Origin of the sequence: Streptomyces sp. NPDC086519 (assembly GCF_040686075.1) — a bacterium.
Lineage (GTDB): Bacteria > Actinomycetota > Actinomycetes > Streptomycetales > Streptomycetaceae > Streptomyces > Streptomyces shenzhenensis.
The window spans coordinates 113,673-171,001 of sequence record NZ_JBFBJL010000016.1; the positions used below are offsets into that span (position 1 = coordinate 113,673).

A 57,329-nucleotide genomic window follows, 5' to 3' on the forward strand; every position below is an offset into this window, starting at 1 on the left:
CCGGGCGCCGAAGCCGGTGGATCCCGACCGGCCCGAGGACATCTGGAAGGCGCTGGACCGGGGCGAGGACCCTACCGGCGCGTGACGCTTCGCCGGGGGCGCCGTAAGGGGGGCGGGCCGAGTCGGTCGGCTGCGGCGCCGTTGTGGCTGGGCGCGCCCACGCGGCGGAGCCGCATGCCGGACTCAGCCCCGCGCCCCTACCGGGCGCTCGACCGCGGGGCGCTTTGCTTCGGGGCGCTGGACAGTGTGGCGAATCAGACGCCACCCCCGCGTCCGGCGCGCGGGTGGGTACGGGACAATGGAGGGCGAGAATCCGGAAGGACACGTACGAGCTCGGGCCCGTACGACAGGTACCAGTAACGAGGAGCAAGTCATGGCGGGCAGCAACCACGGTCACACCCCGGCCGCCTGGACCGGTGTCATCATCGCCTTCATCGGTTTCTGCGTCGCGGGCGCCTTCATGGTGATGGCGCAGCCGGTGGGCTTCTGGGCCGGCATGGTGATCGTGCTCCTCGGCGGTGTGGTCGGCATGATCATGCGCTCGATGGGCCTCGGCCAGCCCAAGGAGAGCGGCGCGCTCGTGTACACCACCACCGCCCCGGCCGCCACTCGCGAACCGGCTGCCGCCGAGAGCTGATCCGCACCGCTTCCCGAGGGGCGCCCCGAGGCATCGGGCGCCCCTCGCGCGCGTGCGCCGACCGTACGGGGCACAATGCGAGGCGTGAACGCCGACAGCCACAGCGCGTCCGTCCCGCCGGTGACGCCCTCCCTCAGGGGCCGGCTGGCCGTGCCCGTCTCCGTGCTGGGCGCCGTCGTCGGGGCCTTCGCCTACGTCGGCGCCGTCGATCCCAACCAGCCCGGCCACTATCCGGTCTGCCCGCTGTACCGGCTCACCGGCCTGTACTGCCCCGGCTGCGGCGGCCTGCGCAGCGCGCACGCGTTCATCCACGGCGACTTCCTGGCCGCGCTGCGGGACAACGCGGTGGGCGTGCTCGCCTATGCGGGCTTCGCCGTGGTGTGGACCGTCTGGGTGACGCGCGCGGTACGCGGCCGACCGGCCCGGATCGAGCTCAGGCCGGTGCAGATGTGGAGCCTGGGCGTGCTGCTGCTGGTCTTCACCGTTGTCCGGAACCTGCCTCTCGGTGGCTGGTTGCATCCTTGATCAACTGGTGAATGTCCAGGTAGTGGGACCGGCGTCAGCTGGATGCGGGGCCGGTGCCGTCCTGCGGATACCATCGGTATGACCATGGGTTTTGACACCCGTCTGGAAGAACCGTCCGGAACCGGAAGGGGACCGCTCGCGTGAGTGTGCTCGACGAGATCATCGACGGAGTCCGTGCCGACCTCGCGGAGCGGCAGGCGCGCGTCGGCCTCGACGAGCTCAAGGAGCGCGCGGCGAAGGCGCCGGCGGCCAAGGACGGCGTGGCCGCGCTGCGCGGTGAGGGCGTCAAGGTCATCTGTGAGGTGAAGCGCTCCAGTCCCTCCAAGGGCGCGCTGGCCGCGATCGCGGACCCGGCCGGGCTCGCCGCGGACTACGAGGCGGGCGGCGCGGCCGTCATCTCGGTCCTGACCGAGCAGCGCCGCTTCGGCGGCTCGCTGGCCGACCTGGAGGCGGTCCGGGCCCGGGTGGACATCCCGGTGCTGCGCAAGGACTTCATCGTCACGTCGTACCAGCTGTGGGAGGCGCGCGCGTACGGCGCCGACCTCGCGCTGCTGATCGTCGCCGCCCTCGACCAGCCGGCCCTGGAATCGCTGATCGAGCGCGCCGAGTCCATCGGCCTCACCCCGCTCGTCGAGGTCCACGACGAGGACGAGGTCGAGCGCGCGGTGGACGCGGGCGCCAAGGTGATCGGCGTCAACGCGCGCAACCTGAAGACCCTGGAGGTCGACCGCTCCACCTTCGAGCGGGTCGCCCCCGAGATCCCCGCCCGCATCGTCAAGGTCGCCGAGTCCGGCGTCCGCGGCCCCCACGACCTGATCGCGTACGCCAACGCGGGCGCCGACGCGGTCCTGGTCGGCGAGTCCCTGGTCACGGGCCGCGACCCCAAGTCGGCGGTGGCCGACCTGGTGGCGGCGGGCGAACACCCCGCGCTCCGGCACGGCAGGCCCTGAGCACCCGGTAGGCTGACCCCGATGACTCTCACCATGACGACCGTGGACCGGTACGCCCGCCTCGCGCGCGGCTGCCGCCCCCGGGGCTGCCGAGCCCCGGCGAGGCGCGTCCACGGCCGTCGGGTGCGTTATGTCATCGGTGACGAGCCCGGCCAGGTGAACGGACGTCGATGGCAGCGCGCCCCAAAGGGGCGCGGGGAACTGCGCGACCAGCCACACACGGCCTGAGGTCGTACACCAGGCTCCGCCCCCACGGCGAACAGTGTTTTTCATCGGCACTCACCGTGAGGTTTCCGCATGCCCAGCGATTTCTTCTTCCCTGACCCCGAAGGCCAGGTGCCCTCGTCCGAGGGCTACTTCGGCGCCTTCGGCGGCAAGTTCATCCCGGAGGCCCTCGTCGCCGCCGTGGACGAGGTCGCCGTCGAGTACGACAAGGCCAAGCACGACCCCGAGTTTGCCCGCGAACTCGACGACCTGATGGTCAACTACACCGGCCGCCCCAGCTCCCTCACCGAGGTCCCCCGCTTCGCGGAACACGCCGGCGGCGCGCGCGTCTTCCTCAAGCGCGAGGACCTCAACCACACCGGCTCGCACAAGATCAACAACGTGCTCGGCCAGGCCCTGCTCACCAAGCGCATGGGCAAGACCCGCGTGATCGCGGAGACCGGCGCCGGACAGCACGGCGTGGCGACGGCCACCGCCTGCGCGCTGTTCGGCCTCGACTGCACCATCTACATGGGCGAGATCGACACCAGGCGCCAGGCCCTCAACGTGGCCCGGATGCGCATCCTCGGCGCCGAGGTCATCGCCGTGAAGTCCGGCAGCCGCACCCTCAAGGACGCGATCAACGAGGCGTTCCGCGACTGGGTGGCCAACGTCGACCACACCCACTACCTCTTCGGTACGGTCGCCGGCCCGCACCCCTTCCCGGCGATGGTCCGCGACTTCCACCGGGTCATCGGCGTCGAGGCCCGCCGCCAGCTCCTGGAGCGGGCCGGCCGGCTCCCCGACGCGGCCATCGCCTGTGTCGGCGGCGGCTCCAACGCCATCGGCCTCTTCCATGCCTTCATCCCCGACGAGGGCGTCCGCCTGATCGGCTGCGAGCCCGCGGGCCACGGCGTGGAGACCGGCGAGCACGCGGCCACCCTCACCGCCGGCGAGCCCGGCATCCTGCACGGCTCCCGGTCCTACGTGCTCCAGGACGACGAGGGCCAGATCACCGAGCCGTACTCGATCTCGGCCGGTCTGGACTACCCGGGCATCGGCCCCGAGCACTCCTACCTCAAGGACTCCGGCCGCGGCGAGTACCGTGCGGTCACCGACGACGCGGCCATGCAGGCCCTGCGCCTGCTCTCCCGCACCGAGGGCATCATCCCGGCCATCGAGAGCGCTCACGCCCTCGCCGGCGCCCTGGAGGTCGGCAGGGAGCTCGGCAAGGACGGGCTGATCGTCGTCAACCTGTCCGGCCGTGGCGACAAGGACATGGACACCGCCGCGCGCTACTTCGGACTGTACGACCCCGATGCCGAGGTCGCCGCCGACGCCACCGCCACCGCCGAGATCGAGGGGGACGCCAAGTGAGCGGGAACATCCGGGCGCTGGACGACGCCCTCGCCGGTGCCAAGGCCGAAGGCCGGTCCGCGCTCATCGCCTACCTCCCGGCCGGGTTCCCGACCGTGGACGGCGGCATCGAGGCGATCAAGGCCGTGCTGGACGGCGGCGCGGACGTCGTCGAGGTCGGGCTGCCGCACAGCGACCCGGTCCTGGACGGTCCGGTCATCCAGACCGCCGACGACATCGCCCTGCGCGGCGGTGTGAAGATCGCGGACGTCATGCGCACGGTCAAGGAGGCCTACGAGGCCACCGGCAAGCCGATCCTCGTCATGACGTACTGGAACCCCATCGACCGTTACGGCGTCGAACGCTTCACCGCGGAGCTCGCCGAGGCGGGCGGCGCGGGCTGCATCCTGCCCGACCTGCCGGTCCAGGAATCGGCCCTGTGGCGCGAGCACGCCGAGAAGCACGGCCTCGCGACGGTCTTCGTCGTGGCGCCGAGCAGCAAGGACGAGCGGCTCGCGAAGATCACCGCGGCGGGCAGCGGGTTCGTCTACGCGGCCTCGCTGATGGGCGTCACCGGTACCCGCGCATCGGTCGGCACGCAGGCCCAGAACCTGGTCGAGCGCACCCGGGCCACCGGCACCGAGCTGCCCGTCTGCGTCGGCCTCGGCGTCTCCGACGCGGCCCAGGCCGCCGAGGTCGCCGGCTTCGCCGACGGTGTGATCGTCGGTTCGGCCTTCGTGAAGCGGATGCTGGACGCGCCGGACCACGCGGCCGGCGTGGCGGCCGTCCGGGAACTCGCCGGGGATCTGGCGAAGGGCGTGCGCGGACAGGCGTGAGCCGTAGGGCCAGGCATGCCCCATAGGGGGCGTCGCCTGGCATAACAGAACATTCGGTCACTCGAACGGGTGGACCTGGGACCGGGGAGGCGCGGTGCGCCTCCCCGGTTCGTTCTGGGGGTGTGAGCGAGAAGAATCGTGACGGAAAGCGGATGGCCCGTGAGCGGCTGGCGGCCGAGCGCGAGAAGCACCGGGCCGCGGAGAAGCGGCGGCGCGCGCTGATCGTGGGCGCGAGCGTCGTCTGTGTCCTGGGCCTGGCGGCGGTGGTCGGCGTGATCGCCGCGAACTCGGGCAAGGACAAGAGCGGTGAGAGCTCGGGCCCGGTCGTGGCGCCCTCCGGCGCGCAGGGCAAGGACAGCCTCGCGATCCCGGTCGGCAAGGACGGCGCCAAGGCGACGCTCACCGTCTGGGAGGACTTCCGCTGCCCGGCCTGCCAGGCCTTCGAGACGGCGTACCGGCCGACGCTCCACGAGCTGGCCGACACCGGCCGGCTCAGAATCGAGTACCACCTGGTCACGCTGATCGACGGCAACCTCGGCGGCAGCGGCTCCCGCAACGCGGCCAACGCGGCGGCCTGCGCCCAGGACGCCGGAAAGTTCCGGGACTTCCACGACGTGCTGTACGAGAACCAGCCGAAGGAGACGGACGACGCCTTCGCGAGCAACGACAAGCTGATCGAGCTGGCCGGCAAGGTGCAGGGGCTGAACACGCCGGCGTTCCAGAAGTGCGTCAAGGACGGCACGCACAACTCCTGGGTCGCGAAATCCAACCAGGCCTTCCAGGCGGCGAAGTTCAACGGCACGCCGACCGTCCTGCTCGACGGCAAGAACATCTACCAGGACCAGACCATGACCCCGGCCAAGCTGAAGCAGCTGGTCGAGGACGCGAACAAGCAGTAGGAGGGGTAAGCGTTTCTCACGCCCCCGTTATGGAGCCGTAGCCGGGCTGGTTGCCGTCGGCCCGGCCCGGCACGGTAGCGTCGACCCTGCCATGGAAGAGATTGCCTACATTCCCAGTCCGTCGCGCGGAGTGATCCACCTCGGACCCATCCCGCTGCGCGGCTACGCGTTCTGCATCATCATCGGTGTCTTCGTAGCCGTCTGGCTCGGAAACAAGCGCTGGATCGCCCGGGGCGGGCGGGCCGGCACCGTGGCCGACATCGCGGTCTGGGCCGTACCGTTCGGCCTGGTCGGCGGGCGTCTCTACCACGTGATCACGGACTACGAGCTGTACTTCAGCGCGGGCCGTGACTGGGTCGACGCGTTCAAGGTCTGGCAGGGCGGCCTCGGCATCTGGGGCGCGATCGCGCTGGGTGCGGTGGGCGCGTGGATCGGGTGCCGGCGCCGGGGCATCCCGCTGCCGGCCTACGCCGACGCCATCGCTCCCGGCATCGCCTTCGCCCAGGCGATCGGCCGCTGGGGCAACTGGTTCAACCAGGAGCTGTACGGCCGCGAGACCCATCTGCCGTGGGCCCTGCACATCACCTCCTCCGAGGGCGGCCGGATCCCGGGCTACTACCACCCGACCTTCCTCTACGAGTCGCTGTGGTGCGTCGGCGTCGGCTTCCTGGTCATCTGGGCGGACCGCCGCTTCAAGCTCGGCCACGGGCGGGCCTTCGCGCTGTACGTCGCCGCGTACTGTGTGGGCCGCGGCTGGATCGAGTACATGCGCGTCGACGACGCCCACCACATTCTGGGCCTGCGCCTCAACGACTGGACCGCGTTGATCGTGTTCCTGCTCGCGGTGCTGTACATGGTGCTCTCCGCGAAGAAGCGGCCGGGCCGGGAGGCGGTGGTCGAGCCGGGCGTCATCGACGGTGAGGCCGAGGCCGGCGGCGACGCGGAGGCCGCCGAGGTGAAGGACGCCGACACCTCCGCGGACGTGGCCGAAGCCGACGCGGGCGCCGGTGCCGGTGCCGAGGACGACGCCGCCGACGAGGTCAAGGACGAGGCCGGCTCGGGGACCAAGAAGAGCTGACCTGCCGCTGTACGACGAAGAGGGCGCCCGGGACCGAACCGGGCGCCCTCTTCGCGTGCGGGCCGTCGGGGTCGCGCCGGGTCCGGCACCGCCGGACCGCGCCGTCGTGGTCCTCGCCGACGCGGCGGAAGAACAAGACCGGCTGCGGCGTGGCCGACGGAAAAGATCACCGGCGGTCGGTCAGGGAGAGGGTTCTGCGGGCCGCGGCCACCACCGCCGCGTCGATGAAGCTGCCGTCGGGAAGGGCTTGGGCGCCTTGTTCTGTGGTGGCTGCCTTGATGACAGTTTCGGCCTGTTCCAGTTCGGCCTCCGTGGGGAGGTAGGCGCGTTCGATGATCGGGAGCTGGCGGGGGTGGATCGCGGCGCGGCCCAGGAAGCCCAGGGCGCGGCCGTGGGCGCAGGAGGCGGCGAGGCCGCCCAGGTCGCGGGTGTCGGGGTGGACCGACTGGGGCGGTGGGGCGAGGCCCGCCGCCCGCGCGGCCACCACGATCCGGGAACGGGACCAGTCGAGGCCGATGTCGTCCCGTACGCCCAGGTCGGCCCGGAGGTCCGCCTCGCCCAGGGAGATGCCCCGCAGGGCGGGGTGGGCGGCGGCGATGGCGTAGGCGTGTTCGATGCCGAGGGCCGATTCGAGCAGGGCGTAGAGGGGGAGTGCGGTGGTCCGGGAGGCGACGTGGCGGATGTCCTCGGGGCTGGTCACCTTGGGGAGGCGCAGGCCGTCGAGGCCGGGGAGGGAGAGAAGGGCCTGGAGATCGGCCTGCGCCCAAGGGGTGTCCAGGGCGTTGATCCGGACGTGGACCGGGACCGGCTGGGAGTGGGTGAGGAGCTCCGCGGTGGCGGCGCGGGCGTAGTCCTTGCGGTCGGGGGCGACCGCGTCCTCCAGGTCGATCACCACCACATCGGTTCCGGAGGCCAGCGCCTTGGCGACGACACGGGGCCGGTCGCCGGGCACGTACAGCCAGGTCAGCGGGAAGGGCGCGGTGGTCATACGGCGCCCTCCGCCCGCAGGACCCGCACCTGGGCCGGGGTCATGCCCAGCTCGGCCAGGACCTCCTCCGTGTCGGCGCCGTGCGGGCGGCCGGTCCAGCGGATCGCGCCGGGCGTGGCCGAGAGCCGGAAGAGCACGTTCTGCATGCGCAGCGGGCCCAGCTCGGGGTCGGAAACGGTGGTGATCGTGTTCAGCGCCTGGTACTGCGGGTCCGCCATGACGTCCCGTACGTCCTGGACGGGCGCCACCGCCGCCTCCGCCTTCTCGAACTCGGCCAGCACCTCGGCACGGGAGCGGGTGGCGACCCAGCCGCCGACGGCCGCGTCGAGGACGTCGGCGTGCGCGGCCCGGCCGGCGCCGGTCGCGAACCACGGCTCGTCGATCAGCTCCGGTCGCCCGACCAGTCGCAGCACGCGTTCCGCGATCGACTGGGCCGAGGTGGACACGGCGACCCAGCTGCCGTCCGCCGTGCGGTAGGTGTTGCGCGGGGCGTTGTTGGCGGACCGGTTGCCGGTCCGTTCCTGGACGTAGCCGAGCTGGTCGTACCAGGTGGGCTGGGGGCCGAGGACGGCCAGGATCGGCTCGATGATCGCCATGTCGACGACCTGGCCCTCGCCGGTGCGGTCCCGGGCGGCGAGCGCGGTCATCACGGCGTACGCGGTGGCCAGCGCCGCGATGGAGTCGGCGAGCCCGAACGGGGGCAGCGTCGGCGGGGCGTCCGGTTCGCCGGTGATCGCCGCGAACCCGCTCATCGCCTCCGCGAGGGTGCCGAAGCCGGGGCGATGGGCGTAGGGGCCGAACTGGCCGAAGGCGGTGACCCGGGCCAGGATCAGGCGCGGGTTGGCGGCGGAGAGTTCCGCCCAGCCGAGGTCCCACTTCTCCAGGGTGCCGGGGCGGAAGTTCTCCACGATCACGTCGGCGGTGGCGGCGAGCCTGAGGAGCGTGGCACGGCCGCCGGGCTTGGACAGGTCGAGGGTGATGGCGCGCTTGTTGCGGCCGAGGAGCTTCCACCACAGGCCGACGCCGTGTTTGGCCGGGCCGTGGCCCCGGGAGGGGTCGGGCTTGGCGGGGTGCTCCACCTTGACGACCTCGGCGCCGAAGTCCCCGAGCAGGGTGGCGGCGAGCGGACCGGCGAAGAGGGTGGCGAGATCGAGGACGCGCAGGCCGGTGAGGGGCGGGAGCGGGGCCTCGGGGTGCGTCGCCGGGCTCGTGGGCGGCACGGGCGTCGTGGGCGGCACGGGCGTCGTGGACGGAGTGGGTGGCGTGGACGGAGTGGGTGGCGTGGGTGTCGTGTTCATGCGGTGTACTGGGCCTCGATCTCCGGGCGGTACGGCATCGACTCCGTCGCCCCCTCCCGCTGTACGGAGATCGCCGCCGCGGCGGCCGCCCAGGACAGGGCCTCCCGGATCGGTTTCTCCTCGGCCAGGGCCACCGCGAGGGCGCCGACGAAGGTGTCGCCCGCGCCCGTCGAGTCCACGACGGTCACCCGGGGGGCGGGGATGACCAGGGGTGCGGCGTCGCGGGTGAGGTAGAGGCTGCCGGCCCCGCCGAGCGTGACGACGACCTGCGGCACCCGGTCGAGGAGCGCGGCCGCCGCGTCGCGCGGGTCGGTGCGATCGGTGAGGGTGGCCGCCTCCCGCTCGTTGGACACCAGCAGGTCGATGCTGTTGAGGAGTTCGAACGGGAGCGGGCGGGCGGGGGACGGCGTGAGGATGGTCCGGACACCGTGCCGGCGGGCGGCCTGCGCTCCGGCCACCACCGCCGCGAGAGGGATCTCCAGCTGGAGCAGGAGCGTCTCGGCGGAGGCGATGACGCCCTCGTCGCCGGGGGAGAGATGGTCGACGGTGCCGTTCGCGCCGGGGACCACGACGATCGCGTTGCCGCCCTCGTCGTCCACGACGATGTGCGCGGTGCCGGAGGGGCCCTCGATCGTGCGCAGCGAGTCCGTGTCCACGCCGGAGTGTTCGAGGGTCTCGCGCATCCGGGCGCCGTAGACGTCGTGGCCGACCGCGCCGATCATCGAGACGGTGGCGCCGGCGCGGGCGGCGGCGATCGCCTGGTTGGCGCCCTTGCCGCCGGGGATCGTGCGAAATGCTCGTCCCGTCACGGTCTCGCCGAGCTGTGGGGCCTTCTCGGCGTACGCGACGAGGTCCATGTTCATGCTGCCCAGTACGGCGATGTGGGTCATGAGCGGGTCGCCTCCAGGTGGGTGAGGTGGGCGAGGGTGTCGAAGCCGGTGCCGTCGAAGCCGGCGACGGAGGTGGCGAGTCGGTTCTTGAGCGGGGTCGTCCAGCGGTCCGGGAGGGCGTCGGGGTCGCCGGCGAGCAGTCCGGCGACGGATCCCGCCGTCGCGCCGTTCGAGTCGGTGTCCCAACCGCCGCTCACGGCACGGCGGACGGAGCCGGTGAAGTCGCCGTCGGCGTGGGTGAGGGCGGCGGCGATCAGGGCGGTGTTGGGGATGGCGTGCACCCAGTGGTGGGTGGCGGAGTGGGTGGCGTGGAGGGCGTCGACGACGGTGTCGAAGTCGGCGTGTTCCTCGGCGAGCCGGATCGCGTGATCGATGGCGTGGGCGAGGCGCGAGCGGGGCGGGACGACGGATCGGCCGGTGCGCAGACAGGCGTGGACGTCGTGGGTGCCGGTGGCGGCGGTGGCGATGACGGCCGCCGTGAACATCGCCGCGTAGACGCCGTTGGCGGTGTGGGTGAGGACGGCGTCGCGGTGGGCCTGTTCGGCCGCGGCGGCCGGGTCGCCGGGGTTGGTCCAGCCGTGCGCGTCGGCGCGGATGAGGGCGCCGATCCACTCGCGGAAGGGGTTGCGGTGGCGGGCGGTGTGCGGGGGTTCGATGCCGGTGAGCAGGTTGCGGTAGGCGACGCGCTCGGCGGTGAAGGTGCGGCCGGCGGGGAGCTCGGCGAGCCAGAGGGCGGCTACGTCGGTGGTGGTGAAGTTCCTGCTGTGGTGTTGGAGCAGGAGGAGGTTGAGGAGAGGGTAGTTGAGGTCGTCGTCCTCGGGCATGCCGTCGATGTTCTCGGCGAGGGAGGTGGGGGCGGAGCGGCGGTTCCAGGGGTGGGCCAGGAGGAGGTCCTGGGGGACGCCGTGGGCGGTGAAGTAGTGGTTCAGGGGCCAGTTGCCGGTGGCGCGGGCGAGTTCGCGGATGGCGTGGAGGGGGAGCTTCTCGACGGGTTTGCCGAGCAGGCAGCCGACGGCCCGGCCCAGCCAGGCGGCGTGGTAGGCGCGGGGGGTGGGGGGCGACGCGGGAGTGGGGACGCCGGCCGGCGCCTGCCGGGCGCAGCTGTGCAGGACGCGGCTGTGCGGCGCCCCGTCAGGGGCGCGAGGAACTGCGCGATCAGCCACGTCGCACCCGCAGCCGCACGAGGGCCCGCACCGCCCTCCCCGTGGCGCATTCGGCCACTGGGGACACAGCGCCTTGATCTCGGCCAGCTCCGTCGGCTCGTTCAACCTGCTCGGGAGGTCCGCGAGTTCGTCGAGCAGGTCCTCCGCCAGCTGGCGCAGATAGCGCGACGCCCGGTCCGGCGACGCGCCCGCGCGCGGCGGCGCGTCCATGCCCCCCGCCGCCCGCCACCTCGCCTCGACGGCCGACGGCTCCCGTCCGTCCTGGCGGGCCTGGCGCAGCTCATGGCCCAGCAGGTCCTCCGGCTGGACCCAGGTCAGGCGGAGCAACTCGGGCCTCCGAGGCGGGCGAAGGACTCCTCGTGGGCGCGGCGGCGTTCCGTGTCGCGGATGAAGATCTCGCGGGTCACGGCGGCCAGCGTGCGGGGCGGTTCCCAGAGGTCGAGGCGGCTGGCCTCCGCGACCTGCTTCGACCACTCCGGCGGAACCGGCGAGCCCAGCGCCCCGGCGATCGCGCCCGCCATCGTCGCGATCGAGTCGCAGTCCCGGCCGTAGTTGACGGAACCGAGGACGGCGTGCCGGTGGTCCCCGTCGGCCACCAGCAGCATGCCCAGGGCGATGGGGAGTTCCTCGATGGCGTGCAGGCGGGAGGGACGGCGGGCGCCGAGGGAGGGGGACCGGTAGTCGGGGCCCACCGTGTCGTAGGGGGCGATCGCGTCGCGGAGCGGGACGAGCGCCGACTCGAAGTCCGTGTGGTGCGCCGCCGTTTCACAGACCTTCTCGATCGCCGTGCGCGTGCCGTCCCTCGCCACGGACAGGCAGACGCCGACCACGGAATCCGCTGTCGCGCCGGGCGCCGTCGCCGCCGCCACCGCCGCCGCGAAGACGCCCGCCGCCTCTCTGCCGTACGACGACTGGTGGGCGCCCGCGACATCCAGGGCCTCGGCGTACGCGGCCCGCGGGTTCGCCGCGTTGACCAGGCCGACCGGGGCCATGTACATCGCGGCGCCGCAGTTGACGATGTTGCCGACGCCGGCCTCGCGGGGGTCGGCGTGGCCGTAGTGGAGGCGGGTCACGAGCCACTTCTCGGCGAGGAAGACGCGGTGGAGGGGGAGGGTCTCCGTCTCCAGTTCCGGGATCCAGCGGGGGTTGGTCATCAGGTCCGGGACCAGGTGGTCGGCGATCGCGTAAGCGTCGAGATGGTCGCGGACCCTGTCGTACACCCGTACCAGCGCATGGGTCATCAACGTGTCGTCGGTGACGTGCCCGTCGCCCTTGTGGTACGGCGCGATGGGGCGGGCGGTGCGCCAGGCGTCGCCGTTCCAGGGGCCGACGATGCCGTGGACGCGGCCGCCGTGCCGTTCGAGGATCTGGTCGGGGGAGTATCCCTCCACCGGACCGCCGAGGGCGTCGCCGACGGCGGCCCCGACCAGTGCTCCGGTGATCCGGTCGTCGAGCGAAGCTCCGGCGCTTTCTTCTCCTTTGGGCGTCATGCACCGAATCATCCACCTGGACGGGCCGGTTGTGTGGCTTCCAGGAGTTCGGCGAGTTCCACGAGGTCGGTGTCGGTGAGGCGGGGGAGGGCGCAGCCGGAGAGGGTGCGGCAGGCGTCCCGCCAGGACTCCGGGATCTCTTCGGCGCCGCCGAGGGCGCCGGTGAGCGCGCCGGTCAGGGCGGGGGCCGAGTCGGCGACCCGGGAGAGGCAGGCGGCGGCGGGCACGGCCTCGGCGATCCGGCCGTGCGCGGCGGTGGCGAGGGCGAGGGCGACCGGGACGGTCTCGGCGGCGGCGATGCCGTAGCTGTAGACGTGGTCGACGATTTGGTGTTCGAGGAGGGGGATCAGGGCGAACGCGGAGTCCGAGGTGCCGGCGAGGGTGAGGGCGTGCCGGGCGTTGCGGCCGATCTCGGTGGCCTCGGGGAGTTCGGTGAGGGCGGCCGCCACGCAGGTTTCGACCTCGGCGCCGACGAGGGCGAGGGCGAGGGCCGCGGCCATGGCCCGGGCGCCGTGCACGCCGTCGCCGTCCTGGGTGTAGCGGGCGTCGAACTCGGCGAGGTCGGCGGCGCGTTGGGGGTCGCCGGGGTAGGCGACGGCGAGCGCGCAGGCGCGGACGCAGGCCGCGTCGTCGAAGTAGTGCGGGTTGTCGTGGCCGGTGGCGGGCGGGCGCAGGCCGGCGGCGAGGTTGCCGAGGCCGGCGCGGACGGAGATGCGGGCGCGCAGCGGGAGTACGGCCGACTCGATCTCCGGGGCGCGTTCGGCCGCGGCGGCGACCTCGGAGGCGACGGCGGTCCAGGTGAGGTCGATGGCGGCGCGGGTACGGAGCTCACGGCTGAGGTCGCCGAGGACGGTGTCGTCGCCGGCGCGCAGGACGGCTTCCGCGGCGAAGGCCGCCCACTCGGCGTCGTCGGAGGGGCCGAGGCGGAGGGGTTCGGGGGGTTGGTTGAGGGCGATGGGGACGGGGAGGGTGGTGGTCGCGTTGTGCTCGGCGAAGGTGTCGAGTTCGCGGGTGAGGCGGCGGGTCCATTCCGGCATGCGGGATGCGCGGTGCCGCGCGGAAGGCCAGCCGGCGGCGTCGCCTGCGGCGAGCCCGAGGAGGAGGCCCTCGATACGACGCCGCTTCACCGGAGTCCCTCGCCGCACCCGGCCCCCAGGGGGCTCCGCCCCCTGGACCCCCGAGACCTCGCCCACCCACCACCCGACTCGGTCGGCCGAAGGGCTGGCGTAGCGGGTTGCGGCTCGGTAGGCAGCGAGGTCGGCGTGGGGGGTGGTGGCTCGGTCGGCGGAAGGGCTGGCGTTGCGGGTTGTGGTTCGGTGGGCGGTGGGGCTGGTGTGGGGGGTGGTGGTTCGGTAGGCAGCGAGGTCGGCGTGGGGGGGTGATGGCTCGGTCGGCCGAAGGGCCGGCGTTGCGGGTTGTGGCTTGGTAGGCGGAAGGGCCGGCGTTGCGGGTTGTAGTTCTGTCGGCAGCGAGGCGGGGGCCGAGGGGCGTGGCTCGGGCGGTGGGAATGCCGGTGGCGAGGGTCGTGGGCCGGTTGTCCTCCAAGCCGCGTCCGTCAGCAGTTCCGCCACCTCCAGTACGTGGCGGCCCCTCATCGACGGCAGGCAGCTGCCCCGGGCCGGGCCGATCGCCGAACCCCACTCCGGTGGGATCGACGTCTCGCCCCGCGTCGCGCCCGCCAGCGCGCCGGCCACCGCGGCTGTCGTGTCCGCGTCGCGCCCCATGTTGACGGCCGTCAGCACCGCGTCCCGGAAGTCGCCGTCCGCCGCCGCGTACGCGCCGAAGGCCAGCGCCACCGCCTCCGGGGCCAGGTCGGTCCAGGGGTAGCCGCCGATGACCACCGCGGCGCGGACCGCCCGTTCGCCGCGGTGGGCGACCGACACCGCGCGACGCAGGGAGCGGGCCGTCCACGAGTCGTCCGGGATCACCGCGAGGGCCGCCGCGACCACCGCCGTCGAAGGGGCCCCGGCCATCGCCGCCGCGACCCCCGCCGCCACCGCCTGGCCGCCGTAGATGCCCTCGCCCTCGTGGCTCACCGAGCCGTCGACGGCGACGAGCCGGGCCGCCTCGGCGGGGCGGCCCGCCGCGAAGACGCCGAAGGGCGCCGCCCGCATCGCGAGGCCGTCGCTCCAGGCGTGCCGGTGCTGGGCGGAGATGGGGGCGGCCAGGCCCCGGCGGAGGTTCTCCAGGGTGCCGCGCTCGCTGAAGCCGGCGCCCTTGAAGGGGCCCTCGGCGCGGTCGGCGATCCACTCGTGCCAGGCCGCCTCGACATGGGCCGGGGTCAGTGCCGAGCCGTGCCGGGCGAGGAGGAGCCCGGAGAAGATCGCGTACTCGGTGTCGTCCGTACCGGCGGGGCGGTCGGTCACGTATCCCGTGATGCGGCCCCAGCGGGCGCGGATCTCGGAGGGCTTCATGTTCTCCGCCGGGGCCCCGAGCGCGTCGCCCACGGCCAGGCCCAGCAGCGCGCCCCGAGCCCGGTCCCGCAGGTCGGAGGCGGGCTCGTCGGGAGCGGGGACCGGCGCGGTGCAGACGATCGATGACATGGGCGGGCCTCTCCGGGAGGGGCTTCGCGCGGGGGCGCGGAACCGTTTGCGGATGTGTCCCACCAACGGCGGTTGACCGCAGCCTGGACGGCCTTCACATCACCCGGTCGACATCTGTGCAGCACCGAGCACGTGTGAGCGGAGAGGTGCAAAACCGCAGGTTAGCCGAGCCTTTCCTTGCTGGCGACGGGGAATGCCGCGACGTATCGTGAGCGTTGTCAAAAGATAGAATGCGTCCAAAGTTAGCTTTGCCTCAGCTTATCTGGAGGCGTGCTGCGAGAACTTTTGGGGGAACCCACATGGCCGTCATCGAGACCCAGGCGTCCCTGCACGAGGCCCACCGCGACAACCACACCCACCGGGACGTCAACGGCGGGTGGCTGCGCCCTGCCGTCTTCGGTGCCATGGACGGACTGGTCTCCAACCTCGCCCTGATGACCGGTGTCGCGGGTGGGGCCGTCGGTCCGCGGACCATCGTCATCACCGGGCTCGCGGGGCTGGCCGCCGGCGCCTTCTCCATGGCCGCCGGCGAGTACACCTCCGTCGCCTCGCAGCGCGAGCTCGTCGAGGCCGAGCTGGATGTCGAGCGCGCCGAGCTGCGCAGGCATCCGCAGGACGAGGAGGCCGAGCTGGCCGCCCTGTACGAGGCGAGAGGCGTCGAGCCGGCGCTCGCGCGGGAGGTCGCCCGGCAGCTGTCCACCGACCCGGAGCAGGCGCTGGAGATACACGCCCGGGAGGAGCTCGGGATCGACCCCGGCGAACTGCCCTCCCCGCTGGTCGCCGCCGTCTCCTCCTTCGGGGCGTTCGCGCTGGGCGCGCTGCTGCCCGTGCTGCCGTTCCTGCTCGGCGCGACCGCGCTCTGGCCCGCCCTGCTGCTGGCGCTCGCCGGGCTGTTCGGGTGTGGTGCCGTGGTGGCCAAGGTGACCGCGCGGAGCTGGTGGTTCAGCGGTCTGCGGCAGCTCGCGCTGGGTGGCGCGGCCGCCGGTGTGACGTACGCCCTGGGTACTCTGTTCGGGACGGCCGTAGGATAGTGCGACTGGTACCTATGCGTTGGGCCGCATAAGTACCCGTTACTCGCTGGTTTCGAATGCTTAACCACCGGGCATGAGCCGTAAGCGCCGCGGGCAATGACGCCTGCCGGGCACCTGTGGGGTGGCGCGACGCTCACCCCGCCCCCGCGGACCGATGGACACGGATCTGTCCGGATCGGTCCCCCACCACCTTGACCGCTTTGTGCGGTACCTCGCCGTACACCCCTGCGGCGTCCGCATGTTGGAACGGTGTATCCAGTTCCCGAGAACCGCTCCATCATGTAACCTGCGTGAAATTTCGCAACAAAAACGCAGAGGGCCAGCGTCGTCCCTCGGCACCTGCTATATGCCACTGACGACGACGGGAGAGCCGATGCGTACGCCGCGCCAGCCGTCCCAGCACTCCACGAATGGCCAGAACTGGTCGTTCATGGATGCTCGCCCTGCTGCGCAGGGTATGTACGACCCCCGCAACGAGCGCGACGCCTGTGGCGTCGGCTTCGTGGCCACCCTCACCGGCGAGGCGAGCCATGCGCTGGTCGAGCAGGCGCTCACGGTTCTGCGCAACCTGGAGCACCGCGGCGCGACCGGCTCCGAGCCCGACTCGGGTGACGGCGCGGGCATCCTCTCCCAGGTGCCCGACGCCTTCTTCCGCGAGGTGGCCGAATTCGAGCTGCCGGCGGCCGGTTCGTACGCCGTCGGTGTCGCCTTCCTCCCGGAGGACGGCACCCAGGACGCGGTCTCGCGGATCGAGACGATCGCCGGCGAGGAGGGCCTCACCGTCCTCGGCTGGCGCGAGGTTCCGGTCGCCCCCGGGCTGCTCGGCGCCACCGCCCGCTCCACCATGCCGGTCTTCCGGCAGGTCTTCGTCACCGACCACGCCAGCGAGGGCATCGCGCTGGACCGCAAGGCGTTCGTGCTGCGCAAGCGCGCCGAGCGCGAGGTGGGCGTCTACTTCCCGTCGCTGTCCGCGCGGACCATCGTCTACAAGGGCATGCTGACCACCGGCCAGCTCGAACCCTTCTTCCCGGACCTGTCCGACCGCCGCTTCGCGTCCGCGATCGCGCTCGTGCACTCCCGGTTCTCCACGAACACCTTCCCGTCGTGGCCGCTCGCGCACCCCTACCGGTTCGTCGCCCACAACGGTGAGATCAACACCGTCAAGGGCAACCGCAACTGGATGCGCGCCCGCGAGTCCCAGCTGGTCTCCGACCTGTTCGGCCCGCAGGAGAAGCTGGACCGCGTCTTCCCGATCTGTACGCCCGACGCCTCGGACTCGGCGTCCTTCGACGAGGTGCTGGAGCTCCTGCACCTGGGCGGGCGTTCGCTGCCGCACTCCGTGCTGATGATGATCCCGGAGGCGTGGGAGAACCACGACTCCATGGACCCGGCCCGCCGCGCCTTCTACGGCTTCCACGCCACGATGATGGAGCCCTGGGACGGCCCCGCCACCGTCACCTTCACCGACGGCGTCCAGGTCGGCGCCGTTCTCGACCGCAACGGTCTGCGTCCCGGCCGCTACTGGGTCACCGACGAGGGCCTGGTCGTCCTCGCCTCCGAGGTCGGCGTCCTCGACATCGACCCCGCCAAGGTCATCCGCAAGGGCCGGCTCCAGCCCGGCAAGATGTTCCTCGTCGACACCGCCGAGCACCGCATCATCGAGGACGACGAGATCAAGTCGACCCTCGCCGCCGCGCAGCCGTACGCGGAGTGGCTGGAGGCCGGCGAGATCGAGCTGGGCGACCTGCCCGAGCGCGAGCACATCGTCCACACCCACGCCTCGGTCACCCGCCGCCAGCAGACCTTCGGCTACACCGAGGAAGAGCTGCGCCTCATCCTCGCGCCGATGGCCAAGGCCGGCGCCGAGCCGATCGGCTCCATGGGCACCGACTCGCCGATCGCGGCGCTGAGCGAGCGCCCCCGGCTGCTCTTCGACTACTTCACCCAGCTGTTCGCGCAGGTCACCAACCCGCCGCTGGACGCGATCCGGGAAGAGCTGGTGACCAGCCTGCGCTCGTCCCTCGGTCCCTCGGGCAACCTGCTCGACCCGAACGCCGCCTCCTGCCGCTCCGTCGTGCTGCCCTTCCCGGTGATCGACAACGACGAGCTGGCCAAGCTCATCCACATCAACGCCGACGGCGACATGCCCGGCTTCAAGGCCGCGACCCTCTCCGGCCTGTACCGGGTCTCCGGCGGCGGCGAGGCGCTCTCCGCGCGGATCGACGAGATCTGCGCCGAGGCCGACGCGGCCATCGAGAACGGCGCCCGCCTGATCGTCCTGTCCGACCGGCACTCGGACGCCGAGCACGCGCCGATCCCGTCGCTGCTGCTCACCGCGGCCGTCCACCACCACCTGATCCGCACCAAGCAGCGCACCCAGGTGGGTCTGCTGGTCGAGGCCGGTGACGTCCGCGAGGTCCACCACGTCGCCCTCCTGATCGGTTTCGGCGCCGCCGCCGTCAACCCCTACCTGGCCATGGAGTCCGTCGAGGACCTGGTCCGCGCGGGCACCTTCCTGCCGGGCATGGAGTCCGAGCAGGCCATCCGCAACCTGATCTACGCCCTCGGCAAGGGCGTCCTGAAGGTCATGTCCAAGATGGGCATCTCGACGGTCGCCTCCTACCGCGGCGCCCAGGTCTTCGAGGCCGTCGGTCTCGAGGAGGGCTTCGTCGAGAAGTACTTCAAGGGCACCGCCTCCAAGATCGGCGGCGTCGGCATCGACGTCATCGCCAAGGAGGTCGCCGCCCGCCACGCCAAGGCCTACCCGGCCTCCGGCATCGCGCCGGCGCACCGTGCCCTCGACATAGGCGGCGAGTACCAGTGGCGTCGCGAGGGCGAGCCGCACCTGTTCGACCCGGAGACGATCTTCCGCCTCCAGCACTCCACGCGCTCCGGCCGCTACGACATCTTCAAGAAGTACACGGACCGCGTGAACGAGCAGTCCGAGCGGCTGATGACGCTGCGCGGCCTCTTCGGCTTCAAGTCGGACCGCCCGGCCATCTCCGTCGACGAGGTCGAGCCCGTCTCCGAGATCGTCAAGCGGTTCTCGACCGGTGCCATGTCCTACGGCTCCATCTCGCGCGAGGCCCACGAGACCCTCGCCATCGCCATGAACCAGCTGGGCGGCAAGTCCAACACCGGTGAGGGCGGCGAGGACCCGGACCGTCTGTACGACCCGGCCCGCCGGTCCGCCATCAAGCAGGTCGCCTCCGGCCGCTTCGGCGTCACCTCCGAGTACCTGGTCAACGCCGACGACATCCAGATCAAGATGGCCCAGGGCGCCAAGCCCGGCGAGGGCGGCCAGCTGCCCGGCCACAAGGTCTACCCGTGGGTCGCCAAGACCCGGCACTCCACCCCGGGCGTCGGCCTGATCTCTCCGCCGCCGCACCACGACATCTACTCCATCGAGGACCTGGCCCAGCTGATCCACGACCTCAAGAACGCGAACCCGCAGGCGCGGATTCACGTCAAGCTGGTCTCCGAGGTCGGCGTCGGCACGGTCGCGGCCGGTGTGTCCAAGGCCCACGCGGACGTCGTGCTCATCTCCGGTCACGACGGCGGTACGGGCGCCTCCCCGCTCACCTCGCTCAAGCACGCGGGCGGCCCCTGGGAGCTCGGTCTCGCCGAGACCCAGCAGACCCTGCTGCTCAACGGCCTGCGGGACCGGATCGTCGTACAGACCGACGGCCAGCTGAAGACCGGCCGTGACGTCGTCATCGCCGCGCTGCTCGGCGCCGAGGAGTTCGGTTTCGCGACCGCGCCGCTCGTCGTCTCCGGCTGCATCATGATGCGCGTCTGCCACCTGGACACCTGTCCGGTCGGCGTCGCCACCCAGAACCCGGTGCTGCGCGACCGCTTCTCCGGCAAGGCCGAGTACGTGGTGAACTTCTTCAAGTTCATCGCCGAGGAGGTCCGCGAGATCCTCGCCGAGCTGGGCTTCCGCTCCATCGAGGAGGCCGTCGGCCACGCCGAGACGCTCGACGTCACCCGCGCCGTCAACCACTGGAAGGCGCAGGGCCTGGACCTGACCCCGCTCTTCCACGTGCCCGAGCTGCCCGAGGGCGCGGCGCTGCACCAGACCGTCGCGCAGGACCACGGCCTGGAGAAGGCCCTGGACAACGAGCTGATCAAGCTCGCCTCCGACGCCCTGGCCGCCTCCAGCGCCACCGACGCCCAGCCGGTGCGCGCCCAGGTCAAGGTCCGCAACATCAACCGCACGGTCGGCACCATGCTCGGCCACGAGGTGACGAAGAAGTTCGGCGGCGCGGGTCTGCCCGACGACACCATCGACATCACCTTCACCGGCTCGGCCGGCCAGTCCTTCGGCGCCTTCCTGCCGCGCGGTGTCACGCTCCGCCTGGAGGGCGACGCCAACGACTACGTCGGCAAGGGCCTCTCGGGCGGCCGCGTGATCGTCCGTCCGGACCGGGCGGCCGACCACCTCGCCGAGTTCTCGACGATCGCGGGCAACACCATCGCGTACGGCGCGACCGGCGGCGAGCTGTTCCTGCGCGGCCGTACCGGCGAGCGGTTCTGCGTCCGCAACTCCGGCGCGCTGGTCGTCTCGGAGGGCGTGGGCGACCACGGCTGCGAGTACATGACCGGCGGTCACGCGGTGGTCCTCGGCCAGACGGGCCGCAACTTCGCGGCCGGCATGTCCGGTGGCGTCGCGTACGTGATCGACCTGAACGTCGACAACGTCAACGCCGGCAACGTCGGCGCCGTCGAGGCCCTCGACGACACCGACAAGCAGTGGCTGCACGACGTGGTGCGCCGGCACGCCGAGGAGACCGGCTCGACGGTCGCCGAGAAGCTGCTCGCCGACTGGGACACGGCCGTGCAGCGGTTCAGCAAGATCATCCCCAGCACGTACAAGGCAGTGCTCGCCGCCAAGGACGCCGCCGAGCGAGCCGGTCTCTCCGAGACCGAGACCCACGAGAAGATGATGGAGGCGGCGATCAATGGCTGACCCGAAGGGCTTCCTGAACCACGGCCGTGAGGTCGCCAAGACCCGTCCCGTCAGCGAACGCGTCAAGGACTGGAACGAGGTCTACGTCCCCGGCTCACTGCTGCCGATCATCAGCGAGCAGGCCAGCCGGTGCATGGACTGCGGCATCCCGTTCTGCCACAACGGCTGTCCGCTCGGGAACCTGATCCCCGAGTGGAACGACTTCGCCTACCGCGAGGACTGGACCGCCGCCTCCGAGCGGCTGCACGCGACCAACAACTTCCCGGAGTTCACCGGTCGCCTCTGCCCGGCCCCCTGCGAGTCGGCGTGCGTGCTCGGCATCAACCAGCCGGCCGTCACCATCAAGAACGTCGAGGTCTCGATCATCGACAAGGCGTGGGAGGCGGGCACGGTCGCTCCGCAGGCCCCCGAGCGCCTGTCCGGCAAGACCGTCGCCGTCATCGGCTCCGGCCCCGCGGGCCTGGCCGCCGCCCAGCAGCTCACCCGGGCCGGTCACACCGTCGCCGTCTACGAGCGCGCCGACCGCATCGGCGGCCTGCTCCGCTACGGCATCCCCGAGTTCAAGATGGAGAAGCGGCACATCAACCGCCGTATCGAGCAGATGCGCGCGGAGGGCACCCGCTTCCGTACCGGTATCGAGATCGGCCGCGACCTCAAGGCGACCGACCTGAGGAAGCGGTACGACGCGGTCGTCATCGCCGCAGGAGCCACGACCGCCCGTGACCTGCCGGTCCCCGGCCGCGAGCTCAAGGGCGTCTACCAGGCCATGGAGTACCTGCCCCTGGCCAACAAGGTCCAGGAGGGCGACTACGTCACCTCTCCCATCTCGGCCGAGGGCAAGCACGTGGTCGTGATCGGCGGCGGCGACACCGGCGCGGACTGCGTGGGCACCGCCCACCGCCAGGGCGCGGCGTCGGTCACCCAGCTGGAGATCATGCCCAAGCCGGGCGAGGACCGGGCGCCGAACCAGCCGTGGCCGACCTTCCCGATGCTCTACAAGGTCACCTCGGCGCACGAGGAGGGCGGCGAGCGGGTCTACTCCGTCTCCACCACCCACTTCGAGGGCGACGAGGACGGCAACGTCCAGTGGCTGCACCTCACCGAGGTGGAGTTCATCGACGGCAAGCTCACCCAGAAGCCGGGCACCGAGCGCAGGATCCCGGCCCAGCTGGTCACCCTCGCCATGGGCTTCACCGGCACCGACCGGGTCAACGGCGTGGTCGAGCAGTTCGGTCTCGACCTCGACGAGCGCGGCAACATCGCCCGCGACGCCGACTTCCAGACCAACGTCCCCGGCGTCTTCGTCGCCGGTGACGCGGGCCGCGGCCAGTCCCTGATCGTCTGGGCGATCGCCGAGGGCCGTTCGGCCGCCAAGGGCGTCGACCGCTTCCTCACCGGAGCCAGCGACCTCCCGGCCCCGATCCGCCCGACGGACCGCTCGCTGATGGTCTGAGGCACACCTCAACAGACGTCCCGTACAAAGGCGTACGGACACTGACGGCGCCTGCCCCCCAGTCCCCGACCGGACGCCAGGGCAGGCGCCGCCGCCTTTCCGCGATCAAGTAGCCTCGGCCTCCTGAACCAGGGCGAGGGGGAGCAGGGCATGGCCGCGATCAGTCTCAGCAAGGTGGAGCGGACCGCGCCCGCGCTGGTCGGCGCGTACAAGTCGGCCGGTGTCTCCCTCACCAAGCACGGCCTCGACGGGCTGCGCGCCGCCGTCTACCTGGTCGTCGACTACTCCGGTTCGATGAAGCCGTACTACGCGGACGGCAGCGTGCAGGCACTCACCGACCGGGTCCTCGGCCTCTCCGCACACCTGGACGACGACGGCCGGGTCCCCGTCGTCTTCTTCTCCACCGACATCGACGCGGTCACCGACATCGAGCTGGCCGAACACACGGGCCGGATCGAGAAGATCGCGGCCGGGCTCGGGCACATGGGCAAGACCAGCTACCACCTGGCCATGGACGCGGTGATCGACCACTATCTGGACAGCGGCGCCACCGACCCCGCCCTGGTCGTCTTCCAGACCGACGGCGGCCCGATCAACAAGCTCGCCGCGGAACGCTACCTGTGCAAGGCGGCCAGGCTGCCGCTGTTCTGGCAGTTCGTCGGCTTCGGCGACCCGCACAGCAAACAGTTCGACTTCCTGCGCAAACTCGACGAACTGGCGGTGCCGGGCAGGCGGGTGGTGGACAACGCGGGCTTCTTCCACGCCGGTCCGGACCCGCGGCAGGTGCCGGACGGCGAGTTGTACGACCGTCTCGTCGGCGAGTTCCCGCAGTGGCTGGCGGCGGCGCGGGCGGCGGGCATCGTACGCGCCGGCTGACCGCGCAGGCCGACTCGGCCGCCCCGGCTGACCTGACGCAGCACCGTTGGCTGTAGCGCTCCGGCGTGCCACCCTGAGGGGTGATCCGGCGGGGAGGCGGGCGACGTATGGACGACGGCGCACGAACGGTGAACGGACAGGCACGGGCAGGGAGTTCCGCCGACCGGGCGGAGCCGCCCGGCAAGGGCGAGAAGCTCGCCGACTGGGCCGACGGGCGGCTCGGGATCTACGCCCTGGCCAAGGCGAACATGCGCAAGGTGTTCCCGGACCACTGGTCCTTCATGCTGGGCGAGGTCTGCCTCTACAGCTTCCTCATCCTGATCCTCACGGGCATCTATCTCACCCTGTTCTTCGAGCCCAGCGGCGCCGAGGTGGTCTACCACGGCACCTACCGGCCGCTGAACGGCATCATCATGACCAAGGCGTACGAGTCGACGCTGCACATCAGCTTCGACGTGCGCGGCGGCCTGCTGATCCGGCAGATCCACCACTGGGCGGCGCTGGTCTTCGTGGCCGGCATGGTCGTCCACATGATGCGGGTGTTCTTCACCGGCGCCTTCCGCAAGCCCCGTGAGATCAACTGGCTGTTCGGCTGGACCCTGCTGTTCCTCGCCATCCTCACCGGCCTGACCGGCTACTCGCTCCCCGACGACCTGCTCTCCGGCACCGGCGTCCGGTTCGCCGACGGCGCGATCCTGTCGATCCCGATCGTCGGCTCGTACCTCTCGATGTTCCTGTTCGGCGGGGAGTTCCCCGGCCACGACATCATCTCCCGCTTCTTCCCGGTCCACGTGCTGCTGCTGCCCGGGATCATGCTGGGCCTGGTCGTCGCCCACCTGATCCTGGTCTTCTACCACAAGCACACCCAGTACCCGGCGCCCGGACGCGACCAGAAGAGCGTGGTCGGCATGCCCTTCCTGCCGGTCTACATGGCCAAGGCGGGCGGCTTCTTCTTCCTCGTCTTCGGCATCCTCGCGCTCATCGGCGGCATCGCCACCATCAACCCGGTGTGGGCCTTCGGCCCCTACCGTCCCGACCTGGTGACCACCGGAGCCCAGCCCGACTGGTACCTCGGCTTCTCCGAGGGCCTGATCCGCGTGATGCCCGGCTGGGAGATCAACGCCTGGGGTCACACCCTGGAACTGGGCGTCCTCATCCCCTTCTCGCTCTTCCCGCTCTTCCTCCTGGCCATCGGCGTCTACCCGTTCATCGAGGCGTGGATCACCGGTGACCCACGCGAGCACCACATCCTCGACCGCCCGCGCAACGTCCCCGTCCGCACCGCCCTCGGCGTGGCCTGGCTCAGCCTCTACTTCGTCCTGCTGGTCGGCGGCGGCAACGACGTCGTCGCCACCCATCTCCATCTCTCCATCAACTCGATCACCTGGTTCGTCCGGATCTCCGTCTTCGTCGTCCCGGTCCTCGCCTTCGTCATCACCAAACGGATCTGCCTCGGCCTGCAGCGCCAGGACCGCGACAAGGTCCTGCACGGCAGGGAGACCGGCCTCATCAAGCTGCTTCCGCACGGCGAGTACATCGAGGTCCACGAACCCCTCGGCCAGGACCGCCTGTTCGTCCTGACCCAGCACGAACAGAACCCGCCGTACGAGATCGGGCCGACCGAGGACGCGAACGGGGTACGGCGCAAGGTCACCGTCTCCCAGCGGGTACGGGCCGGTCTGGCCAAGGGCATGTTCGGCCCCGACACCCACATCCCGAAGCCGACGAAGGAGGAGTACCGGGAGATCACGAGCGGGGATCACCATTGATCACCCGGAGGGACAACGCCCCTTCTTCCAGGGGCCCGGGGCCGTTTTCGACATGCGGCTGGCGCCGCGTGGGCGCGACCAGCCACACACGACTCGCGGCTAACGACGACCGAGAACCACCCTTCTGCACTCGTCCGGCGCCCCCCAAGCCCCCCGCAGGGCACGCGCCTTGGTCAGCCACAACGACAGCTCGTACTCCGCCGTGTACCCGATCGCCCCGTGCAGTTGCAGTGCCGCCCGCGCCGCGGCGTACGCCGCCTCGCACGCGCTGAGCTTCGCCGCCGCCACGTCCGCCGGAGCCATGGTGACCGCCGCACCGAAGACCATCGGCCGCGCGAACTCCAGCGCGATCTTGACGTCCGCCAGCCGATGCCTGACCGCCTGGAACGACCCGACGGGCACGCCGAACTGAGTCCGCTGCCTGACATACGCCACCGTGGTGTCGAGCAGGGCCAGCCCCACCCCCAGCGCCTGCGCGGCCGTGGCCAGCCGGGCCCAGGCCAGTGCCTCGGCCCACGGCGGCTCCGCGCTGATCAGCTCACCGACCGGAAGGAGCGGTGCGAGCCGGCGGGCGGGGTCCAGGGACTGCCGTACCGCCCCGGCGCCGGGGGACAGGCGCAGGCCCTCCGGCGTGGCCGCGAGCCGCACATCGGCCGCGTCCCCGTCCAGCGCGAACCCGTAGCCGTGGCTCTCGAACGCCACCGTGGCCATCGTCTCTCCCGACGCGATCCCCGGCAGGAACCGCTTGGCGAGGCCCTCGCCGTCATCGAGCAGCACCGCCGCCGCCACCGTCTCCGCCACCGGCCCCGGTACCACGTGCCGCCCCAGCTCGACGAAGGCGACGGCGAGTTCCACGGGCCGACGGCCCACCCCGCCGTACTCCTCCGGCACCGCCAGCCCGAACACCCCCGCCTGCGCGACCCGACCCCACAGCGCCCGCCCGCTCGCCTGCTCGCCGCGGCTCCAGTCCCGTACCACCGACGGTGTGTCCGCTGCCGTCAGCAGCGCCCGCAGCGCGTCGGCGAAGTCCCGCTGCTCGGTGTCGAGGAGGAAGCGCATGTCAGCGGCGTCCCTTCGGCAGGCCGAGCAGCCGCTCGGCGATGATGTCGCGCTGGATCTCGTTGGTGCCCGCGTAGATCGGACCGGCGAGCGAAAAGACATAGCCCTCGGACCACGTGGTGTCCGCCAACTCGCCCTCCGCGCCCAGCAGATCGAGCGCCGTCTCGTGCAGCGCCAGGTCCAGCTCCGACCAGAACACCTTGTTCAGGCTGGACTCGGGGCCGAGCGACTCACCGTCCAGGAAGCGGGCGGCGGCCGCGTAGGTGAACAGCTGATACGCGCGGGCGCCGACGACGGCGTCGGCCACCCGGCCCGCGGCCGACGCCGGGCCGCCCCGCGCCTGCCAGAGGTCCCGCAGCCGGTCGGCGGCGGCCAGGAACCGCCCCGGCGACCGCAGCGTCAGCCCCCGCTCGTTCCCCGCCGTCGACATCGCGATCCGCCAGCCCTGGCCGGGCTCGCCGATCACGTCCTCGTCGGGCACGAACACCTCGTCCAGGAACAGCTCCGCGAACGCCGGCTTCCCGTCGAGGCGGCCGATCGGGCGCACGGTCACCCCCGGCGCGCGCAGGTCGAACATCAGGTAGGTGAGCCCCTGGTGCGGCTTGGGCGGGTGCGGCTCGCTGCGGAACAGGCCGAACGCGCGGTCCGCGAAGGCCGCCCGTGACGACCAGGTCTTCTGGCCGCGGAGCAGCCAGCCGCCGTCCGTGCGCACCGCCCTGGAGGTGAGGGACGCCAGGTCGGAACCGGCCCCGGGCTCGGACCACGCCTGCGCCCAGACCACCTCCCCGGTGGCCATCGACGGCAGCACCCGTGCACGCTGCGCCTCGGTCCCGTGCTCGAACAGGGTCGGCGCGAGCAGGCTGACGCCGTTCTGGCCGACCCGGCCGGGCGCGGCCGCCGCCCAGTACTCCTCCTCGAAGACCAGCCACCGCAGCAGCCCCGCGGCCCGGCCGCCGTACTCCTCGGGCCAGGACACCACCGACCAGCGGTCCGCGGCCAGTTCGGCCTCCCAGGCGCGGTGCGCCGCGAAGCCCTCCGCCGTCTCCAGGGAGGGGAGCGGGCGGCGCGGCACATGCGCCCGCAGCCAGGCGCGGGCCTCGGCGCGGAACTCCTCGTCCGCCGGGCTGTGGGTCAGGTCCACGGTCGCCGTCACCGTCCTTCCCTAACAAGTGTTTGGTAGGTTAGCGTGGGTCCATGACAGGCGTCGAGAGTCCGGAGTACGTGCCCGGGCACGGGCTGCTTGAGGGGCGTACCGCCGTCATCACCGCCGCGGCCGGGGCGGGGATCGGCGGGGCGACCGCGCGCCGCTTCCTGGAGGAGGGCGCCCGCGTGCTGATCAGCGACGCGCACGCGCGGCGGCTGAAGGAGTACGAGGCCGAGCTGGCGAGCCTGCATCCGGGAGCCGTGACCGCCCTGCCCTGCGACGTCACCGACGAGACCCAGGTACGGGCCCTGTTCGACACCGCCGTGCGGACCCACGGACGGCTGGACATCGTCGTCAACAACGCCGGTCTCGGCGGGACTTCGGCACTCGTCGACATGAGTGACGACCAATGGTCACGCGTGCTCGACGTCACCCTCAACGGAACCTTCCGGTGCGTGCGGGCCGCCCTGCGGATCTTCCGGGAGAGCTTCCGGGAGAGCGGGCAGGGCGGGGTGATCGTCAACAACTCCTCCGTCGTCGGCTGGCGGGCGCAGGCCGGACAGGCCCACTACGCCGCCGCCAAGGCCGGGGTGATGGCACTGACCCGCTGCGCGGCGATCGAGGCGGCCGGGTACGGCGTGCGGGTCAACGCCGTGGCACCGAGCCTCGCCATGCACCCGCACCTGGTGAAGGTGACCTCCGCCGAGTTGCTGGAGGAGCTCACGGCCCGCGAGGCCTTCGGGCGGTACGCCGAGCCGTGGGAGGTGGCCAACGCCATCGTCTTCCTGGCGTCCGGCTACTCCTCCTACCTCACCGGAGAGGTCGTCTCCGTCAGCAGCCAGCACCCGTAGGACCAGAATGTACCCGTGCCGACCAAGAAGAAGCCCCAGGTGACCGCGACGAGAAAGCCCGCGGCTGCCGCCGCTCGGGCTCGACGCCGCGAACTCCTCGGAACCGCCGCCGAGGTCTTCGCCGAGCAGGGCTACAACGCCACCACCGTACGCAAGATCGCGGATCACGCGGGCATGCTCGCCGGCAGCCTCTACTACCACTTCGACTCCAAGGAGTCGATGCTGGAGGAGATCCTGCGGACCTTCCTCGACGAGCTCTGGGACGGCTACGACACCGTCCTGGCCGCCGGGCTCGGTCCCCGCGAGACCCTCGAAGCCCTGGTCACCGAGTCCTTCCGGGAGATCGACCGGCACCGCGCCGCCGTCGCCATCTACCAGAAGGAGAGCAAGCAGCTGGTCGCGCAGGAGCGGTTCGGCTTCCTTGCCGAGTCACAGCGCAGGTTCGAGAAGGCGTGGCTCGCGACGCTGGAGCGCGGGGTCGCCGCGCGCGTCTTCCGCGCCGACCTCGACGTCCGCCTCACCTACCGGTTCGTGCGCGACACCGTGTGGGTCGCCGCCTCCTGGTACCGGCCCGGCGGGCAGCACAGCCCGGAGGAGATCGCCCGGCAGTACCTCTCGATGGTGCTGGACGGGATCGCCGTACGCACGTGACGCATTGGGGAGTTGCCATGGCCGAGGCCTACATCGTCGAAGCGGTCCGCACGCCCGTCGGGCGGCGCGGGGGAGGACTGAGCGCGGTCCACCCGGCCGACCTGGGCGCGCATGTGCTCAGGGAACTGGTCGCGCGGGCCGGAGTGGACCCGGCCGCCGTCGAGGACGTCGTCTTCGGCTGCCTGGACGCGGTGGGGCCGCAGGCCGGTGACATCGCCCGCACCTGCTGGCTGGCCGCCGGGCTGCCCGAGGAGGTGCCGGGTGTCACCGTCGACCGGCAGTGCGGGTCCTCGCAGCAGGCCGTGCACTTCGCCGCCCAGGCCGTGCTCTCCGGCACCCAGGACCTGGTGGTCGCCGGCGGTGTCCAGAACATGTCCCAGATACCCATCGCCTTCGCCTCCCGCCAGGCCGCCGAGCCGCTGGGACTGACCGACGGCCCCTTCCTGGGCAGCGAGGGCTGGCGGGCCCGGTACGGCGCCCGGCCCGTCAACCAGTTCGCCGGCGCCGAGATGATCGCCGCCAAGTGGGGCATCGGCCGGCAGGACCAGGAGGAGTTCGCCCTGCGCTCCCACCGGCGGGCCCTGCGCGCCATCGACGAGGGGCGCTTCGAGCGGGAGACGGTCCCCTACGGGCCGGTCACCGTGGACGAGGGGCCGCGCCGGGACACCTCCCTGGAGAAGATGGCCGCCCTGAAGCCGGTCCTCGACGGCGGCACCATCACCGCCGCCTGCTCCTCCCAGGTCTCCGACGGCGCCGCCGCCCTGCTCCTCGCCTCCGAACGCGCCGTCCGCGAACACGGGTTGCGCCCGCGCGCCCGCGTCCACCACCTCTCCGTCCGCGGCGAGGACCCCATCCGGATGCTCTCCGCCCCGATCCCGGCCACCGCCCACGCCCTGAAGAAGACCGGCCTCACCATCGACGCCCTCGACCTCGTTGAGATCAACGAGGCCTTCGCCCCGGTCGTCCTCGCCTGGCTCAAGGAGACCGGCGCCGACCCCGCGAAGGTCAACGTCAACGGCGGCGCGATAGCCCTCGGCCACCCTCTCGGCGCAACCGGCGCCAAACTGATGACGACCCTCCTCCACGAACTGGAACGCACCGGCGGCCGCTACGGCCTCCAGACGATGTGCGAGGGCGGCGGGCAGGCGAACGTGACGATCATCGAGCGCTTGTGACGGGGTGAGCAGGGCGGGCTGGCCGTGACTTCGGCGGACGGAGTCCGCCGCAGGCCGCCGAAGCCTGGGAGGCCCTCTGGGGCCGAGCGGTGCGAGGGGGCCGTTGGGGATGGTGCCGATGTGTGAGGGCGGGGGGCAGGCGAACGTGACGATCATCGAGCGGTTGTGACGGGGTGAGCAGGGCGGGCTGGCCGTGACTTCGGCGGACGGAGTCCGCGGCAGGCAGTCATCGGGCGGCCGCGAGACGCGCCCTGGCCTCCTCCGCCTCCTTCATGATGCGTTCCACCAGCTCGGCGCACGACGGCAGGTCGTCGATCACCCCGGCGACCTGACCGGACGCCATCACCCCGAGATCCGTGCGGCCCTCCACCATCGCCGATCTGAGCAGCATCGGCGTGTTCGCGGCCAACAGGACCTGGCTCCAGGTCAGGTCCTTGCCGTGCCGGAGGGCCAGGCCGTCCTGAACCATCTGCCGCCAGGTGAGCCCGGACAGCTTCCGGAACTCCCCCGCACGCCGTATCGCGTGCAGCAGGCTCCGTGCCCGGCCCGAGCGCTCCAGGGCGGTCACCAGATCGGTCCGCAGCATCCGGTGCGGCAGCCCGTCGACCGCCCGGGTGACCGTGACGTCCCTGACCGTCGCCGCCAGATACCTCGCCTTCACCGCGTCCGGCACCGTCGAGTCCGAGGTGAGCAGGAACCGCGTGCCCATCGCGACCCCCGCCGCCCCGTACGCCAGCGCCGCCACCAGCCCCCGGCCGTCGAAGAAACCCCCGGCGGCCACTACCGGTATCCGCACCGCGTCCACCACCTGCGGCAGCAGCACGCTCGTGGCGACCTCGCCGGTGTGCCCACCGCCCTCGCCGCCCTGCACGATCACCGCGTCCGCACCCCACGCCGCCACCTTCTCGGCGTGCCGCCGCGCCCCGACGGACGGGATCACCACCACCCCCGCCTCCTTCAGCTCGGCGATCAGCTCGGGGGAGGGCGCGAGCGCGAAGGACGCCACCCGCACACCGCCCTCGACGATCAGCCGGACCCGGTCGCCGGCGTCGGCCGCGTCCGCCCGCAGGTTCACCCCGAACGGGGCGTCCGTGCGGCACCGCACCTCGGCTATCGCGGCCCGCAGCTGGTCCAGGGTCATCGTGGCGGACGCCAGGATGCCGAGGGCTCCGGCGTTGGCCGTGGCCGAGACCAGGCGGGGGCCCGCCACCCAGCCCATGCCTGTCTGCACGATCGGGTGCCGGATCCCGGCCAGCCGGGTCAGCGCGGTCTCCATCAGCCCGCGACCTCCCTGTTCCGGACGCCACCCGGATCGAGCACCTCACGGATCAGCCGCAGTTCCTGGCCGGTGGGCTCCCTGGTGTACGGCACCTCGTCCGGCACGGTCAGTTCGAAGTCCGTCGCCTCCCGGACCCGGTCCACGCTCACCCCCGGGTGCAGCGCCGCCAGCCGCATCGAGCGGTCGGGGGTCTCGAAGTCGAGGACGGCCAGATCGGTGACGACCCTCGGGATGCGGTGGAAGCGCTCGGTGCCCGGGTGCGCGGCGACCCGGTCGTACCCCACCCCGCACACCATGTCGACCTTGGGTACGAACACCCGCCGGGAGTGCTTCGGGACCCAGTAACTCGTCGGGTTGTTCAGTGTGTTCAGGGGCGCGCCGCGCACGCCCAGCAGCTGGCGCCGGGGGCGGGACCAGTCGCCGATACAGGAGATGTTCTGGTTGCCGTACCGGTCGAGCTGGCTCGCGCCCATCATCACGTGCCGGCGTCCGCCGGAGACCAGGGCCAGGTGCTGCCGGTAGGGCAGCCAGCCCTCGGGTGTCCCGTCCGGGCGGACCAGTGTCGCCTCGCCGTCGGTCAGCAGCAGGTCCGGTGCGAAGGTCAGCCGGGCCAGGCGGGCGCCGAGGGAGGGGATCAGGCCCATCGGGCTCGCCAGGATCTCACCCGAGCCGCGCCAGGCCTCCGCGCAGGCGATCACGCAGTACTCGGAGCGCGACACCTCCGCGTGCGGTGCGCCTGCGTGCGGTGCGCCTGCGTGCGGTGCGTCCGCGTGCGGTGCGTCCGCGTGCGGTGCGTCCGTGTCCGTGTGCGGTACGCCCGTCACCCTCGCCCCTCCTGCCAGTTCCGCACCGCCGAGCGGTACGCCTGCTCGTCCCCGGCCAGGAACCGCTCGGCGAACTCCGCCCACGGCGTCGTCGCGTACAGCCGCTGGAAGTCCTCGTCCCGCCCGTAGTCGGGAGCGCACGACGTGAAGTGCGCGCCGCCCGGCGCCTCCACCACGCCTGTCACGTTCAGCCGCTTCACCAGCAGCGACTGCACGGCCGCCTCCTTGGTCAGCTCGGCCGTGTCCACGATCCGCTCGCAGGAGACGTAGGCCGCGTCCGCCGCCTCGCAGAACAGGTCGTCGAAGTACGGGTCCGGGCCCAGATACTGTCCGTTGCCCAGCCGGTCCGCGCGGTTGACGTGCACCAGGGCCGCGTCCAGGTGCAGGGCGGGCATCGCCACGAACGTCTCCCCGTCGTCGTAGGGCGAGGTGACCGTCCGCAGGGCGGGGTCGACCCGCATGACGTCCGAGCCGATCCCGGCGCGCACCGGCAGGAAGGGCAGCCGGTTCGCCGCCGCGTGCAGGCCCCACATGAACATGCCCTCGTCGACCTCCATCAGCTCGAACGCGCCGCGTTCGCGAGCCGCGCGGTAGTTCGGTTCGAGCGGGACGGAGTCGAGGGTGACGAAGGCCGTCACCAGCTTGCGCACCCGGCCGGCCGCTACCAGCATCCCGACGTCCGGGCCGCCGTACGAGACCAGGGTCAGATCGTCGATTCCGCTTCGGAGCACCGCTCTGACCAGGGACATCGGCTTGCGCCGGGAACCCCAGCCGCCGATGCCGAGGGTCATGCCGCTGGCCAGCCCGGCGACGGCCTCGTCGGCGGTCATCGTCTTGTCAGTCACTGCCGGCACCCTCCTTCCCGAAGGTGTCGCGGATCCGGTCGGCCACCCCGCTGAGGGCGGCCTCGAAGGTGAAGCCCTGTTCGAAGCGGTAGCTGCGCCGCACGTCGACGGGGTCGATGCCGTTGATGGCGGCCTTGGCCAGGCGCAGCAGCCGGCCGTCCTTGGCGGCTATCTCCCGGGCCAGCTCCAGTGCCGCGGACAGCAGTTCCTCGCGTGGTACGACCCGCCACACCGAGCCGTGCGCGTGCAGCTCGGCCGCGGTCGCCGTGCGCGAGGTGTAGTACAGCGTCCGCATCAGATGCGGCGGGACCAGGCGGGCCAGGTGGGTGGCCGCGCCCAGGGCGCCCCGGTCCAGCTCGGGCAGCCCGAAGACGGCGTCCTCGCTGGCCACGATCGCGTCCGCGTTGCCCACCAGGCCTATGCCGCCGCCCAGGCAGAAGCCGTGCACCGCCGCCACCACGGGTGTCTCGCACTCGTGTACCGCCGCGAAGGCCTCCGCACAGCCCCGGTTCACGCCGAGCAGTGCCTCGTTCCCCTCCGCCTGGATCTCCTTGATGTCCACACCCGCGTTGAACCCCCGGCCCTGCGCCGCCAGCACGACGCACCGGGTCGCGGGGTCGCGGCCCGCCGTCCGCACGGCCTCGGCCAGCGTGAACCAGCCGCGCACCGGCAGTGCGTTCACCGGCGGGTGATCGACCGTGACGAGCGCGATTCCCTTTTCCGGACACGAGGTGGAGACACCCATGGACGCATCAGCTACCTTCGCACTCAGCTGCCTTTCCACCAAACATTTGTTAGGTGTGAGGCTTCGAAGCTAGCAGCCGGTGCGGACAAGCGGGAGGCCCTGTGGACAACTCGCCGAGCGGCAGGACCGTCGTGGTCACCGGCGGTACCAGGGGGGTGGGCGCGGGGATCGCCCGGGCCTTCGCCGCGACCGGCGCCCATGTCCTGGCCTGTGCCCGCCGGCCGCCCGAACAACCCCTCGACGGCGTCGAGTTCACCCCCCTCGACCTGCGCGACCCGCCTGCCGTGCGGGCCTTCTTCGACGCCCTGCCCCAGGTCGACGTGCTCGTCAACAACGCGGGCGGCACCCCCTACCGGCGGCTCGCCGACGCGGACTCCGAGCGGCACGCCCGGGTGATCGAGCTCAACCTCGTCACGCCGCTGACCGCCTCCCTCGCCGCCTACGAGCACCTCCGGCGGGCCCGGGGAGCGGTGGTGATGATCAGCAGCGTCAGCGGCGGCCGCCCCTCGCCGGGCTCCGCCGCCTACGGGGCGGCCAAGGCGGGACTGGAGAACCTCGCCCGGTCCATGGCGGTGGAGTGGGCGCCGGAGGTCCGGGTCAACACGCTCGTGGTCGGCATGGTCCGCACCGAGCTGGCCCACCTCCACTACGGCGGCCCGGACGGTGTCGACGCCGTCTCCCGCACCGTGCCGCTCGGCCGCCTCGCCGCCCCGTCCGACGTCGGCGCCGCCGCCGTCTTCCTCGCCTCCGACGCGGCCGCCTACATCAGCGGGGCGAGCCTGCTCGTGCACGGGGGCGGGGAGCGGCCCGCCTTTCTGGACGCGGCAGACGTCAACAGACCGTCCGACAAGGAGGAGTGACATGAGCGGAATCTGTGCGGGCCGGGTCGTGGTCGTCACGGGTGCCGGGCGCGGGCTCGGCCGGGCCCACGCGCTCGCGTTCGCCGCCGAGGGCGCCCGGGTCGTCGTCAACGACCTCGGCGTCGGCCTCGACGGCGTGCCGGGCGCCGACAGCCCCGCCATCTCTTCAGGCCCCGCCTTTCCCTCAGACCCCGCCATCCCTTCAGGCCCCGCGGATCCTCCGAGTCCCGCCGGTCCCGCCGGTCCCGCCGAGGCGGTCGTCGCCGAGATCCGGGCGGCCGGCGGGGAGGCGGTGGCACACGGCGGCGACATCGCGACCGAGGCCGGTGCCGAGTCCCTGGTGGCGGCGGCCCTGGACGCCTACGGCCGCCTCGACACCCTCGTCAACAACGCCGGCTTCCTGCGCGACCGCATGCTCGTCAACCTCGGCGAGGACGACTGGGACGCGGTCATGCGGGTGCATCTCAAGGGCCACTTCCTGCCGCTGCGGCACGCTGCCGCGCACTGGCGGGCCGAGGCCAAGGCGGGCCGCACCCCGGTCGCCCGCGTCGTCAACACCAGCAGCGGCGCGGGTCTGCTGGGCTCGGTCGGCCAGGGCAACTACAGCGCCGCCAAGGCCGGCATCATCGGCCTCACCCTGGTCGCGGCGGCCGAACTGGCCCGCTACGGCATCCAGGTCAACGCCATCGCCCCGGCCGCCCGCACCCGGATGACCGAGCGCGCCTTCGCCGCGACCATGGCCGCCCCCGACACCGGCTTCGACGCCATGGCCCCCGAGAACGTCTCCCCGCTCGTGGTCTGGCTGGGCTCCGCCGCGAGCGCCGGGGTCACCGGGCGGGTGTTCGAGACGGAGGGCGGCCGGATCACCGTCATGGAGGGCTGGCGGCCGGGCCCGACCGCCGACAAGGGCGCCCGCCGGACCCCGGCCGAGGCGGGCGAGACGGCACTGAAGCTGCTGGCCGAGGCGGCGGCGCCGGGCGCGGTGTACGGGGCCTGAGGGGAGGTCCTAGGTGTCGCACTCCAGTACCGTCCGGCACAGCGAGCACCGGGCCCGGACCCGGCCCCGTACCGGCACCCGGATCCGCTGGTGGCAGGTCGGGCACGGGAACGAGACCCGCAGCCGGCCGCTGCCGTCGGGGGTGAAGGCGTAGGAGGCACCGGGCTGCGCGGGCGGCGCGGACGGGGCGTGGCGGCGGTCGCGGGCATAGCGGCGGCGGCCCGCCCAGCCCGCCGCGGTCAGCGGCGGCTGCTCCTCGTCCTGGCGGGCCCTGGCCATGCCCTTCTGGTACGCGGTGTAGGCCTGCGGGCTCGTGAACCACACCGACGGATCCTCGTGGAAGACGAGGGAGCGCTTGGCCAGCACGTAGCCGAACTCCTCCGGCGTGAGATAGCCGAGCTTCTGCGATGCCTCCCCGTGCTCCCGGTACGCGTCCAGGAGCAGCCAGCCGGCCCCGAGGTAGGTGGTCGCCGTGTCGGTGAGGATCTCGTTCTCCCGGATGCTCGGGAAGGACAGGTCCAGGCGGTGCAGGTACACGTGCATCACCTCGTGGGCGAGGGCCGCGCCGATGTCCCTGCGGTGGGTGCGGAAGCGGTCGTTCAGCTCGATGAAGTACTCCGGGCCCGCGGTGAGTTCGACGTTCGCCGCGTGGGTCATGTCCTTGAAGCCGACGATCATGCGGGCGTCGGGCAGCCGGAAGTGCCGGACCATCTCGCGGGCGACGCGCTGCGAACCGAGGTGGAGATCGTCGGTGTCGCAGAACGCGACGTCGGCGGGGAGCACGCTGGTGGCGAAGGTCTGGACGGTGTCGTACGACAGGCGCCGGTACAACGCCGTGATGGCGGCCCGCACGGTGTCCAGGTGCGGGTAGCCGTGTTCCACCGGGCCGCCGTTCGCCACGTCCCTACCCCCACAGACGCCGCCAGAGCTTCTTTCACAGTATGCGGCGGATGGGCGGAATCCGGGGGCGGAAGGCTGTCCGGACGCTGCCGGCCGGTGGGGGTCCTCGCGCCCACGCGGCGGCAGCCGCGCGTCGATACAGCCCCGCGCCCCCTCGGAGCGCGTCAGACGGGGCGCAGTCCTACGACGCCGGCGTCGGTCCCCTGGAGCTCCAGGACCCAGACGTCGTTCGCGCCCTCCTTCAAGATCGGACCCGGCACGTACAGCGACTGCTGTGGGCCCGTCGACCAGTACCGGCCCAGGTTGAAGCCGTTGATCCAGACGAAGCCCCTCGTCCAGCCCGGCAGTTCCAGGCGGGCGTCTGCGGCCTCGCCCACCGTCACCGTCCCCCGGTACAGGCCGGGTGCGCCCGCCTCCGGCAGCGGGCCGAAGGGCACCGCGGCCACGCCCCCCTCGAACGCGTCCAGGTCGAGCCCACGCGCGCGTACCCCGTGCAGGAACTGGCGCTCGTGCAGGAGGCCTCCGGTGATGCCCTTCGGCTCGCCGGAGCGGGGGCCGTAGTTGACGCGGCCCAGGGACTCCACCCAGAGCTCCACGCGCGCGGGGCCGGCGATCGGCTTCTTGAGCTGGGGTTCCTCCTCGGTGAGGACCCCGGCCGGCTCGCCGTCGACGTACACGGCCGCGAGGTCGCGCAGGCCCCGCGCGGTGAGCGGGTACGGCCGGCGCGGGCCCGGCACGTCCACCTCGTAGCGGACCAGGCCCCGGGCGATGTCCAGCTCCTCGAAGGTGGGCGGCACCGGGTGGACGCGTTCCGGGCCGCCGAGGGCGTCCAGGACGCCGGAGAGGGAGGCCCAGGCGGTCAGCTCCACGCCCGCCGGCGACGCCAACGAGGGAGGCGTCGGCGGCAGTTCGGGCAGCGGGCCGTCGTGGTACCCGGCGAGCACCTCGCGAAAGCGCCAGAACTTCTCCGTGGGGCGGCCGTACTCGTCGATCGGCGCGTCGTAGTCGTACGACGTCACGTCCGCCTCCAGCGGGCCCTCGTGCAGCTCGCCGCCGGGGCGGTTGGCGCCCGCCCAGCCGGCGAAGTTGGTGCCGCCGTGCGCCATGTAGACGTTGACCGACGCCCCGCACTCCAGGATCTCCCGCAGCGCCGCCGTCGCGTCCTCGGCGTCCCGGACGACGTGCTCGCCGCCCCAGTGGTCGAACCAGCCGCACCAGAACTCCATGCACATCAGCGGCCCGTGCGGCTGGTGGCGGCGCAGCGTCTCGAAGGCCTCGCGCGCGTGCGAGCCGAAGTTCGCCGTCGCGAGCAGCCCGGGGACCGAGCCGCCGCTGAGCATGTGGTCCTCGGGGCCGTCCGAGGTGACCAGCGGCACCGTGACACCCTCGGCCCGCAGCAGGTCGGTGAGGTGGGCCAGGTAGGCCGCGTCGGAGCCGTAGCTGCCGTACTCGTTCTCGACCTGCACCATGATCACCGGGCCGCCCCGGTCCAGCTGCCGGGACACGATCTCGGGCAGCAGCCGGCGGAACCAGCGGTCCACGTACCGGAGGAATCGCTCGTCACGCGTGCGTGCCCGCGCGCCCAGCTCGCCCGTCACCCAGTACGGCAGCCCGCCGTTCTCCCACTCCGCGCAGATGTACGGCCCCGGGCGCACGATCGCCCACAGGCCCGCCCGCCGGGCCGCGTCCAGGAAGCGGCCGAGAGACCGGACGTCCCGGTAGTCGCCGGGGTGCGGCTCGTGCAGGTTCCACGGGACGTACGTCTCCACGCAGTTGAGCCCCATGGCCCGCAGCAGTGCCAGCCTGTGGCCCCACTGCTCCTCGTGGACCCGGAAGTAGTGCACCGCGCCGGACAGCAGCCGTACCGGCCGGCCGTCCAGCAGGAAATCGGTTTCACCCACCGTGAAGTCGCTCATACGCTCACCTTGGCCTGCTGGCGCGCGCCGAGACCATGGACAAAGATCAGCAGCACTTGGACGGAAGAGACGCACGGAAGGGGCGCGCAGTGCCGCAGGGAGCGCCGGTCTTCCGCACCTGGATGCGGTTCTTCACACCCGGCGCCGTCCACCACCGCCTCGGCCTGGTCTGCCTCGGTGTCGGCCTCCAGTACGGCGCGGTGCCCGCCGTCGGCCCGCGCGTGCTGGACGGTCACGTCGCCGTGGTGATCAGCTCGGGCCGCGGCTGGTACCGGACGCCCGACGGGCGCCGCACCACCGTCACCGCCCCCGCGCTGGTGTGGCTCACACCCGGCGTCCCGCACCACTACGGCCCCGACCCGGACAGCGGCTGGGACGAGGCCTTCGTGACCTTCACCGGGCCCGACACCGCGACCTACACGGAACTCGGCTACATCGAGCCCGAGCGGCCCGTGGTGCCCCTCTCGGACGCCACCGGACCCCGTGACGTCATCGCCCGCATCGCCCGGGCCGCCCGCCAGGGCAACCCCCTCCTGGAGGTCGAGACCGGCGCCGCCGTGCACGAGCTCCTGGTCGCCCTGCGCCGCGCGCGTGCCGACCTCGCGCCGGACGGCGACCCGGTGCTGCACGGGCTGGCCCGGGACGCCTGCACCGGGATGACCGTCGCCGACCACGCGGCCCGGCACGGCATGACGCCGGCCGAGCTGCGCACCGCCGTCCGCCGGGTCGCCGGATGCAGCCCCAAGGACTACCTGATCGGCATCCGGCTCGGTCGCGCCCAGGAACTCCTCGCCACGACGGGACTGTCCGTGGCGGCCGTCGCCCGCCGCGTCGGCTACGACGATCCGGCCTACTTCTCCCGCCTGTTCACCCGCCGGGTCGGCACGGCGCCCGTGCGCTTCCGCGCCCAGCAGAGCCGGGCCGTGCCCGACGACTGGAACGAGGGCCTTCAGAACCAGGGCCTTCAGAGCGAGGGTCTTCAGAGCGAGGGCCTTCGGGCGGACGGCGAACCGGGTCCGCCGGTGGCCGAACCCGCCCACGGCCCTTAGGGATCACCCCGCCACCCCCTTAGGGTTGACGTCCATGACCACCAGCAACACCGGTACCGGTGACGTCGACCCCGCCGTCCGCGAGGAACTCGGCCGGCTGCGCGACAGCATCGACAACATCGACGCGGCCGTCGTCCACATGCTCGCCGAACGTTTCAAGGCCACCCAGCAGGTCGGCCGCCTCAAGGCGGTCCACCGGCTGCCCCCGGCCGACCCGGCCCGCGAGGCCCGGCAGATCGCCAGGCTGCGTGCCCTCGCCGAGAACGCCAAGCTCGACCCCGCCTTCGCCGAGAAGTTCCTGAACTTCATCATCGCCGAGGTGATCAGGCACCACGAGTCCATCGCCGAGGACACCGTCAACGGCCGGGGGACGGACGGGCACTGACCGGGGCACCCGCCGAACGCCTCGAAGCACGCCCTGAAGAGCGCCCGGCACCGCGGGGCGACCCCCGTGCGGTGACGAGGCGCTCGAACAGGCGCTCCAGACGCAGGGGCGCGTTCACCAGCGCCGTCGCACCCCGGCTCGCACCCCGGCTCGCGCCTCCGGGGCGGACATAAGCCGCGTACCGCCCCCGCCTCTGTGCGTTGCCGGTGTCATCGGGCAGCATGGCCCGCATGTCCGTACTGACTCGCGACGAAGCGCAGAGCCGCGCCGAGCTCCTCGACGTCCACCGCTACACGATCGACCTCGACCTGACCACCGGGGACGAGACCTTCGACTCCCGTACCGTGATCAGGTTCACGGCCCGATCCGACGGCGACACCTTCGTCGAGATGAAGCCCGCCGCCCTGCGGGCCGTCACCCTGGACGGACAGCCCCTCGACCCCGAGGCGCTGGAGCAGGACCGGCTGCCCCTGAAGGACCTCACCGCGGGCGAGCACGAGCTGCGCGTCGACGCCACCATGCGCTACTCGCGCACCGGCGAGGGCATGCACCGCTTCACCGACCCCACGGACGACGCGACGTACGTCTACACCCAGCTGTTCATGGACGACGTGCAGCGCGTCTTCGCCGCCTTCGACCAGCCCGACCTGAAGGCCGTCTTCGAGCTGTCCGTGACCGCCCCCGAGGGCTGGACGGTGCTCGCCAACGGCATCACCGAGGACCTCGGCGAGGGCCGCTGGCGGGCCGCCGCCACCCCGCTGATCTCCACCTACCTGGTCGCCGTCGCGGCCGGCCCCTGGCACTCGGTGCGCACCGAGCACCGCGGCCTGCCCTTCGGCATCCACTGCCGCCGCTCGCTGGCCCCGCACCTCGACGCCGACGCCGAGGAGATCCTCGACATCACGCGCGCGTGCTACGACCGCTACCACGAGAAGTTCGAGGAGCCCTACCCCTTCGACTCCTACGACCAGGCGTTCGTCCCCGAGTTCAACGCCGGCGCCATGGAGAACCCCGGCCTGGTCACCTTCCGCGACGAGTTCGTCTACCGCTCCGCCGTCACCGACACCGAGCGGCAGACCCGTGCGATGGTCATCGCCCACGAGATGGCCCACATGTGGTTCGGCGACCTCGTCACCCTCCGCTGGTGGGACGACATCTGGCTGAACGAGTCCTTCGCCGAGTACATGGGCTACCAGACCCTCACCGAGGCCACCCGCTTCACGGACACCTGGGTCGACTTCGGAGTGGCCCGCAAGTCCTGGGGCTACGACGCCGACCAGCGCCCCTCCACCCATCCGGTCGCCCCCGAGGCGGTCGGCGACACCGCCGCCGCCCTGCTCAACTTCGACGGCATCTCCTACGCCAAGGGCGCCTCCGCGCTGCGCCAGCTGGTCGCCTGGACGGGCGAGAAGGACTTCCTGGCCGGCATCAACATCCACTTCCAGCGGCACCGGTTCGGCAACGCCACCCTCGCCGACTTCATCGACTCCCTCGCCGCCGCCACCGAACGCGACGTGCACGCCTGGGCCGACGCCTGGCTGCGCACCACCGGCGTCGACACCCTCACCCCGGTCCTGGCCACCGCCGCCGACGGCACCCGCACCCTCACCGTCGGGCGCACCGGCAGCCGCCCGCACCGCGTCTGTGTCGGCGTCTACGACCAGGACCTCGCCGACGAGGGCCGGTTCACCCTGCGCGAGCGCATCGACCTCGACATCCCGCAGACCGCTCCCCAGGCCCTCGGCAAGCGCCCCGCCCTGCTGGTGCTCAACGACGGCGACCTGACCTACGCCAAGGTCCGCTTCGACGCCGAGTCCGCCGCGGCCGTCCGGGCCAACCTGTCGGGCGTGCCCGACGCGCTCACCCGCGCGGTGGTGTGGAACGCCCTGCGGGACGCCGTCCGCGACGGGGAACTCCCGCCCGCCGCCTACCTGGAGACCGCCCGCGCCCACCTTCCGCACGAGAGCGACCTCGCCCTCGTCCAGGGTGTGCTGGCCTTCACCGCGGTCCACGTCGTCGACCGGTACCTCAGGCCCGAGGACCGCCCGGCCGCCCTCGCCACGGTCTCCGCCCTGTGCCGGGACTTCATCCGGCGCACCGAGGACGGCGACAACCCGGGGCTGCGCCTGATCGCCGTACGGCACTTCATCCGGGCCGCCGCCCATCCCGACACCATCGCCGCCTGGCTGGCCGAGGACACCGTGCCCGGCGGGCCCGAACTCGACCCCGAGCTGCGCTGGCGCATCATGGGCCGGCTGGCCGTCCTCGGCGCCGTCGACGAGGACGGGATCGCCGCCGAGCTGGAGCGCGACCCGAGCGCCAGCGGCCAGGAGGGCGCCGCCCGCTGCCGGGCCGCGCTGCCCGACCCCGAGGCCAAGCGCAGGGCCTGGGAGGCGATGTTCACCGACGACGAGCTCTCCAACTACCTGTTCACGGCCACCGCCGAAGGTTTCTGGCACCCCGAACAGGCCGACCTGGTCCGCGACTACGTGCCGCGCTACTACCAGGAGGCGGTCGCCGTCGCCGCCCGGCGCGGCCCCCGCATCGCCACGGTCACCGGCCGGCAGGCGTTCCCCGCCCACGCCGTCGACGCCGAGAACCTCGCCCTGGGCCGGGCCTGCCTGGCCGACGCCGACCCGGTCACGGCCCTGCGCCGCTGCCTGACCGACGAACTGGACGACCTGGAACGGGCGCTGCGGGTCCGCGAGGCGTAGGGCCGCGGACGTACGACGACACGGGCGCGGCTGGTCCCCGAAGACGATGCGGGGACCCGGCCGCCGCTCCTAGGCTCGGTGCCGCACAAGCGCCGAAGACCCAGGGAGAGATCCGTGATCGTAGTCACCGGTGCCACCGGCAACGTCGGCCGTGCCCTCGTCGCACGTCTCGTCGCCGACGGCCAGGCCGTGCGGGCGCTCACCCGCGCCCCGGAGACCGCCGGCCTGCCCGACAAGGCCGAGGTGGTCACGTTCCGGCCGGAGGACCTGGCCCCGCTGTTCGCCGGGGCGAGCAAGGTCTTCCTGTACGTCCAGGCGGCCGGCGGGCGGCTGCCCGAACTCCTGGCCGCGGCCCGTACGGCCGGGGTGCGCCATGTCGTCCTGCTCTCGTCCGGGATCATCCGGGAGGGCGCCGACGAGACCCACCCCATCCACGTCATGCACGCCACGGCCGAACGGCAGATCCGCGACAGCGGGCTCGCCTGGACGTTCCTGCGCCCCAACGCGTTCGCCGCCAACGCCCTCCAGTGGGCGCCCCAGATCCGCGCCGGCGACACCGTCCGCGGCGTCTTCGCCGGCATGCTCACCGCGCCCATCCACGAGGACGACATCGCCGCGGTCGCCGAACGCGCGCTCCTGGACGGCGGCCACGAGGGCGCCGTCCACCGCCTCACCGGTCCCGCCGCCACCACCAACACCGACCAGATCGCGGCGATCGGGCGGGCCGTCGGCCGCGAGCTGGCCTTCGTCGAGGTGCCGCCCGAAGAGGCCGCCCCGCTGCTCTTCCCGCAGAGCCCGCCGGAGCTGGTCCAGGGCCTGCTGAAGAGCTTCGCGGCCACCGTCGGCGTCCCGCCGGAGATCACCACCACGGTCGAGGAGGTCACCGGCAGCCCGGCCCGCGCCTTCGGACAGTGGGCCGCCGACCACGCGGCCGACTTCCGCCCCTGACGTGCCCGGCCGGGGTCCTCAGCGCGCGGCCGGCCGCAGCTCCGCCCGGCGCACCGCGCCCTCCCGCGGCCCCGCGCGCCGGTTGCCCACCACGGCCGTCCCGGGCGTCTGCGCGCCCAGCGTGAAGCCCAGGCGCTCCAGGAAACGCTCCCCGGAGCGCCAGCCCGGCGGCACCGACGCAGTCACCAGGGACACCTCCTCGGCGTGCGCGAGCAGCGACTCGGCCAGCGCCCGCCCCAGGCCCCGGCCCCGCGCCCAGGGCGCCAGCAGGAACAGCCCCACCGCGACCGCGCCCGGCACCGGATGGTTCCGTACGGCGTCCACCAGGCCCGAGACCACCCCGTCCCGCTCCAGGACCAGCAGCACCTTGTCGTCGGGGTCGGCGCCCTCGGGCAGCCCGTAGAACAGGCTCTGCACGTCGCCCGGCCCCGACGGCAGCCCCGTCGCCGCCACGAACCAGTCCTCGCAGGCCTCGAAGAGGTCCAGCAGCGGCGCCTCGTCCGCGGGCCGCGGCTCCCGCACCAGTACCCGCTCACCGGGCACGTCGATCATCCACGCGTCAACCACGCCACCGACGTTAACCCCGGTCAGCCACGGTCTCAACGCCCGTTCACCGCTTGCTCCGACGCGCCCGGGGCGCACCGCCCCGACAGGTTTTCCCCGTACGGCAGTACCCCCTTTCGGGTTCCGATCGTTGGGCTTCGGGGACGCGCAGACCCCATCCCGTACAAGCTGGAACTCCCCCTGCCGACACCCCCTTTCGGCCAGCGCCCCGAGGAGAGCCCATGAGTACGCCGTCCCTCGCATCCGGACCCCTGGGCCCCGAGGCCCTGCGGCCTCTGCTGGACACCGTGCTCGACGCCCTCGGCGAGGGCGGCCGGGCGCGCGGCGGTCCGCTGCCCGCGGGCGGGCCGGAGGCGGTGGCCGAGCGGGTCGCGGACGCCGTGGGAGACGTACTCCCGGACGACGGCGACCCCGACGCCCTGCGCACCCTGGTGACCGCCCTCGCCGAGGGCGCCGCCGATCCCGCCGACCCGCTGTGCGCGGCGCATCTGCACTGCCCGCCGCTCGCCGTCGCGGCCGCCGCCGACCTCGCCGCTAGTGTCCTCAACCCCTCCCTGGACTCATGGGACCAGGCCCCGGCCGCCGCCGCCCTGGAGGCCCTGGTCACCCGCACCCTCGCGCACACCATCGGCCTCTCCGCCGCCGTGGTCACCACCGGCGGCACCGAGTCCAACCAGCTCGCCCTGCTCCTCGCCCGGGAAGCCTTCGGCGGCTCCGTCCGGCTCGTCTGCGGCGCCAACGCCCACCACTCGCTGCCCCGGGCCGCCTGGCTGCTCGGCCTGCCCGACCCCGTCGTGGTCCCCGCCCCGAACGGCACCCTCGACCCGGCCGCCCTCCACGACGCCCTCACCCACCTGCCCCGGCCCCTGCTGGTCGCCGCCACCGCCGGCACCACCGACGCCGGGCTCATCGACCCGCTCCCCGAGATCGCCGGTCTCTGCGCCGCCCACGGCGCCCGGCTGCACGTCGACGCCGCCTACGGAGGCGGCCTCGCCTTCAGCGACCGGCACCGGGACAAACTCGCCGGTCTGGAGCGCGCCCACAGCGTCACCCTCGACCTGCACAAACTCGGCTGGCAGCCGGCCGCCGCCGGCCTCCTCGCCGTCTCCCGCCCGGCCGAGCTGGGCGTCCTCCACCACCACGCCGACTACCTCAACGCCGACGACGACACCGAGGCCGGCTACCCCGACCTGCTCGGCCGCTCCCTGCGCACCACCCGGCGCCCCGACGTCCTCAAGATCGCGGTCACCCTCAAGACCCTGGGCCGCACCGGACTCGGCGCGCTGGTCGACCAGGTGTGCGCACAGGCACGGGACTTCGCCGCCCTGGTCCGCGAGCACCCCGGCTTCGAGCTCTACGACCGGCCGGACATCAGCACGGTGCTGTTCCGCCCCACCGGAGCCACCGACGACGACGTCGCCGGCGTACGGCGCGGGCTGCTGTTCGACGGGCGGGCGGTACTCGGCCGGGCCCGGCTCGACGGCCGGCTCTGGTTCAAGGCCACCCTCCTCAATCCCCACACCCGGCCGGACGAACTGGCCCTCCTCCTGAAACTCGTGGAAGGAACGACGCCCCGATGAGCTCGACGCCCAACCCCCCGCACCGCGAGCCCGAAGCACCCCGCGACCTGGTCGGCATCGGCATCGGACCGTTCAACCTCTCCCTTGCCGCACTCGCCCACCCGCTCCCCGAACTCGACGCCGTCTTCTACGAACAGCGCCCGGGTTTCGCCTGGCACCCCGGGCTGCTGATCGACGGCGCCACCGTCCAGGTCCCCTTCCTCGCCGACCTGGTGACCCTCGCCGACCCCGCGAGCCCCTGGTCGTTCCTCAACTACCTCAAGGCCCGCGACCGGCTCTTTCCGTTCTACTTCGCCGAGCGCTTCCACATCCGGCGCGCCGAGTACGACGCCTACTGCCGCTGGGTCGCCGAGAGCCTGCCCGGGCTGCGCTTCTCCCACCAGGTCGACGCCGTCCGCTGGAACTCCGAACGCGAGCTGTTCGAGGTCGACTTCACCCGGCTCGACGCCGAGGGGGAGGCCGAGTCGCTCGGCCGTACCTACACGAAGAACGTCGTGCTCGGGGTCGGGGCCGTCCCCCACGTGCCCGACCCGCTCAAGCCCCTGGTGGAGTCCGCGGGCGTCCCGGTCATCCACGCGGCCGACTACCTCGACCACCGTGAGACCTTCCTCGCCGCCGAGCACGTCACCGTCGTGGGCTGCGGGCAGTCCGGCGCCGAGGTCTTCCTGGACCTGCTGCGCCACCGGCCCGCCGGCCGCGAGAAGCTGCACTGGATCGGGCGCGGCGAGGCGTTCGCGCCCATGGAGTACTCCAAGCTCGGCCTGGAACACTTCACCCCCGACTACACCCGCTACTTCCACGCCCTCGCGGAACCCGTCCGGGACCGGCTCGTCTCCGCCCAGTGGCAGCTGCACAGGGGCATCGACGCCGACACCCTCGCCGCGATCCACGACGAGCTGTACCGCCGTACGCTGCACGGCGGCTGGCCGGAAGCCGTCCTGACCCCCGGCGTCCAGGTCCGCACGGCCGGACGCGTCGCCACCACCAAGGTCGAGCTCCACCTCGAACACATCCAGCAGGGCCGCCGCTCCCGGCTCACCACCGATGCCGTCGTCCTGGCCACCGGCTACCGCGAACGCCCTCTCGGCCGCCTGCTCGCCGGACTCGACCCGTACCTGCGCCGGGACAACAGCGAACGCCCGCGCGTGGAGGAGCGGTTCCGGCTCGTCCTCGACCCGTCGGTGACCGGAGCGGCGTACGTCCAGAACGCCGAACTCCACACCCACGGCGTCGGCGCCCCGGACCTGGGCCTGGCCGCCTGGCGCTCCGCCACCATCCTCAACTCCCTGACCGGCAAGGACCCCTACCCGCTGCCCGCGCGCACGGCCTTCACCAGCTTCGGCCTGGAGCGGCCGGAGGAAAGGGTTCCGGCGCAGCAGCAGCCGAGGCAGCTCACGCCGCTCGTCGACTGAGCACGTCGCCGGCAGGCCGCGGGGCGCCGGTCCCCGGACCGGCGCCCCGCGGGACCGCTCAGAACACCGGCGTGCCGTCGCGGGTCAGCTTCCAGTCCACCGAGGCGAAGTCCTTCGGGTCCAGGACGCCCTTGGCGGTCACCCACTCCGCGATCCGGGTGCGGATCTCCGTCGACTCCGACCACAGCTGCTTGGCCGTGGCGACATACGGGAACGCGCCGCCGCCGTTGGCACGGTAGTTGTTGACCGCGAGCACGAACTGCCCGGCGTCGTCGAGAGCGGCGCCGTCATGGGTCAGGTTCCTGATCCGCGAACCGGCCGGCTGCGCGATGTCGATGTCGTACCGGAGGCCCGAGACGTAGTCGTAGTTGTAGTCCGGACGGCTGTTCGCGTTGGTCAGCTTCTCCACGTCGACGGCGGCGTCGGCGGCCGTCTGGACGTAGTACTCCGCCGAGTACTCCAGGTACGCGCGGATCTGTGCGCCGGTCATCAGCTTGGCGACCAGCGTGTTGTCGTAGACGTACAGGCTCGACAGGTCCCGGATGGTGACCTGGCCGGCCGGGATCTCGGAGGTCCGGGAGAACGGCGAGGCCTGCGCGAGCACCGGCAGCGACGCGTACTCGGTGCCCGCCAGGGCCGCCTTGACCACATCCTCCTGGACCTTGGTGATCAGGTCGATGATCGGGGCGTCCTGGTAGCGGGCCTCGACCGTGGTCAGGGTCTCGGTCGCGGTGCCGACGACCTGGTTGACGTACGCGACGACCTTGGCGTGCTCGTCACTCAGGAGCCGGGTGATCTTCGGGTCGTCGGCGACCGTGTTGGAGTTCAGCAGCGAGGCCGCGACCGACTCCACCTGCCAGGTGCCCTTGCCGAACACCAGCTCGATGTCGAAGAGGGTCAGGCGCTCGGCGTAGCAGAGCGGTTCGGAGAGGACGACGGTCCTGCCGGTGGTCTCGTTGACGACCTTCAGCTCCGGGATCTCCACGTGCGCGTGGCCGACCAGGATCGCGTCGATGCCCGGCACCTGCCGGGCGACGTTGGCGGCGGCGTTCTCCACGTACGGCACCTGGTCGCCGTAGGAGGAGGTGCCGGAGGAGCCGGAGTGGGCCGAGACCACGACCACGTCCGCGCCCATCGCCTTCAGCTTCGGCACCCACTTCGCGGCCTGCTCCTCCAGGCCCGGGAAGGCGAGCCGGCCCTGGACGTAGGCCTTGTCCCAGATCGCGATGCCCGGGTTGGTCAGGCCGAGGACGGCGACCTTGACCGGCGGGAGGCCCGGGACGTGGAACTTCTTGATGAAGTACGGCGGGAAGGCCGGCTTCAGGGTCTTCGCGTCGACCGCGTTGGCGCCGAGCAGCGGGAAGCGCAACTGGTCCTCGAACCTGCGCAGGGTCTCGATGCCGTAGTTGAACTCGTGGTTGCCGAGGGCCGCCGCGTCGTACCCGATCGCGTTCATGGCCTGCGCCATCGGGTGCACCGGGCCGCCCTTCGCGGTGATCGGGTCCACCTTGGCGTAGTAGTACGCCAGCGGGGTGCCCTGGATGGTGTCACCGGCGTCCAGCAGCAGGGTGTTGCCGCGGCCCTTCTCCTCGCGCACCTGGTCGACCAGGGTCGAGATGCGCGCCAGGCCCATCGCGTTGCCGGCCTTGTCGGAGTACTCCGCGTCCTTGAAGTAGTCCCAGTTGAAGACGTGCCCGTGCAGGTCGGTGGTGCCCATGACGGTGAGGGAGTACCGCCTTCGGCGCGGGGCGGGCCTGACCGATGCCTGCGCCGGGGCCGCCGCCGCGCCGGCGACCGCCACTCCCGCTCCGGTCGCGGCGGACTTCTTCAGGAACTTCCGGCGGTTCAAGGGCATGTCTCGATCTCCTCGGGATTCAGTCAACGACGCGCGTAGATTCTGTCCTGGGCATGACTGACGGCAACAGGTCCTGGAGGTTGCGATCTGGTGACCTGGACCGTGAACTGGTGGGCGCGCGGATGCGGATGGCGTGACACAGTGGGCATATGACCGAGGAACGCCGGCCGGCCGGCACGCCCGACGCGCCCCTTCTCCTCGTGCGCGGCGAGGCCGAGCTGGAGGTCGAGCCGGAGCTGGCCCGGATCGCTGTCATGGTCAGTGCCCGGGGCCGGGACCGCCGTTCGACCCTCGACGACCTCACCCGCCGCAACACCGCCGCCCTCGGCCTGATCAAGTCGTACGGCGACGCGGTGGAGCGGCTGTCGACGGGGGCGTTCTCCGTCGCCCCCGAGTTCGCCGAGCGCGGCCGGGGCGAGCGGGTGCGCAACTATCACGGACGGGTGCAGCTCACCGCCGAGTTCACCGACTTCACCGTGCTCGGCGAACTCGTCACCAGGCTCGCCGACTTGGAGCTGACCCGGGTGGACGGCCCCTGGTGGTCGCTGCGTGACGACTCACCCGTGCACGGCGAGGCCCGGCGGCGGGCGGTCGCCGAGGCGGTGCAGCGCGCCCGGGAGTACGCGAGCGCCCTCGGTACCTCGCTCACCGCCCTGGTCGAGCTGGCCGACACCGGCGTCGAGGGCCCGCGGCCGCACCGGGCGGCCTTCGGCGGCGCACTGCGCAGCCGGGCGGTCGCCGACCTGCCGGCGCCCCCCGAACCCCTGGATCTCGAACCGCCGCAACTGCGTGTGACCGCGCAGGTCGGCGCGCACTTCACGATGGCGCCGCCGAAGCTGTGACCCGTCGGCGGTTCCGCGCATCCGACGCATGCGAGATGCTCATCGGAGCGGACGCGCGCACAATTCAACACTTGTCAATAGGCCTTCACGTAAAGGTTGTTGGGTCGTCATGTACGGCCAATTCTCTACCCGCCGGTAAGGCCTAGGCTCGAACCATGCGCCGAGCAAAGATCGTTTGTACTCTGGGGCCCGCCACCGACTCGTACGACCAGATCAAGGCACTGGTCGAGGCCGGAATGGACGTCGCCCGATTCAACCTCAGCCACGGCGGCTACGCCGAGCACGAGGAGCGCTACCACCGCGTCCGCAAGGCCTCCGACGAGTCCGGTCGCAGCGTCGGGGTCCTCGCCGACCTTCAAGGCCCGAAGATCCGGCTCGGCCGTTTCACCGAGGGCCCGGTACTCCTCGAACGCGGTGACGCCTTCGTCATCACGGTGGAGGAGGGCGCCGAGGGCGACCGGCACCAGTGCGGGACGACGTACCGGGGTCTGGCGGGCGATGTCACTCCCGGTGAGCGCGTGCTCGTGGACGACGGCAAGGTCTGCCTGGAGGTCACCCACGTCGACGGCCCCCGCGTGCACACCACGGTGGTCGAGGGCGGCATGGTCTCCGACCACAAGGGCCTCAACCTCCCCGGCGTAGCCGTCTCCGTCCCGGCCCTGTCCGAGAAGGACGAGGCCGATCTGCGGTGGGCGCTGCGCACCGGCTTCGACGTGATCGCGCTGTCCTTCGTGCGCAGCGGCCGGGACATCGAGGACGTCCACCGCATCATGGACGAGGAGTGCCGCCGCCTTCCGGTGATCGCCAAGGTCGAGAAGCCGCAGGCCGTCGAGAACATCGACTCCATCGTGGCCGCCTTCGACGGCATCATGGTCGCCCGCGGCGACCTCGGCGTGGAGATGCCGCTGGAGCAGGTGCCGATCGTCCAGAAGCGCGCGATCAAGCTGGCCAGGCGCAACGCAAAGCCGGTCATCGTCGCCACCCAGATGCTCGACTCCATGATCGAGAACTCGCGGCCCACCCGCGCCGAGGCCTCCGACGTCGCCAACGCGGTCATCGACGGCACGGACGCGGTGATGCTCTCCGGCGAGACCAGCGTCGGCAAGTACGCGATCGAGACCGTGCGCACCATGGCGAAGATCGTCGAGGCGGCCGAGGAGGACATCCTCGCCAAGGGCCTGCCGCCGCTGACCGAGAGCAACAAGCCCCGCACCCAGGGCGGCGCGGTCGCCCGGGCCGCCGCGGAGACGGGCGACTTCCTGAACGCGAAGTTCCTGGTCGCGTTCACCGAGTCGGGGGACACGGTCCGCCGGCTGTCCCGCTACCGCTCGCCGATCCCGCTGCTCGCCTTCACCCCGGAACCGGCCACCCGCTCCCAGCTCAACCTCACCTGGGGCGTCGAGACCTTCCTCGGCCCGCACGTCGACTCGACGGACAAGATGGTCGACCAGGTCGACGAGCTGCTGCTGAAGTACGGGCGCTGCGAGAAGGGCGACGTCGTGGTCATCACGGCGGGCTCCCCGCCCGGCGTCTCCGGCTCCACCAACATGCTCCGGGTGCACCACATCGGCGAGGACGACAGCCCCAGGTGACGCGCGAAGGGCCCCTCCACCAAGCGGGGAGGGGCCCTTCGGCCACGCAATAACGCGACCTTGGAATCCAAGGAAAAGTGCCCCGGGTCGGACTCGAACCGACACTGTACGGGTTTTGAATCCGTTGCCTGCTGCCAATTGGGCTACCGGGGCTCGAAGAATCAAAGGTGATCCCCGACCCTCCGCGCGTCCACCATACCGTAGCTAGGTAGGCTCTTGTCAGCAGTACCCCTGCCCTGAACGAGGAGCCCCCGTGACCGCCCCCGAGTCGCCCCAGCCCGTAGACGCGCCCGACGACGACAAGTCGCACGTGCCTCCGCTGACGACCCGAGTCGTCATCGCCGAGGACGAGGCCCTGATCCGGCTGGACCTGAAAGAGATGCTGGAGGAGGAGGGGTACACGGTCGTCGGTGAGGCCGGTGACGGCGAACAGGCCGTCGAGCTGGCCCGCGAGCACCGCCCCGACCTCGTCATCCTCGACGTCAAGATGCCCAAGCTGGACGGCATCTCGGCGGCCGAGAAGATCGCCCAGGAGTCCATCGCCCCGGTCCTGATGCTCACCGCCTTCTCGCAGCGCGACCTGGTGGAGCGGGCCCGGGACGCCGGCGCGATGGCCTACCTGGTCAAGCCGTTCAGCAAGAGCGACGTCGTCCCGGCGATCGAGATGGCCGTCTCCCGCTTCAACGAGCTGCGGCAGCTGGAGAAGGAGGTCGCCGACCTCACCCAGCGCCTGGAGACCCGCAAGCTGGTCGACCGCGCGAAGTCCGTCCTGCAGACCGAGTACGGCCTGACCGAGCCGGCCGCGTTCCGCTGGATCCAGAAGACGTCGATGGACCGCCGCATGTCGATGCAGCAGGTCGCCGAGGCCGTCATCGCGGACAGCGAGGAGAAGAAGTCCGGCAAGGGCTGACTCGCACACACCTGCGAACGCCAAGGCCCGCGCTCCGGAGAAGGGAGCGCGGGCCTTGGTGATGCCGCTCCGGGACAGCGCCCCTGAAAGGGGCGGGGGCCGTTGTCGATGTGCGGCTCCGCCGCGCGGGCGCGACCGGCCCCCACCGGCCGTCAGCCGACCGACTGGCTAGTCCTCGCCCAAGTAGGCCTTCCTGACGGATTCGTCATGGAGCAGATCCTGCCCGCTCCCCGACAGCACGATGTTGCCGACCTCCATCACATGCCCCTGGTCGGCCAGCGACAACGCCGCCTGCGCGTTCTGCTCGACCAGCAGAATCGTCGTCCCCTGCGACTTCAGCTCCAGGATCGTCGCCATGATCTTCTGCATCATGATCGGCGACAGACCCATCGACGGCTCGTCCAGCATCAGCAGCTTCGGCTGGGACATCAGCGCGCGCCCCATCGCCAGCATCTGCTGCTCACCGCCCGAGAGGGTGCCCGCGGCCTGCTTGCGCCGCTCGCCCAGGATCGGGAAGAGGTCGTAGGCCCGCTGGATGTCCTTCTCGATGCCCGCCTTGTCCTTGCGGAGGAAGGCACCGAGTTGCAGGTTCTCCGCGATCGTCAGGCGCGGGAAGATGTGCCGGCCCTCGGGGGAGTGGGCGAGTCCGAGCGCGACGATCTTGTGCGCCGGAACCCCGCTGAGCGGCTTGCCGTCGAACACGACCCTTCCCCCGGCCGGCTTGAGCAGGCCCGACAGGGTGCGCAGGGTCGTCGTCTTGCCGGCGCCGTTGGTGCCGATGAGGGTCACGACCTGACCGGCCTCGACGCTGAACGAGATGCCCTTGACGGCCTCGATCTTGCCGTAGGCGACCCTGAGGTCCTCGACCTCCAGCAGTGCGGTCACTGGGCCTCTCCCTTGGTGGTGCTGTCCGCCTCTGTGCTCTCGGTGTCGGCGGCGCTCTCCGCGTCGGCGGCCTCGGCGGCGGCCTCCGCGGCTTCGACCTCGGCAGCCTCCGCCGTCCCGGGGGCGCCCTCGAAGGGCTCACCCAGATAGGCGGCGACGACCCGGTCGTCCGCCTGTACGACGTCGGAGGTGCCCTCGACGAGCTTCTCGCCCTGGACGAGGACGGCGACCCGGTCGCACAGGTTGAAGATGAAGCGCATGTCGTGCTCGATGACGAGGACGGCGATGCCCTTGTCCCGGATGGCGAAGACCAGTTCCTCGGTGGCCCGGGTCTCCTGCGGGTTCATGCCGGCCGTCGGCTCGTCGAGCAGCAGCAGTCCCGGCTCGCTGGCCAGCGCCCGCGCGATCTCCAGCTTGCGCTGCTCGCCGTAGGGCAGGTTGCGCGCGAGGTGGTCGCGCTTGGCGGCGAGGCCGATGAACTCCAGGAGCTCCATGGCCTTCGCCTCGGACTCCTTCTCGGCCTTGCGGAAGCCGGGACCGCGCAGCAGCGCGGACCACAGGCCCTCCTTGGTCCGCGTGTGGCGGCCCACGAGGACGTTCTCCAGAACAGTCATGTTGGCGAAGAGCCGGATGTTCTGGAACGTGCGCGCGATGCCGGCCTGCGTCACCAGGTGCGGCTTGGGCGGCAGCACCTTGCCCTGGTAGGAGACGGTGCCCTCGGTGGGGACGTACAGGCCGGTGAGGCAGTTGAAGAAGGTGGTCTTGCCGGCGCCGTTCGGGCCGATCAGGCCGACGATCTCGCCGCTGTTGACCGTGAAGTCCACGGACCGGACGGCGGTCAGACCGCCGAACCGCATGGTGACGTCACGGGCTTCGAGTACAGGTGTCGTCATGGTTCCTTACGCCCCTGCCTTGGTGACGGCCGCGTCGTCGCTCAGCGTCGCCTGCTCCGGTACGTCGAGCTGGCCGGTCTCGTGGAACTCCAGCTGGCGGCGGCGGTTGGCGATGATGCCCTCCGGCCGGAAGCGCATCAGCAGGATCAGCGCGACGCCGAAGGCGAACAGCTCGTAGTTCTGAAGGAACTGGAGCTTCTCCGGGACCAGGTAGAGCACGCTCGCGCCGAGCAGCGGGCCGCTGACGGTGCCCATGCCGCCGAGGACGACGGCGGCCAGCAGGAAGGCCGAGTTGGGCGGGGCGGCGCCGGCGAACTGGTACGGCTGCGGGTTCACGCTGTAGTTGACGTGCGCCATCACGGTGCCGGCGAGACCCGCGAGGGAGGCGCCCAGGGCGAAGGCGATCAGCTTGACGCGGAAGCCGTTGATGCCCATGGCGGTGGCGGCGGTCTCGTCCTCGCGGATGGCGATCCAGGAGCGGCCGATACGGGAGTCGGCGGCGCGGGTGAAGACGAGCACGACGATCGCCGTGACGATGAGCATCAGGAACAGGTAGTTGGCGAACCGGCCCAGGCTGTGCCCGAGGATGTCGTGCGACTCGCCCAGGTTGAACCCGAAGATGTTCAGGTCCGGGATCTGGGTGATGCCGTTGGGGCCGCGGGTGATGTTCGGCCCGGAGGTGCCGTCGAGGTTGTTGACGGTGATACGGAAGATCTCACCGAAGCCGAGCGTGACGATGGCCAGGTAGTCGCCGCGCAGCCGCAGGGTCGGCGCGCCGATCAGCACACCGAAGACCAGCGAGGCGGCCATGCCGGTGAGGGCGGCGGCCCAGAACGGGAAGTGCACACCGGAGAACCGGGAGTACTCCGAGCCGGAGACCAGGGCGGCCGCGTAGGCGCCGACGCCGAGGAACGCGACGTAACCGAGGTCGAGCAGACCGGTGAGGCCGACGACGATGTTCAGGCCGAGGGCGACGGTGGCGAAGATCAGGATGTTCACACCGACGTTGGCGTTGTGGTCGTCGCTCTGGGTGAAGGGGAAGATCACGGCCGCGACGAAGGCGAGCGCCGAGGCGAACCCCTTGTGGTGCGCCGCGGTGGTCGCGAAGCGGTCGACCAGGCCGGTGTGCATCAGGCCCCAGGCGGCGAAGACGAGCAGCAGCAGGTAGCCGATGAAGGTCTCGCTGGCGTCGTTGTCGATGCCGATGCCGTAGGTGAAGGCCAGCAGGGCGAGCGCGACGCCGACCGTGATGACGACGCGCTCGGTGAGCGGCGACACCTTGCCGGGAGCGGGCAGTTGGGGCTTGGTCAGATAGCCGCGGATGCCGCTGCCGGGGGCCGGGTGGGGCAGCGCGAGGGCGCCGACGACGGGCAGCGCGGAGGCCGCCATCGCCACGTACGCGCCCGGGTCCAGGTTGACCAGGCCGCCGAGGTCGACGGCGATGGCGATGCCGGTGAACCAGCAGACGGCGAACGCCGACAGGGCCGTCAGGAAGACCGGGGAGGTGGCGTTCGCCGGGTTCAGCCAGCGCAGCCACGTGACGTCCCACAGGGTCAGCCCGAACAGCAGGGTGAGGACGCCGCCCACGAGGGCGAGGATCTGCAGGCCGGCCGGGTAGCCGTAGACCGTCAGGTCGCCGGGGAAGTCGGACGTCCAGGTCCAGCTGAGGAACGTGCTCGCGATGGTGCCCACGGCGCCCACGACGACGAGCAGCCGGGCGAGGGACAGGGGCAGCGGGACCGGTCCGCGCTCCGTCGCCGCCGGGGAGATGGTGGTGGTGTCGGTCATGCTGCTCACGCCCTGTCCGCGACGCGTTCGCCGAGCAGACCCTGTGGTCTGAAGAGGAGTACGAGGATCAGCAGGACGAAGGCCCACACGGAGGCCCAGCCGCCACCGCCGAGCTGCTGCATGCCGGGGATGTTGGCGATGTAGGCGGTGGCCATGGCCTCGGCGATACCGAGGACGAGGCCGCCGAGCATGGCGCCGTAGATGTTGCCGATGCCGCCGAGGACGGCCGCGGTGAACGCCTTCAGACCGGCGATGAAGCCCATGTCGTAGGAGACGGAGCCGTACTTGAGGCCGTAGGAGACACCGGCGACGGCCGCGAAGAAGCCGCCGATCGCGAAGGCGATGACGATGATGCGGTTGGTGTCGATGCCCATCAGCTGGGCGGTGTCCGGGTCCTGGGCGGTGGCCTGCATGGCGCGGCCGGTGCGGGAGAGCCGGACGAACAGGGCGAGGATCGCCATGCACAGCGGGGCGGCGATGATCAGGAAGATGTCACCGCTCTGCACGGTCACCGAGCCGATGTGCAGCGGGCCGAACGGCAGTTGCGGGAAGACCCGGGCGGTCTTGGCGTCGCCGTCGACGTGGTACCAGTTGAAGACCGCCTGCTGCAGCGCGAGCGACAGGCCGATCGCGGTGATCAGCGGCGCGAGGCGTGGTGCGCCGCGCAGTGGCCGGTAGGCGAAGCGTTCGGCGCCGACGGCGATGAGAACGGCGACCAGGGCGCCGCCGATGAGCATCGCGGGCAGGGCTACCCACATGGATATGCCGTCCGGCAGGAGAAGGTAGACCGTGAGGGCGCCGAAGCCTCCGGTCATGAAGATCTCGCCATGGGCGAAGTTGATGAGCTGGACGATGCCGTACACCATCGTGTAGCCGATGGCGATCAGACCGTACATCGAGCCGAGGAACAGCCCGTTGGCCAGCTGCTGCGGCAGGGTGTTCACCGCATGGCCTCCATGTTGTGGGGAGAGTCAGGGGGGCGTAGAAGGCGGGCCGCGCGGTGACGGTTGGTCTGCGCCGCGCGGCCCTGGTGGTGCGATGTGTGGTGGCCGGTTACTTCGGGGTGGCCACGCCGCTCTGGACGGACTTCCACGCTCCGCTGACGACCTTGTAGACGGTCAGCTGCTTGTTCGTGGTGTCGCCGTACTGGTCGAACGAGATCTTGCCGGAGATGCCCTCGAAGGAGGTGTTCTGGACGGCGCTGACGATCTGCGAGCGGGCGTCGGTGGGGATCTTGCCGTCCTTCACGACGGTCCCGACGGCCTTGATGATCGCGGTGGTGGCGTCGTAGGAGTACGAGCCGTAGGTGCCGTAGTCACCGGGGTACTTCTTGGCCTTGTAGGTGGCCACGAAGTCCTTGGCGGCGGGCAGGGTGTCGACCGGGACACCGATCGAGGTCACCAGGTCGCCCTCGGAGGCCTTGCCGGCGGTCTGGATGTAGGTCGGGGTGAACATGCCGTCGCCGCCGAACAGCGGGATGTTGGCGCCCGCGGCCTTGAGCTGCTTGGTCAGCACCTGAGACTCGTCGTACTGGCCGCCGTAGTAGAGGATGTCGGCGCCCGAGCTCTTGATCTTCGTGACCAGGGTGGAGAAGTCGCGGTCGCCGGTGTTGACGTGGTCGGTGCCGATGACCTTGCCGCCCTGCTTGGCGAACTGCTCCGAGAAGATCTTCGACAGACCCGCACCGTAGGTCTGCTTGTCGTCGACGACG

General features: G+C 71.9%; 48 protein-coding genes, 1 tRNA gene and 1 pseudogene (2 of these 50 cut by a window edge). 27 read left to right on the forward strand and 23 right to left on the reverse strand.

What is annotated here, in order from left to right:
• The 8 genes from AB0P24_RS17515 to lgt all read left to right on the forward strand — a co-directional run.
• A protein-coding gene (locus AB0P24_RS17515; RefSeq protein WP_365794810.1) for a TIGR02234 family membrane protein crosses the window boundary here: on the forward strand, positions 1–85 show its end. 560 nt of this gene lie to the left of the window's left edge; the window shows 85 of its 645 coding nt (coding positions 561–645); its start codon lies off the left edge, out of view; it ends in the stop codon at positions 83–85.
• 288 nt (positions 86–373) lie between these two features.
• A complete protein-coding gene (locus AB0P24_RS17520) occupies positions 374–637 on the forward strand; it encodes an HGxxPAAW family protein (protein WP_365794812.1) in 264 nt (87 codons plus the stop codon).
• Positions 638–712: 75 nt separating this feature from the next.
• Entirely contained in the window at positions 713–1,162 is a 450-nt protein-coding gene (locus AB0P24_RS17525; protein WP_365794814.1) for a DUF2752 domain-containing protein, read from the forward strand.
• 140 nt (positions 1,163–1,302) lie between these two features.
• Positions 1,303–2,112 (forward strand): indole-3-glycerol phosphate synthase TrpC, encoded by an 810-nt coding sequence (gene trpC / locus AB0P24_RS17530; RefSeq protein WP_365794816.1) that lies wholly within the window; start codon positions 1,303–1,305, stop codon positions 2,110–2,112.
• Between the two features lie 297 nt (positions 2,113–2,409).
• Positions 2,410–3,693 (forward strand): tryptophan synthase subunit beta, encoded by a 1,284-nt coding sequence (trpB, locus tag AB0P24_RS17535; RefSeq protein ID WP_365794818.1) that lies wholly within the window; start codon positions 2,410–2,412, stop codon positions 3,691–3,693.
• Positions 3,690–4,508, forward strand: coding sequence for a tryptophan synthase subunit alpha (gene trpA, locus AB0P24_RS17540; protein WP_365794820.1), 819 nt, complete (start codon positions 3,690–3,692; stop codon positions 4,506–4,508). Before trpB ends, trpA begins: the two co-directional genes overlap by 4 nt.
• 122 nt (positions 4,509–4,630) lie before the next feature.
• The gene (locus AB0P24_RS17545; protein ID WP_365794822.1) at positions 4,631–5,407 is read left to right on the forward strand and encodes a thioredoxin domain-containing protein; all 777 of its coding nucleotides are present in this window, start codon (positions 4,631–4,633) and stop codon (positions 5,405–5,407) included.
• A 91-nt stretch (positions 5,408–5,498) separates the two neighbouring features.
• The gene (gene lgt, locus AB0P24_RS17550) at positions 5,499–6,485 is read left to right on the forward strand and encodes a prolipoprotein diacylglyceryl transferase (protein ID WP_365794824.1); all 987 of its coding nucleotides are present in this window, start codon (positions 5,499–5,501) and stop codon (positions 6,483–6,485) included.
• 166 nt (positions 6,486–6,651) lie between these two features.
• On the opposite strand, the gene AB0P24_RS17555 is transcribed toward lgt, so the two are convergent.
• The 7 genes and pseudogenes from AB0P24_RS17555 to AB0P24_RS17585 all read right to left on the reverse strand — a co-directional run.
• Complete coding sequence (locus AB0P24_RS17555; RefSeq protein ID WP_365794826.1) at positions 6,652–7,473, reverse strand: CoA ester lyase; 822 nt, start codon at positions 7,471–7,473, stop codon at positions 6,652–6,654.
• Positions 7,470–8,771, reverse strand: coding sequence for a CoA transferase (locus AB0P24_RS17560; protein WP_365794828.1), 1,302 nt, complete (start codon positions 8,769–8,771; stop codon positions 7,470–7,472). The genes AB0P24_RS17555 and AB0P24_RS17560 overlap by 4 nt, the downstream gene beginning before the upstream one ends.
• A complete protein-coding gene (gene rbsK / locus AB0P24_RS17565) occupies positions 8,768–9,661 on the reverse strand; it encodes a ribokinase (RefSeq protein ID WP_365794830.1) in 894 nt (297 codons plus the stop codon). The genes AB0P24_RS17560 and rbsK overlap by 4 nt, the downstream gene beginning before the upstream one ends.
• Complete coding sequence (locus AB0P24_RS17570; RefSeq protein WP_365794832.1) at positions 9,658–11,151, reverse strand: ADP-ribosylglycohydrolase family protein; 1,494 nt, start codon at positions 11,149–11,151, stop codon at positions 9,658–9,660. Before AB0P24_RS17570 ends, rbsK begins: the two co-directional genes overlap by 4 nt.
• A complete protein-coding gene (locus AB0P24_RS17575) occupies positions 11,139–12,314 on the reverse strand; it encodes an ADP-ribosylglycohydrolase family protein (RefSeq protein WP_365794834.1) in 1,176 nt (391 codons plus the stop codon). The genes AB0P24_RS17570 and AB0P24_RS17575 overlap by 13 nt, the downstream gene beginning before the upstream one ends.
• 8 nt (positions 12,315–12,322) lie before the next feature.
• Complete coding sequence (locus AB0P24_RS17580) at positions 12,323–13,885, reverse strand: ADP-ribosylglycohydrolase family protein (protein WP_365794908.1); 1,563 nt, start codon at positions 13,883–13,885, stop codon at positions 12,323–12,325.
• A 129-nt stretch (positions 13,886–14,014) separates the two neighbouring features.
• Positions 14,015–14,857 (reverse strand): annotated as a pseudogene (locus tag AB0P24_RS17585) (ADP-ribosylglycohydrolase family protein); the annotation flags it as partial.
• A gap of 299 nt (positions 14,858–15,156) precedes the next feature.
• Here AB0P24_RS17585 and AB0P24_RS17590 point away from each other — a divergent pair.
• From AB0P24_RS17590 to AB0P24_RS17610, 5 genes are all read left to right on the forward strand, one after another.
• The gene (locus tag AB0P24_RS17590; RefSeq protein ID WP_365794836.1) at positions 15,157–15,888 is read left to right on the forward strand and encodes a VIT1/CCC1 transporter family protein; all 732 of its coding nucleotides are present in this window, start codon (positions 15,157–15,159) and stop codon (positions 15,886–15,888) included.
• Positions 15,889–16,261: 373 nt separating this feature from the next.
• Positions 16,262–20,857, forward strand: a complete 4,596-nt coding sequence (gene gltB / locus AB0P24_RS17595) for a glutamate synthase large subunit (protein WP_365794838.1) — start codon at positions 16,262–16,264, stop codon at positions 20,855–20,857.
• Entirely contained in the window at positions 20,850–22,310 is a 1,461-nt protein-coding gene (locus AB0P24_RS17600; RefSeq protein ID WP_365794840.1) for a glutamate synthase subunit beta, read from the forward strand. Before gltB ends, AB0P24_RS17600 begins: the two co-directional genes overlap by 8 nt.
• A 150-nt stretch (positions 22,311–22,460) precedes the next feature.
• Complete coding sequence (locus AB0P24_RS17605) at positions 22,461–23,186, forward strand: VWA domain-containing protein (protein WP_365794842.1); 726 nt, start codon at positions 22,461–22,463, stop codon at positions 23,184–23,186.
• Positions 23,187–23,293: 107 nt separating this feature from the next.
• Complete coding sequence (locus AB0P24_RS17610) at positions 23,294–24,955, forward strand: cytochrome bc complex cytochrome b subunit (protein ID WP_365794844.1); 1,662 nt, start codon at positions 23,294–23,296, stop codon at positions 24,953–24,955.
• 99 nt (positions 24,956–25,054) lie between these two features.
• On the opposite strand, the gene AB0P24_RS17615 is transcribed toward AB0P24_RS17610, so the two are convergent.
• Together AB0P24_RS17615 and AB0P24_RS17620 are read right to left on the reverse strand one after the other, a co-directional pair.
• Positions 25,055–26,014, reverse strand: coding sequence for an acyl-CoA dehydrogenase family protein (locus AB0P24_RS17615; protein ID WP_365794846.1), 960 nt, complete (start codon positions 26,012–26,014; stop codon positions 25,055–25,057).
• Position 26,015: 1 nt separating this feature from the next.
• The gene (locus AB0P24_RS17620; RefSeq protein WP_365794910.1) at positions 26,016–27,155 is read right to left on the reverse strand and encodes an acyl-CoA dehydrogenase family protein; all 1,140 of its coding nucleotides are present in this window, start codon (positions 27,153–27,155) and stop codon (positions 26,016–26,018) included.
• Positions 27,156–27,208: 53 nt separating this feature from the next.
• Here AB0P24_RS17620 and AB0P24_RS17625 point away from each other — a divergent pair, with 53 nt between their 5' ends.
• The 3 genes from AB0P24_RS17625 to AB0P24_RS17635 are packed head-to-tail and all read left to right on the forward strand — an operon-like array spanning position 27,209 to position 29,835.
• Positions 27,209–28,009, forward strand: coding sequence for an SDR family oxidoreductase (locus AB0P24_RS17625; RefSeq protein ID WP_365794848.1), 801 nt, complete (start codon positions 27,209–27,211; stop codon positions 28,007–28,009).
• Positions 28,010–28,024: 15 nt separating this feature from the next.
• The gene (locus tag AB0P24_RS17630) at positions 28,025–28,660 is read left to right on the forward strand and encodes a TetR/AcrR family transcriptional regulator (RefSeq protein WP_365794850.1); all 636 of its coding nucleotides are present in this window, start codon (positions 28,025–28,027) and stop codon (positions 28,658–28,660) included.
• 17 nt (positions 28,661–28,677) lie between these two features.
• On the forward strand, positions 28,678–29,835 hold the full coding sequence (locus tag AB0P24_RS17635) for an acetyl-CoA C-acetyltransferase (RefSeq protein ID WP_365794852.1): 1,158 nt from the start codon (positions 28,678–28,680) through the stop codon (positions 29,833–29,835).
• Between the two features lie 226 nt (positions 29,836–30,061).
• On the opposite strand, the gene AB0P24_RS17640 is transcribed toward AB0P24_RS17635, so the two are convergent.
• The 4 genes from AB0P24_RS17640 to AB0P24_RS17655 form a co-directional block, all read right to left on the reverse strand.
• Positions 30,062–31,111, reverse strand: a complete 1,050-nt coding sequence (locus AB0P24_RS17640) for a nitronate monooxygenase (RefSeq protein ID WP_365794854.1) — start codon at positions 31,109–31,111, stop codon at positions 30,062–30,064.
• The gene (locus AB0P24_RS17645; RefSeq protein WP_365794912.1) at positions 31,111–31,833 is read right to left on the reverse strand and encodes a CoA-transferase; all 723 of its coding nucleotides are present in this window, start codon (positions 31,831–31,833) and stop codon (positions 31,111–31,113) included. The genes AB0P24_RS17640 and AB0P24_RS17645 overlap by 1 nt, the downstream gene beginning before the upstream one ends.
• A 101-nt stretch (positions 31,834–31,934) precedes the next feature.
• On the reverse strand, positions 31,935–32,783 hold the full coding sequence (locus AB0P24_RS17650; RefSeq protein WP_365794856.1) for a CoA-transferase: 849 nt from the start codon (positions 32,781–32,783) through the stop codon (positions 31,935–31,937).
• A complete protein-coding gene (locus tag AB0P24_RS17655) occupies positions 32,776–33,528 on the reverse strand; it encodes an enoyl-CoA hydratase family protein (RefSeq protein WP_365794858.1) in 753 nt (250 codons plus the stop codon). Before AB0P24_RS17655 ends, AB0P24_RS17650 begins: the two co-directional genes overlap by 8 nt.
• A 101-nt stretch (positions 33,529–33,629) precedes the next feature.
• On the opposite strand from AB0P24_RS17655, the gene AB0P24_RS17660 reads away from it, so the two are divergent.
• Together AB0P24_RS17660 and AB0P24_RS17665 are read left to right on the forward strand one after the other, a co-directional pair.
• A complete protein-coding gene (locus AB0P24_RS17660) occupies positions 33,630–34,388 on the forward strand; it encodes an SDR family oxidoreductase (protein ID WP_365794860.1) in 759 nt (252 codons plus the stop codon).
• Between the two features lies 1 nt (position 34,389).
• Positions 34,390–35,385 carry an SDR family oxidoreductase gene (locus AB0P24_RS17665; protein ID WP_365794862.1) on the forward strand — a complete coding sequence of 332 codons (996 nt, stop codon included), beginning with the start codon at positions 34,390–34,392 and terminating at the stop codon, positions 35,383–35,385.
• A gap of 9 nt (positions 35,386–35,394) precedes the next feature.
• Here AB0P24_RS17665 and AB0P24_RS17670 read toward each other — a convergent pair whose 3' ends face one another.
• Positions 35,395–36,285 carry a hypothetical protein gene (locus AB0P24_RS17670; RefSeq protein ID WP_365794864.1) on the reverse strand — a complete coding sequence of 297 codons (891 nt, stop codon included), beginning with the start codon at positions 36,283–36,285 and terminating at the stop codon, positions 35,395–35,397.
• Between the two features lie 164 nt (positions 36,286–36,449).
• Positions 36,450–38,201 carry a beta-galactosidase family protein gene (locus AB0P24_RS17675; RefSeq protein WP_365794866.1) on the reverse strand — a complete coding sequence of 584 codons (1,752 nt, stop codon included), beginning with the start codon at positions 38,199–38,201 and terminating at the stop codon, positions 36,450–36,452.
• A gap of 122 nt (positions 38,202–38,323) precedes the next feature.
• Here AB0P24_RS17675 and AB0P24_RS17680 point away from each other — a divergent pair, with 122 nt between their 5' ends.
• From AB0P24_RS17680 to AB0P24_RS17695, 4 genes are all read left to right on the forward strand, one after another.
• A complete protein-coding gene (locus AB0P24_RS17680) occupies positions 38,324–39,250 on the forward strand; it encodes an AraC family transcriptional regulator (protein ID WP_365794914.1) in 927 nt (308 codons plus the stop codon).
• 34 nt (positions 39,251–39,284) lie between these two features.
• Positions 39,285–39,635 carry a chorismate mutase gene (locus AB0P24_RS17685; protein ID WP_365794868.1) on the forward strand — a complete coding sequence of 117 codons (351 nt, stop codon included), beginning with the start codon at positions 39,285–39,287 and terminating at the stop codon, positions 39,633–39,635.
• A 230-nt stretch (positions 39,636–39,865) separates the two neighbouring features.
• Positions 39,866–42,349, forward strand: coding sequence for an aminopeptidase N (gene pepN, locus AB0P24_RS17690; protein WP_365794870.1), 2,484 nt, complete (start codon positions 39,866–39,868; stop codon positions 42,347–42,349).
• A gap of 114 nt (positions 42,350–42,463) precedes the next feature.
• Positions 42,464–43,297 carry an NAD(P)H-binding protein gene (locus AB0P24_RS17695; RefSeq protein WP_365794872.1) on the forward strand — a complete coding sequence of 278 codons (834 nt, stop codon included), beginning with the start codon at positions 42,464–42,466 and terminating at the stop codon, positions 43,295–43,297.
• Between the two features lie 18 nt (positions 43,298–43,315).
• Here AB0P24_RS17695 and AB0P24_RS17700 read toward each other — a convergent pair whose 3' ends face one another.
• A complete protein-coding gene (locus AB0P24_RS17700) occupies positions 43,316–43,864 on the reverse strand; it encodes a GNAT family N-acetyltransferase (RefSeq protein WP_365794874.1) in 549 nt (182 codons plus the stop codon).
• A gap of 218 nt (positions 43,865–44,082) precedes the next feature.
• On the opposite strand from AB0P24_RS17700, the gene AB0P24_RS17705 reads away from it, so the two are divergent.
• Positions 44,083–45,441, forward strand: coding sequence for an aminotransferase class V-fold PLP-dependent enzyme (locus tag AB0P24_RS17705; protein WP_365794876.1), 1,359 nt, complete (start codon positions 44,083–44,085; stop codon positions 45,439–45,441).
• Complete coding sequence (locus tag AB0P24_RS17710) at positions 45,438–46,853, forward strand: SidA/IucD/PvdA family monooxygenase (protein WP_365794878.1); 1,416 nt, start codon at positions 45,438–45,440, stop codon at positions 46,851–46,853. Before AB0P24_RS17705 ends, AB0P24_RS17710 begins: the two co-directional genes overlap by 4 nt.
• Positions 46,854–46,911: 58 nt before the next feature.
• Here the strand turns inward: AB0P24_RS17710 and AB0P24_RS17715 are convergent, their stop codons facing one another.
• Complete coding sequence (locus AB0P24_RS17715) at positions 46,912–48,708, reverse strand: 5'-nucleotidase C-terminal domain-containing protein (RefSeq protein WP_365794880.1); 1,797 nt, start codon at positions 48,706–48,708, stop codon at positions 46,912–46,914.
• Between the two features lie 149 nt (positions 48,709–48,857).
• Between AB0P24_RS17715 and AB0P24_RS17720 the strand changes: the two genes are divergently transcribed.
• Entirely contained in the window at positions 48,858–49,550 is a 693-nt protein-coding gene (locus tag AB0P24_RS17720; protein ID WP_365794882.1) for an SIMPL domain-containing protein, read from the forward strand.
• Positions 49,551–49,705: 155 nt separating this feature from the next.
• Entirely contained in the window at positions 49,706–51,142 is a 1,437-nt protein-coding gene (gene pyk / locus AB0P24_RS17725) for a pyruvate kinase (protein ID WP_365794884.1), read from the forward strand.
• Between the two features lie 78 nt (positions 51,143–51,220).
• Here the strand turns inward: pyk and AB0P24_RS17730 are convergent.
• Positions 51,221–51,295, reverse strand: a tRNA-Leu gene (locus AB0P24_RS17730).
• 100 nt (positions 51,296–51,395) lie between these two features.
• Between AB0P24_RS17730 and AB0P24_RS17735 the strand changes: the two genes are divergently transcribed.
• The gene (locus AB0P24_RS17735; RefSeq protein ID WP_365794886.1) at positions 51,396–52,052 is read left to right on the forward strand and encodes a response regulator; all 657 of its coding nucleotides are present in this window, start codon (positions 51,396–51,398) and stop codon (positions 52,050–52,052) included.
• A gap of 168 nt (positions 52,053–52,220) precedes the next feature.
• On the opposite strand, the gene AB0P24_RS17740 is transcribed toward AB0P24_RS17735, so the two are convergent.
• The 5 genes from AB0P24_RS17740 to AB0P24_RS17760 all read right to left on the reverse strand — a co-directional run.
• Entirely contained in the window at positions 52,221–52,937 is a 717-nt protein-coding gene (locus AB0P24_RS17740; RefSeq protein ID WP_365794888.1) for an ABC transporter ATP-binding protein, read from the reverse strand.
• Complete coding sequence (locus AB0P24_RS17745; protein ID WP_365794890.1) at positions 52,934–53,830, reverse strand: ABC transporter ATP-binding protein; 897 nt, start codon at positions 53,828–53,830, stop codon at positions 52,934–52,936. Before AB0P24_RS17745 ends, AB0P24_RS17740 begins: the two co-directional genes overlap by 4 nt.
• Positions 53,831–53,836: 6 nt before the next feature.
• A complete protein-coding gene (locus AB0P24_RS17750) occupies positions 53,837–55,618 on the reverse strand; it encodes a branched-chain amino acid ABC transporter permease (RefSeq protein ID WP_365794916.1) in 1,782 nt (593 codons plus the stop codon).
• A 5-nt stretch (positions 55,619–55,623) separates the two neighbouring features.
• Positions 55,624–56,562, reverse strand: a complete 939-nt coding sequence (locus AB0P24_RS17755) for a branched-chain amino acid ABC transporter permease (RefSeq protein ID WP_352224167.1) — start codon at positions 56,560–56,562, stop codon at positions 55,624–55,626.
• A 109-nt stretch (positions 56,563–56,671) separates the two neighbouring features.
• Positions 56,672–57,329: the 3' portion of a branched-chain amino acid ABC transporter substrate-binding protein gene (locus tag AB0P24_RS17760; protein ID WP_365794918.1), read on the reverse strand. The gene runs 551 nt beyond the window's last position; 658 of the gene's 1,209 nt are visible here — the last part of the coding sequence; the start codon falls outside the window, past its right edge; the stop codon is at positions 56,672–56,674.

Excerpts from the sequence above, each read along its gene's own strand:
- AB0P24_RS17600 (WP_365794840.1), top strand. The coding sequence starts at position 20,850 with ATGGCTGACCCGAAGGGCTTCCTGAACCACGGCCGTGAGGTCGCCAAG.
- AB0P24_RS17560 (WP_365794828.1), bottom strand. The coding sequence starts at position 8,771 with ATGAACACGACACCCACGCCACCCACTCCGTCCACGCCACCCACTCCG.
- pyk (WP_365794884.1), top strand. The coding sequence starts at position 49,706 with ATGCGCCGAGCAAAGATCGTTTGTACTCTGGGGCCCGCCACCGACTCG.
- AB0P24_RS17705 (WP_365794876.1), top strand. The coding sequence starts at position 44,083 with ATGAGTACGCCGTCCCTCGCATCCGGACCCCTGGGCCCCGAGGCCCTG.
- AB0P24_RS17680 (WP_365794914.1), top strand. The coding sequence starts at position 38,324 with ATGCGGTTCTTCACACCCGGCGCCGTCCACCACCGCCTCGGCCTGGTC.
- AB0P24_RS17640 (WP_365794854.1), bottom strand. The coding sequence starts at position 31,111 with ATGGAGACCGCGCTGACCCGGCTGGCCGGGATCCGGCACCCGATCGTG.
- trpB (WP_365794818.1), top strand. The coding sequence starts at position 2,410 with ATGCCCAGCGATTTCTTCTTCCCTGACCCCGAAGGCCAGGTGCCCTCG.
- AB0P24_RS17525 (WP_365794814.1), top strand. The coding sequence starts at position 713 with ATGCGAGGCGTGAACGCCGACAGCCACAGCGCGTCCGTCCCGCCGGTG.
- pepN (WP_365794870.1), top strand. The coding sequence starts at position 39,866 with ATGTCCGTACTGACTCGCGACGAAGCGCAGAGCCGCGCCGAGCTCCTC.
- AB0P24_RS17555 (WP_365794826.1), bottom strand. The coding sequence starts at position 7,473 with ATGACCACCGCGCCCTTCCCGCTGACCTGGCTGTACGTGCCCGGCGAC.
- AB0P24_RS17665 (WP_365794862.1), top strand. The coding sequence starts at position 34,390 with ATGAGCGGAATCTGTGCGGGCCGGGTCGTGGTCGTCACGGGTGCCGGG.
- AB0P24_RS17715 (WP_365794880.1), bottom strand. The coding sequence starts at position 48,708 with ATGCCCTTGAACCGCCGGAAGTTCCTGAAGAAGTCCGCCGCGACCGGA.
- AB0P24_RS17675 (WP_365794866.1), bottom strand. The coding sequence starts at position 38,201 with ATGAGCGACTTCACGGTGGGTGAAACCGATTTCCTGCTGGACGGCCGG.
- AB0P24_RS17710 (WP_365794878.1), top strand. The coding sequence starts at position 45,438 with ATGAGCTCGACGCCCAACCCCCCGCACCGCGAGCCCGAAGCACCCCGC.
- AB0P24_RS17720 (WP_365794882.1), top strand. The coding sequence starts at position 48,858 with ATGACCGAGGAACGCCGGCCGGCCGGCACGCCCGACGCGCCCCTTCTC.
- AB0P24_RS17745 (WP_365794890.1), bottom strand. The coding sequence starts at position 53,830 with ATGACGACACCTGTACTCGAAGCCCGTGACGTCACCATGCGGTTCGGC.
- AB0P24_RS17615 (WP_365794846.1), bottom strand. The coding sequence starts at position 26,014 with ATGCGCTTCCTCCTCGACACCGAGCAGCGGGACTTCGCCGACGCGCTG.
- lgt (WP_365794824.1), top strand. The coding sequence starts at position 5,499 with ATGGAAGAGATTGCCTACATTCCCAGTCCGTCGCGCGGAGTGATCCAC.
- AB0P24_RS17635 (WP_365794852.1), top strand. The coding sequence starts at position 28,678 with ATGGCCGAGGCCTACATCGTCGAAGCGGTCCGCACGCCCGTCGGGCGG.
- AB0P24_RS17625 (WP_365794848.1), top strand. The coding sequence starts at position 27,209 with ATGACAGGCGTCGAGAGTCCGGAGTACGTGCCCGGGCACGGGCTGCTT.
- AB0P24_RS17605 (WP_365794842.1), top strand. The coding sequence starts at position 22,461 with ATGGCCGCGATCAGTCTCAGCAAGGTGGAGCGGACCGCGCCCGCGCTG.
- AB0P24_RS17590 (WP_365794836.1), top strand. The coding sequence starts at position 15,157 with ATGGCCGTCATCGAGACCCAGGCGTCCCTGCACGAGGCCCACCGCGAC.
- AB0P24_RS17685 (WP_365794868.1), top strand. The coding sequence starts at position 39,285 with ATGACCACCAGCAACACCGGTACCGGTGACGTCGACCCCGCCGTCCGC.
- AB0P24_RS17655 (WP_365794858.1), bottom strand. The coding sequence starts at position 33,528 with ATGGGTGTCTCCACCTCGTGTCCGGAAAAGGGAATCGCGCTCGTCACG.
- AB0P24_RS17610 (WP_365794844.1), top strand. The coding sequence starts at position 23,294 with ATGGACGACGGCGCACGAACGGTGAACGGACAGGCACGGGCAGGGAGT.
- rbsK (WP_365794830.1), bottom strand. The coding sequence starts at position 9,661 with ATGACCCACATCGCCGTACTGGGCAGCATGAACATGGACCTCGTCGCG.
- AB0P24_RS17575 (WP_365794834.1), bottom strand. The coding sequence starts at position 12,314 with ATGACGCCCAAAGGAGAAGAAAGCGCCGGAGCTTCGCTCGACGACCGG.
- AB0P24_RS17750 (WP_365794916.1), bottom strand. The coding sequence starts at position 55,618 with ATGACCGACACCACCACCATCTCCCCGGCGGCGACGGAGCGCGGACCG.
- gltB (WP_365794838.1), top strand. The coding sequence starts at position 16,262 with ATGCGTACGCCGCGCCAGCCGTCCCAGCACTCCACGAATGGCCAGAAC.
- AB0P24_RS17520 (WP_365794812.1), top strand. The coding sequence starts at position 374 with ATGGCGGGCAGCAACCACGGTCACACCCCGGCCGCCTGGACCGGTGTC.